Source organism: Teredinibacter turnerae T7901 (assembly GCF_000023025.1).
Taxonomy (GTDB): domain Bacteria; phylum Pseudomonadota; class Gammaproteobacteria; order Pseudomonadales; family Cellvibrionaceae; genus Teredinibacter; species Teredinibacter turnerae_B.
In genome coordinates this window covers 2,076,174-2,133,844 of the sequence record NC_012997.1, presented here as the reverse complement: position 1 = coordinate 2,133,844, position 57,671 = coordinate 2,076,174, and the positions used below count along the sequence as shown (strand labels likewise).

The window sequence follows — 57,671 nt, the reverse complement described above, 5'->3', positions numbered from 1 at the left end:
CATATTCAAAGGTGACAAGTAACTGCGTGGCACAATTACTTAGTTCGATCAGCTTGCCTGCATACTCGAGGCGCATAGACTCTGGCAGTGCCACTAGCGCTGCACGATCATAAATTGCGGTAATTACTCCCAGCCACGCTTTATTTAAGTTAAAAATATCGCCCACCCAAATCGCAATATTTTCCGCACTGTAAAGCTTAAAATTTTCCACATCGCTCACTGACGGTTCAATATCGAGCGAAACAAAAAGCTCCTGTACTGCGATCTCACTCAGCTCGACACCAATCACACTCACACCCTGTGATAGCAGCCACCCCAAATCCAACGATTTGCCGCAAAGAGGTACAAATACGCTACCACCCGCGGCCGAGAGTGCATGCCAATGATCGGTGAGCGCCGGATTAACCACTGATTCGTGAAAACCGATTTCACGTTTTTTCCATTTCTCATGCCAAAAACTCGCTTTCATATTCTTCCCACCCAAGGTTAGTCACAGGTTATTGCAAAAAATCTTCAGATAGCTTACAAATTAAAGCGAGCTTTAAGTCAAGTAAAGGTGTGACAATTTATGGACATTGGTGAAGTCGCAAAAGCTACCGGCTTGCCGCCCTCCACACTGCGCTATTACGAGGAAAGAGGTTTGATCCAACCCTGTGGCCGCAATGGTCTGCGCCGCGTTTACCAACGGTCGGTGTTAGACAAATTGGCGCTAATCACCCTTGGGCGGCGCGCAGGATTTTCGCTCGATGAAATCGCAGAAATGCAAACCAACTCAGAAGGCGGCATAGATCGGGAACGCCTTCTACAGAAAGCTGCGGAAATCGACGCTTCCATTAAAGAGCTCTGCGCTATTCGCGATGGATTAAGGCATGCCGCGGCCTGTAAGGCACCAAGTCACAGCGAATGCAATACGTTTCAACGGCTACTCAAGTTAGCAACCAAGCAGCAACAAAAAACGCGAGGACGAAGTTAAAGGTGATGTACCAGCGCGACCGGCGTGGGGCAAAAAGCATTAACCGGGACTAAACCCGCTCAAGTTTTCGATGAGGCAAATCCGGCAGTTTGACTGCGATTGAATCTCCAACTCTGACACAACCACCGTTTTCGACAACCGCCATCACACCCGCTTTACGAATCAGCGTGCCGTCTTCAGCACGATCCAGCACTGCTGCGGTGAGCCCTTGTTGGTAGTTATCCAATTGCGCGCATGGATTGCGCAGCCCAGTTATGCGAACACGCACCGTATCGCCTAGGGCGAGCACTGTGTCTGCAGGCAAATCTAAAAGTTCAATGCCGCGGGTTAACACATTCTCGCCAAGTGTTCCCGGAGCAACCGCAAATCCGACGGAGCACAGTTCGTCTAAGAGTTCACTGTGAATCAAATGTACCTGGCGCAGGTTTGGCTGAGTAGGGTCCACACGCACCCGCGAGCGGTGCTTTACCGTAGTACCGCAGTGGGCGTCACCCTCCACACCCAATCCAGCAAGGAAAGTTAGAGAGTCGCAGCATTCTTTGGAGAAAGAATGCTGCGCTGACTTACAGAGCGCAAGTATCTTCACGGCGATTATTCCTCAGGTTGGCAGGCTGGAAAGTAGAGACTGGCTACACGAACAGATACACAACAAAAGAACATTCGATGTGCCAGACCGAGACGGCAAGAACAGAGTAGCAATTCAAGTCAGGTTTAAGTCAAGTGCCCTCCTCTTACGTGCGTGTTGAAAACCGCCGTACGTTTAACCTGAGCTACGCAAACATGCGAGCAGATCAGCTTCCCATTGCGGGACAATATCGTTCGCCTCACTATTGGCAGCATCACGATTCGCGAGAATGACTTCAACACGACTTTCAAGGCAATCGTCCAACACCATTTCGGTTAATGCATCACCACTAAAATTGTAACCAAATACACCTTTAGATGTGATAAACACACCCTTTAAGCGCTCGACCTCCAACCCGCACAACCAGCTGTATAGCCTGGCGTAATCGAAGACTTTTTCAGCCGCAAAACGCCAACCAACACTTCTATGCCCAACGCCAGAATTGTCAGCCCTGAGTACACCAGACTCTGGCAGCGGCATAGGTTCAAAATTCTCGCCCCCGTGATGGTGACCCTCGCCTGCGGCTGCCGCGATAAATCGAGCTGAGAGGGATTCACCCGACAATAACGCCAGGTTAAGATTCCCATGCGCAACACCGAGAACGGGCACGCTCGCGCGATTGCGGCTCACAACGTAATCTTTTAGCCCTTCCAGCTCGCCACCAGCGTATTGATCCTGCTTACTAGCAACGACAACGTCAGCAATATCGATTTGTTGATTAAATATATCGTGCTCGGTGTAGCGCCTATCGGCAATTTTTCTAGCGTCCACCAGCGTAATACATTTTTGCACGGCGAGCAGGTCTTTGTTGTGGTTTGCCATTAGTACCTGTAACACTTCCTTCGGGTGCCCAAGCCCGGTGGGCTCAATCAAAAGACGGTCCGGCTTTGCTTTGCGCAGCAGTTGGGTAAGCGCAATTTGCATGGGCAAACCGGCGGCACAACACATACAGCCCCCGGGGACTTCACGCACAAATACATCTGCGTCATTCGCCTGCTGCCCCTCAATCAGAGCGCCATCCACACCTATCTCACCGAACTCGTTCACCAAAACCGCCCAACGTTCGGCAGCAGGCTTATTCTTTAACAAATTAAGTATAACCGTGGTTTTTCCTGCACCAAGAAAACCTGTGATGATGTTGGTAGGTACTGAGTGTATAGGCTGAGTCGGTGCGACTGGCGGCAAGTTAGCAACGGTAGGAGTATTCATTGATAATTTTACGCATTCCGGGGGTTAAATTTGTGAGCTGACAGCGGAAATAATAGCGGGCCTGATACTACGCTAACCTGCGTGAGCAAAACCGCCAACTGCACTCTGGAATACCGACCCAAGCGAGTTCCAACGCGCAAGGTAAAACGGTATGCGGAAAGTAAAAAACGCGCAATCACCAATTGATCGCGCGTTTTTATCAAACAAAGCGCGGCGAGTTACCGCTCTCCGCTCTGAACCTGACTACGCACCTGACTAGAAGGTGCCGCGCAAACCTAGACGGAAATTACGTCCTGGCTTCGGCGCCAAATCTTTAAGAAACGAAGTGTGTACCCGCGCTTCTGTGTCTGTCAGGTTATCAACTTTCAAAAACACCGTTAAATCAGTGCTGGCCAGTGGCAGCGTCCAATTAATAGAGGCATCTACCCAGTCATAACCTTCAGTAGACGTTTCCATCGGAGCCACATCATCCTGATTACTGTAATGAGACCAACCGATCTGACTCTGCACGTTGCCAACCTGATACTCAAACCGGGTGCCAAAGCGCATTGGCGGAGTACGCGGAATATAAGTGTGGCTATCCGCCAATTGCGCATGAACATAATCGGAAAACACAGTCGCTTTGAATGCAGGTGTTACCTGCCAAATACCCTGCGCCTCGAAGCCATACAACTCGGCATCCTTCATGGTGAAGGCATAAACGGGAAGATCACCGCCGTGTTCGTGCTCTTCTTCAGCCTCGTCGTCGCCGTCACCAGCGTCGTGCTCATGCTCGTGCTCACCCTCGGCGAAAAAGCCCGTCGCGGTTTGGTAGTAGTAGTTATCAACCTGGTTATAAAACGCATTTAAAATAACCCCGAAGTCCCCTTCATGCTTGCGGAAGGTAAGATCGATGTTATTCGACGTTTCCAGCTCGGGATCGGCACCCGATACATCAAAATGCCCCTCTTCGCCTTCATCGTGCAACTCAAACAACGCACCAACTTCGTAACTACGGGTCCCCATATGCGCGCCGAAAGAGAACAATTCTGCAGCAGAAGGCGCCCGCTCGGCATGTGAAATGGCAATTGCCGCGTTATAGCCCGGTGTAAACTCCCATACCAGACCGGCAGATAAACTCACCGGGTTGAACGTTAAATCCTCTGCGAATAAAACATCAGTACCGTCATGTTCATGCTCTTCCTCCTCGTGTTCGCCCTCTTCGTGTACGTGGAACTCAAGCGCAGGCAAACGCACTTCGTCAGCACTCACATTAACCTGCTCAACACGCGCGCCGAGCTGTACCAACAGATTGTTAAAATGGCGCTCCTCTACAATTGCGAGCCCTAATGAGTCCGAATCGGAGGGTGGCGTAAAGGCTTCTTCACCACTGGCTTGTGCATCGCTGGATTTGTATTGTAATACCACACCGCCTTTCCAATGGGCCACCGGTTGGTGCATTACATCCAGCTTAAACTCTGTGGTTTTATTGTTAAAGGTTGTGGATGGTTCACCATTCTCAATTTCTGAGTGGGTGTAATCGGTGTAACCAATGCGCGTATTAATTGCGCTAAGCCACTTATTGTCGAGCTGTATTTCACTAATAAGCTGATACCGGTCCTGCTCCAGGTCTGCGAATACCCGCTCAGGCGATTCCGGTTCTGCTGCTGCACCTTCCTCTTCACCATGGTCGTGCGCATGGCCAGGAATACCGTACTGCCGGTTTAATTTTCCAACCGAAATACCGACATAACCGTTATCCAGCAGGAAGCTGGAACCCAAGGTGTAGCCGTTTGATTCATCGTCACTATTTGCGACTTCCAAGGCATCGTGGCTGTGATCTTCACCCGGCTCATTGTCTGGTGCAACGGGCGTTTTGTAGTTGTCGGATTCGCGCCAAAAGCCATCCAGGTGCACCGCGAACTTATCGACACCGGTGTTCAAATTGACCGAAGCCAGATCCTGGTCGTTAACCGTCTCATGGGAAACAAAATATTCACCGTAAGTATCGGAATCGGTCGGCACGCGTTTATCAACCACGTTAACAACCCCACCGATCGCACCACTGCCGTAGAACAGCGTTGCTGGGCCGCGCAGCACTTCTACTTGCTCGGCGGTGGACACCTCAGAAGAAACTGCATGGTCCGGCCCAACCCGAGAAACGTCGCTCACATCCAGGCTGTTTTGGGTAACTAGCACACGCGGGCCACTCAAACCCCGAATAATCGGTGTTGAAGCAACATTGCCGTGAAAGCTGGTATGGACGCCCACTTCGTTTTCCAAGGTATCGCCAAGTGTAGCCGCCTGGCTATTGCGCAATTCCTCGCCGCTAAGCACGGTAATGGGCTGCGCAGACTCAATCGCCGACGCATGGATTGGCAGCCCAATAACATCTACCTGCTCAATTGCTGAGCGCCGGAGCCTAACCGTTAAATTTGCAGGTACCCCCTCGTCCAAGTGGAGTACCTCATGACTAAAGCCCGCAGCGGTAACGTGAATTTCGTGCGACGTGCCCTCATCTACGTTAAACGCCCCGTTAGCATCGGAGGAGGCCACAGTTTTACTGCCGACAACCTCAATACGGGCGTTGGGCACAGGATTGCCATCCAGGTCAACTACGGTTCCAGAAAGCGCGAACGCGTTTGTTGATATTGCTGCAATAGCACTAGCCAGAAGGCATTTTTTCATTCGGTACTCCAAAATCGTTTAACAGAGCGTCAATGAACGCACCAGTTAAGGGCTCATCGACGCATTACTCAATATTGTGAAACCAGCGGAGATCCACATAGATTCAGAAAGCGCGTGCAGGCTTGAGCTTACAAGTGAAGTGCATCAAAAAGCGCGGCAACCAAAGCTTGCTCCGCAGAATACCCAAGCGCCTGGCCTGAGCAATACAACCACCATAGCGAACGTTAGCAGCAAGTGTTGCCACCTCTGCTGACGACTTTGAGCCAATGCTTCAAGCGATACCGCTATGATATACCGTATCATTATGAATCGGCACTTCTAAGTGTGTCAACCAGAAATATATGCCGCCAAGTTGATGGCGAGTGAGATTATCGACGGGAATTAAAGCAGGAATCGGGTTAAGCGTGAGAAATTCTTAGTTAAGCGTTAGGTAAGCGCACCTTGGACACCAACCCAAGGACTACTGGTTTCGCGCTGTGAAAGTTTCCGAGAGCATTTTTTGGCCCTGCTATCTTTCAGCCACAGCCCTACCAGGTATTGACGTAACATCTGTTGGCCTTGGTTGACTTGAGGAAAGGGTTCCGATGGAATGGGCTGTGCCAGCCTCTCGCACAGCGGAGGCCACCCAGCGCGAGGATCAAAAATCACCAACCGCTCCCGATCGACTGAAGCCTTCACCTCAGCGATATGGTCAAAATAGACTTTTTCACAGTGTTTACGCGCAAAATTGCTACCGAAGGTTTTTAACAAGCAAGACTCAACCACAAACAACCAGTTATCCAATCTCGCGGAAATCCCCTGAAACGCTTTTGCCTCACGAACTAAACCCAGCAAAGTCTCAAAACTTCGGTACCAGGAATCAGCGTCGCGAACATTCAGTAGAACCAGCGCCTGCGGAAAACTGGCGATTATCTCTGGGTAGAAGAAGGCGCCTGGCGCATCGACAGTTGCCCTATAACCTCGATAAAAAACTTTCCAGTTAATATCTCGCCCCTCGTTGAAGTGAGAGACTAGCAATTTGGTATGAAATGTACTCTCACACAACTTGAGCATGTGGTGGCAATTGTAGCCGAGCAGGTCCAATGCAGAACATGTTGACATAGTGCCGGTGCGGGGGAAGCCTACCCCAATAACATCCATATAGCAGCGTCCTGAAAATATCTTAAGCATGTATAGCAGTAGCTCTACACATTACTCTTTTTTACACTAAAAAACACCCTGTGTCTGCTCCAGATGTTCAGATAACAACACAACACCGTAAAAATTTTGTAAAGCAAAAAATAATCTTTACTCCCTCTAAGAGGGGATCGCCAAGGCCAGCGATTAACACATAAGACGCCGATTAACTCTCGACGCTTCTTTTCTGTTCGAGGGACCGCACTCGAGAGCTTCGCCGCTCTTTCTGCCAGGTTTCGTTGAGCGCATTCCAAATATTCTCGTAGTCACTAAAATAGTGCTCCAGACGGGCAAGCTCGATACTGTCAGGCTGTTTTCCTTCAAGATAAAAACGCAAAGAGTCATACAAATTACTGAACGACGCTACCGCATTTTCATGAGCGACCCACAAGGAACGGTTACTCAGGAACGATTCAAGAGAATTTAAAATAGTAACCAAAGCGGTCAATACAAATGCGATGTTTACGAATAATTGTTTAGTTGCTTCGCCGGCGCTCAGCCCCAGCAGTACGGTCGCAGCGCCACAAATAATCGCCGCAGGCCGCGCCCGAACCCGGATATTTCATAAAAACCACCCACCCTGGCACTCCTACTGATTCAAAATAAAAATGGGACAAAAATAGCGAACATCGCGATCAAATGCTAACTTATTGAGCAATACCCCATTTCTGAGCACAGCAAACCCAAAGCCCCATTATTCTTCAATATGCTGGGGCAGTATTCGAAAAAGGTTAGCTTGAATTAAGTGTTTTCGCGACGACGGCAAAAATTTCTTGGTGTGGATACGCGTTCGTCAGCTTGATTTTTATCCGACGCCTATTGCGAATAACAACTCCGCCAATTTTTAGCAGCTTTACTCGCAGGGTATCCACTCAACTATTGGCTAATTTTGTATCAACCAAAGCCACTCGTCAGAGCGCATCCAGCAATACATAAGAGAATCCAGAAAGTAACAGTCGCAATTGGTTGGGCCACCGGCGGTGGCAGGAGGTTCTGCCTGAAAACAGTAGCTTCTGCTCTTTTATCCGGTTTTCTATATCTCCACAAATGCAGTATTCTTTTTCGTAAAGGTGTTTAGCGCTTTGCCTAAGGCTGGTGACAACATACCGAGTGTTTTCACCCGTTCGTTATATTCGGCTTTTACGATTACGCGTTGTTCTTTGGTCCATTTCCGGGGTTTATAAAAAAATTCACTTTAGTGCTTTTGCCGTTTCTCACAGGAGTAGGACTTCACCATCGGCGGTAACAGCACCGCCCTCAAAATTAACATCGAATTTACGTCATTTTAGTGGGGTAAAACGGCTTGTTTTATCATAGGCCGTTATCACGGCAAGGTCTCTCTTAATATTGTGTTTGGCGACTTAATTTTAAGAGGTTTACGGCCTTGCCGTCCATTATTTGTGAAATATCCAGGTTAAAGGGATACCGAATTAGATGTACGCATGCCCGGCAAAGCGTTGGGGATAGTCAGGCAAAATCTGCGAAATTCTGTTCACAGCTCGGCCGGCCTTATCCACCAAAGGCTAGAATCAAAGGAGCCTTGGACGCTCAGATCGAGGCCAGAAGTCAACCGGGGGGCGTTGGCTCCATCACTCAGATTAAGAAAGCCCCCAGTCTGCCTATTTTTGATACGAAATGTGTTCGACCGCATAGATCCCTGCTCGATCACCCACTGCGCGCCAGGTGCCACACCGACGTCAGCCGCCAGATTCACCAGGCTGATATCTTCGGGGTTCACCTGCAGATACAAAGGCGTTCCCTTCAGTCGCAGCGTGTAATAGACGGCTGTTTTACCTGGGTATTTTTCGACAACCCAGACGGATGCGTTCTGACCGCCTTCGGCTCCCCGATATATTCGGCCATCACCATCCAGCCACGATTCAGTACTATAGCTACTTTCCACGTGATACTCACCCACCGAAATCGGCAGTTGTAGATTTCCCAACCCCTCCCGCACCGTTTTAAAAACACCGACATAATCACAATTGTCGACACACTCCGGCGGTGCGTTGGGTGTGCGTTGCTCATGCATCTCCGGCGTCTCCGCAACGCGGCCCTGCATATAGCGCACATAATAGGTCATAAAATCAGTATAGATGTTTTGTTCCTCATCAACTTCGCTATCGTAACCATGGGCAAAAAAGCCGTGCAATTGCTGCACCCCATTCCAGGAAAAGTAGCGCTCACGCTTCCACTCTTCCAGCAGATGCAGCATCTCATGGAACGCCGAGGTATTGGGCATTTCACGCTCGGGCCGGGGAAAACTGGAACCTGCCGTAATAATGGGCACGCCGCCGGGATCTGACTCGGTGAGAGCGGTCGTTAGAAACGACTGCTGAACCATGACAAAACCATCTAGTGCGCTCATTTGTAAATAGTTCAACATCTCCACGTGGTACAGCAACACAACCACATCGTAGTCGGCTTTTAGGGCTGCAAGCTCAGGATGATTAAAGAACTCCGTGGGTTGCTCTATATCCAGCCCCTTCGTGCGAACCGGAGCGGACTCGAAGGTGTCATGTACATCGATCGACCAACTGTTTAACCCGTAGGAAATTGGCTTGATATACGCCTCGTTCACGGCCTCCATAATGTTATACAACCGCTGTGTGTAGCTTTCATCCAAGGTAAATTGGTCTACAAACTGATTATTCAAATCATGGCCGTCGGTGTATTTAACGGGCAGGATCAGAATTCGAGTATTGTGCTGTTCCGGCAGCGGTACCTGACCGGAGAAATTAACCTCGATCGCCGTATTCGAAAGTACAACGTGGTCTTCATAGTAACGCCCTTCGTACTTTGGCTTTTTTATCGTAATCGCCTCGGGTGCCGCCAACCATCGAAAGCCCTCTACCAGCTCATGGGTTTCCCTGAAAACGCCAAGCCCAATCGTGTATCCTCCCTGCGGCAGGGAAAATGTATGGGCATCCGCCAAGGTGTAACCCGTGTATGCATTGTTAATGTAGATATACCCGGTTTCGCCCTCCGCCAGACCGACATCGGCAATGCTTAGGGTCTGCCTTGGCGGGCGATCATTCAGCGTAATCCCATAGGTCTGATCAAAGTACATATCTCTACGGATCAAATTATCCTGAGCATCAGCCACTGGCGCTCTCTGCTCTGGCACAACCACGGCTTTGCCGGCACAAGGCGAACGCTGGGTATCACAGCTCACCTTGCCCAGCAGTACCCCATTTTTCCAGAATTCCAGCTCAAATTCCTGCAATCCTGAAATACTGGTGAATGCACGTACCCTTAGCGGATTCGAGCCAAGTGAAAATAATGATGAAATGTCAACTTTTTTACCGATCTGATCGGGCCGAAGAAAAACAGGTGGCGTTTCTCCGACAGAAATAGCGACCTGCTCAGTGAATTTGACAAGGTTAACCTCTATTTTATCGTCCGCTAATGCAAAGGAACAAAACAGGGTAACAACAGATATGAGAATCGACGTGAGTTTCAAGTAAAACTTACTAGGCATGACTGACTACTCCCTTTCATGAACCTTGAAATTGAAACTTTCTATGTTAAATAAGAGCGGGTAAAACAATGAAAAATGTTGGTGCGATCAGATCAGGGTTTCGAGGGGTTCCTTCGGTGGAAGCCAGAAACCTGAACAGGCATTTGCGCTTTAACCAACAGGGCTGGCGAAAAAGCCAGACGGATACCGTACGAGCGGCGTTGCTCAACAATGATTGCTCGCCTCATTGAAATACATATAAATATCTTTATTGCATTTATAGCTATTCTCTTCAGAAAATCGGTATCGGCGCACAATTCATTCACTCAATTTCTTGAGCCGCAACAAGCCGAACGGTCAATTAAATCCCAACCGGTCGTTGTAGGTCATCCACCCGTGAGATGGTCACCCATATAGGCAACCCCAACCAAAAAAATCACATCAAAATCCGAATATTGAACACACGCGCTGGCATTAAAAAACAAACAACCCATCTGTCGCGGTAAAAAAAGCGACATTAAAACGCCGCTTGCCGAAATCATCAACCGCCCGCTGCCGCTATATGACACCACCGCGGAAAGAGGAATAGCGATCCATTGAGATTCAGCATTAACAAGGATACCGTTACCCCCGGCAATACAGGCGTTCGTCTCATCATCGGTCAGCATGCAGCCGAATACCTGACAGACATCTCGAAATTTACTGATGATAACGATAACACCTGGTATCGATTTACTGATCCCAAAATTTAGCTTACTGGATTAATATCAGAAGCCATAAACGCGATTCTGTAGATAGTGCAGGTAAACGTGCATTCACATCATCATTCTGATAAAAAGCGGTTTGCCCTTATGCCCCAATTAAATTGGTAGGAAGAACGATTAATAAATCAATTAGGTAATAAAAAATGCGAACGTTGTGGAACCCTCACCACTTACTCAAGGGACGTCGCTGACTGCCCACGATGTCACGGAAAAAATGCACTGGATTTAATCGATATCCATATAGTACAGACAGAAACGTAGCGACAAAACCACAATATGGGTATGATATTTTTTGGTGGATTGGTGGTTTTAATGGCTGTCAGCTACGCCATTTACGAAGTGTAGTCCTCGGGTTACAAGTGTGTAACGGCCATCGTACACACCTTGAATTGCGATACCTAAAAAGAGTCCTTAATGTGTTTTATGATGACTACTGCTTCCTTCCAATTTAGGTCTTTTGTGGCAAACAGTTGCTGGTCAGCTATTTGCGCCCATCGAGCCGTGGAGCGGCGCACAAGGCAGGAGCGGTTCTAAAGCTGATCGTCAAGCGGCTTCGTCAGGAATGGCTAAAAGTGACGATCGTTTTTCGCGGGGATGCCGGCTTTGTAAGCCCCTGTTGTTGTATTGATGTGATAGGGATAAGTCGAGTTTATCATTGGTCTCGGCAAAAACAACGTGCTGATGGAGAAATCCGAGGTTATACGATCCGTTTCTGAGGCATTGTGCAGGTTAGAAAATAAACGGCAAAAGCACTATAGTGAATTTTTTATAAAGTCCGAAAATGGACCAAAGAACAACGCGTTATCGTAAAAGCCGAATATAACGAACGGGTGAAAACACTTGGTATGTTGTCACCAGCTTTAGGCAAAGCGCTAAACACCTTTACGAAAAAAAATACTGCACTCGTGGAGATATGGAAAACCGGATAAAAGAGCAGAAGCTACTGTTTTCAGACAGAACCTCCAGCCACCGCTGTTGGCCCAACCAATTGCGACTGTTATTTTCTGGATTCTCTTATGTATTGCTGGATGTGCTCCGACGAGTGGCATTGGTTGACACAAAATCCGCCAATAGTCAAGTGGATACCCTGCGAGTAAATCTGCTAAAAATTGGCGGAGTTGTTATTCGCAAAAGGCGTCGGATAAAAATCAAGCTGACGAACGCGTATCCACACCAAGAAATTTTTGCCGTCGTCGCGAAAACACTTAATTCAAGCTAACCTTTTTCGAATACTGCCCCAGCATATTGAAAAATAATGGGGGTTTGGGTTTGCTGTGCTCAGAAATGGGGTATTGCTCAATAAGTTAGTATTTGATCGCGATGCTCGCTATTTTTGTCCCATTTTATTTTGAATCAGTAGGAGTGCCCGGGTGGGCGGTTTTTATGAAATATCCGGGCTAACGGGCTTATAGGAGTCAATAGGTTGATCAAAGATTCCTATATTCATTCGCAAGTACCAGGGAGCTAGGGCCTATCAGCTGGGTGATCTTCACCATCGAGCACAGGAACATTTTTTAGGACAAACGGATCAATTCCATCTAAGCAGGCAATATTAAAAGCGTAGAGCTCAGGATTAGAGCGGCGCTGGTGATGCGTATATATACCGCAGCGGGCACAGAAGTAATGCTTCGCCGTATTGGTGTTAAACTGATATAAACTCAATAGGGATTCGCCCTCAACAATCGTTAGATCATTTAACGCAACCGAAGCAACCACCGCCCCCCTGCGCCGACACATTGAACAGTTGCAGCGGCGCGGCTCTATCAACCCGTTAGGCAAATTAACGGTAAACTTCACGCCACCACAGTGGCATTGCCCTTTGTGTATGGGCATCACCTTTATCTCGTCAACCAATGGCTTTTTACTGAAAGTATATTTTACAGTCATAACTCAAGCTCCATATTAAGGTCGCGCAGACAATAAAAAGTACCGAAACTCGGTAGTCTGATTTTTACGGCTCTGTATTACAGTCAGGCCCAAATTCGGGCAAAAAAATTGACAGAACCCTCAACGCAGAACGCTTGCATGCCCTAGCAAAGGCTGATGTCTATTTGCTTTCAACACACTATTTGATAAGCCGTTTGACACACGGAAGATTTCTGAATTTATTTTGCCAGGGCAAACCATACCCAACTAACAATTCATCAGTTGCCGTCTCGTATGCGTAATACTGCTCCGTCGGAATAGCGATGCGGTGCGGCTTCACAAACAATGTTGCTACAGCAATGGACGCTGGAAAATATTCTGCAATGTGTGCAACCAAACGAGACATTGTGCCACCAGATTCGATGGCGTCATCCACAATAATGACATCCTTGTTCGACACGGTTATATTTTGTTGGTAACTGATGTTAGAGTTGTTGTGCCTATCCCCCGGGGTGTGAGGGCATGAAATGCCATCCATCTCAATTTCAAAATCAAGCTGCCGAACCAAATCAGCAGTAAAGAGAATACCTCCCGGAACAACGGTCAATATCACAGCACTGCGATAGCGTCGATTCAACCTGTTGGCGATGCTAGGGAACATCTGATTAACCTAGTAATTTCTCTGCGTGACCTGCGGCGATTAGTTGTTAGGCGCCTTTCGCAGTTAATGGCCTTAGTCCTTAACAAGAAAGGCAACGCCACAAATGATCGCCGCAGGCCACGCCCTACGGGGCTTTCAGGAATTTAACCTGAGGGTGTTGCGCTCGTTCGCCGTGCAAAGCTTCCGCTCCTGCTCACGCTACTTACCTACGTCCATGTAGGCAACCAGCACGCCTCGCTCACGCGCCTACTCACGTTAAATTCCTGTAAGCCAGAGGAATCACTAGGTTAATCAGAGGTTCCCTGGACACCCCACACGCGATGTCCACTTCGCTAAACACGGTTTCACCTAAATGTGACTCTATCATAATTGCGCTCAGTGTATGTCATATCAGCTTTTTGGCTTATTAAAGCGATTACCGAGGTGCGTAACTAGTTTACTCGCGACGGCAAAATATATTCCGTAATCAATCTGTCTGTTTGCTCGTGCATCCCTCGAGTATTATAGTTTGTACTTGTGATAACAATAGCCATGTTCAGATCAGGTAGCGCGACGACCTTATTGCCGCCATTGCCACTCATGTAGAACGCGTTGTAGTCTTTTTTATTATCAGAGAAAGATTTTAACCACCACAAATAGCCGTAGGTCATTTCATCGTCGATCTGAACGTGTGCATTAGTGGATGTTTTGACCCACTCCGAGGAAATAATCTGCTTACCCTGCCACTGCCCTGCATTCAGATACAATTGTGCCAACTTGAGCAGATCCGCGCTTCGCATGTTTAATCCGCCGCCGGTCATTGCGAGACCTGTGGGCGTGTATTGCCATTCGACGGATTTTATTTCGAGCGGGTCAAATAAATTTCGCTGCGCAAACTCTGCCACCTTCGTTTTAGTGGCCTGCTCCAGAACAGCACCCAGGGTTACTACACCCGCCGTGCAATAGCTAAAACTACGTTTATAAGGTGAATCTTCCGGTTTGGTTGCCCATGCTGGAAAACCTTTAATCGGCAAACCCAAGGTAAATTGAACATAGTCTTCAACAAGGTACATACGCTCTTCATTGCCGCTCGAAAACTGGTTCCAATCATCACACTCAAGCAGAGAGCTCATCGTCAGAAAATCTTCAATCGTAATTTTTTCTTTTCTTGGGTCGGCATGGTTGACCGTAGTAATATGGGGCAAAAAAGACATCACCGTTGATTGCGCATCACCGATGAACTTCCGATCTATCGCCAGGCCCACCAATATACCCGCAACAGTTTTTGTCGCCGAACGCGTATTGTGCAATGTTCCGAAATCACCGTCAAAGTAATGTTCGTAAACCAATTTACCATCACGTGCAATCAAGATACTTGTAATTTTTGTGAACTCTCCTGACTGCACTGCAGCCTCCATTTGGTGAAGTCGGGTACTGGACAATCCCGCTCCAGCCGCATCCGTTATAGACCAACCCCTGAGCATGTCAATTTCAGAGGATTGACCGGGGGCCGCGATCACGCAGTGATTAATTGAAAGCAGAAGGGAAAAAAGAGTTGCAACTAAAGGGGTGATTCTCATAAAAAATATCTTCTGTACATTAATTTGATAAAACCGCCGCCTCAATGGCAGCAATATCAATTTTGCGCTGTTTCATCATAACTTCAATCGCTTTCGCTGCGACTTCTCTATCCGCACCAAAGGTAAGCTCTGTCAGTCGTTTAGGGTATACTTGCCAGGACAACCCGTAACGGTCTTTTAACCATCCGCAATGACTCTCCTCGCCACCATCCGCGGTGAGTGCCGACCACAACCTGTCCGTTTCCGCCTGATCTTCCGTTTCAACCGAAATCGATACAGCCTCAGTCAGAGTAAAATGTGGCCCAGCATCCAAAATCTGATAAGGCGCGCCTGCGAGGGTAAAATTGATAATATGGCCATGCCCCGGCTCACCTAAATACACCGCATCTACCCGACTATTAGGTAATAGTGAACAGTAAAACTTTGCAGCCTCTTGGCCCAGCCCACTATCAAACCACAAACACGTTCTTATTTCAGTTATCATATTAAGGTACCAGCCAAAGTAAATTCGCCTTTGAATATTCACTAAAAAGCTTTCAACCGTCGCTAAAAAGCATCGCGAAACATCTTTCACATTAATCAATGTAGAACGCAAAGATAATAATTCGCAGCACCGACATTTAACATTGAGACATAGATGTTAAACGGGTATAGCATCAAAAAAACTGACACTGTAACGCGCAGTCTTTGACGTTAGAGGCTATAAAAAGCGTAATTCGGAAAATTTTGATTTTAACGCTCCGCAGGCACCCCAAGGCGGTATACGAGAGCTTGTTCGATCATCAGGCGGATTACTTCCTAAGCCGTCAGACCAGCCTCCGCACCCAACTAAAGGCAGTAGCGGAGCTTATGCAGCCATACCAAACATACTTCGCTTTTGGTGCCCGCGTGACTGCCGATCACCAGGCACGTGTCCCCCGCCAGGGCCATCATCACGTTACGCGCATCGCCCATACCGCACGGAACAAGTGTTGCGCATAGCCAGTCGGGCATATTGATATCAACGATTGGAATAATACTGACGACATTTCCACTCGCCTTGCACGCTTTTTCCTTGGCAACCTATTAACTTGGCAATGAAAAAATTGCGCAATTAAATGTGAGATCACAACTTAAAATTTACAACCCACACCCACCAAATGGGCAGCACCCGTGTTGTCGTTTTGGAAGCTAACACCGAGTGATTCGATTTTTACATATAGCCCTTTGAGCTCATCCGTAAGGAAAAATCGCGCACCAACACCCACGGTAGGGGTTGTCTCGGTGTATTCGTCGTAGAACAGTGATGCTTCTTCGCTGATTTTACCTAAACCCACTTTTCCATAGATGTTGAGCCAAGTGGTACCCACATTGGAGCCCAGATTCACTCCCATATAGGAAATAGTGAGGTCGGCATCACCATAGTTGTACGAGCTCTCTCCACTTCCATATTTCACCTCGAAACCGGCGATTTTGTTTATGTCATATCCGACTTCGACATGCTGCCCGGAATAGCTGCACCCCGAATATTCACAGTCCGAACTATTAGCGCCGAAGAAACCGCCTCCGGCATACACCCCGCGCACATCTGCCGCGAAAGTATGCATGGAAAATAGACCAGAAGCCAGCAACGCAAATCCATTGATAATTTTCAAATATAACTCCTTATATATCAAACAATTAATCAACTACTGCAAAACGTGCCACAAAAGATACGGCAACTCAGCAAATAAATTATATAATTTTTGTGTCGAATAGATGAAAAAAAGGATGACAGTTTACAATTAATTACACTAAACACGCACGAGTAAAATCGCCGCGCAAGCAAACTGCAAAAAATCATATAATTCAGTCAAGCTTTTTTACTATATAAGCGCCATTAATCCCATTCAAAATTTTAGAGACTAAATGACCCGCCGAGCTTCAGTATTTTCGCAACACAAACAAATATTTAAACGAAAAATTATCAGCAAGGCCGCCCCACACAACAAGATAGCCGAACAAACTGCAAACAAACAACCGTTAACCAAAAGCAAATCGACTAACGGAAAAAACTATTAATCCCGAATAATTATGTAGGACGCAAAGAAATACTCAGGACCAGAAGGATTGCAATCACCCCAAAAAGTAACTTTTTTCCCCGCAAGATATGCTGCCAAACCAATAGATAATGCTTCCTGCACACCTTCGAGCTCAGGCTTAAACAATGCATAAATAGCATTCTCACAGCCTGGAATAAGCCAATCCCCTTCACCCACAAAAAAAAGTTGACCGCTAGCCGCATTGTATTGAACTCGTTTAATCAACTGAGTATTCGTAGATGCTGCATTGGCAATTAACGAAAACATGTTCACCAATATGAATAAAATAACACGCATAGATATTCCTTACATCCTCAGTTAACCAGAACCGCCACACCTAATGCCAAAATTTAGACTTCTCGACACAAAGATTCCTCGATAAGACACCGTCTACAAATTAAAACCGTGCTCATACCCCCTCGCAATACAACACCAAATGGAGAGCGTATTGCGATTACATAAGCTTACCCACCCAAATAGCCAATATGGCAAAAACCTGAAGAATCACGTTTGGTATAAAGGGTAACAGCAGAATCCATCGCACGCGAAGCTAGGAGAACCGCAACAAATACATCATAATTACTATCGCTAGCATTTATATAGGCCCAGTTTGCTCCACCTGAACTGGAGCACATATCTGTAACACCCGACAAAAAAACCCTAAATCCGAAATTTTCCCCACCTGCAACTTCAAATCTGGCAATTTTTTCTCGTTGCACACCATCCCACTCATCTGCGCTACTTATAGCTGGCAGCAACCACACAGAAATAATTACTATTAATCTAAACCAGAAATCACCACCCGTAATCATCACCTCTCCCCAAAAAAAGATTCGTTAAAGACATTTAAACTTCATACAAAATATCGCATTAATCAGAAAACAACAGCTGCGCCAGAGAACCCCCTAAAATATGCTTTCAAATAATGCTTGTCTCAGCTCGTTCCCTCTACTACTCATAGTACAGCATGAAACTTCCAACAAACACCAAATTTATCCTGCAGCGCTCCGAATAAGCCAAACGGGTGCTCAGCGAGCGGATCAGTTATCTGAGCGTCTTCCGTCAAGCGGGAGTAGATTTTTTTAATATCTTCAGCGCTTCCGCTGTCAATATACAGCGACAAATTATTGCCTTGCACGAACTCCTCGGAAGTTCGCAGAAAATCGGATGCTGAGAGTTTGAAGCTATCAGACACGATGGTCGAATTTACAACCAAATGGTGCATTGATTCGGGAAACATGTCTTTCATCGGAGATTCGCCAACCAAATAAATATTCAGCTCCCCGCCCAAAACGGAAGCGTAATACTCCATTGCAGGTTTGCAACTTCCGTCAAACAGTAAATATGTCGATAGTTTCATTTGAGATTCCCTGTTTATCCGCTAAAAAAATGGCAGAATCATTTCGCTAATCCCACCTATGTTCACACATCCCTGGAGCCGCCTTTTTGGCATTAACACATACAGCGAACGCACCCTAAAAAAATGCGTAACGCTCAAAGGCCACCAGAAGGCTCTATAAAACTTCCGGTAACGAAGGCCGATTTATTCGATACCAGCCAGTATATCGCTTCTGCAACCTCACTCGGTTCTCCCCCACGCTGCATGGGTATTTTATTTTCCAAGCGCTTTACTCTGTTTGACTCACCGCCACTCGCGTGCATCTCTGTGTAAATTAAGCCCGGCCTCACACCATTCACACGTATACCTTCTGCGGCAACCTCCAGAGCCAGACCACGAGTGAGCGTATCTATCGCACCTTTGGACGCAGCATAGTCGACGTATTCATTGGGAGACCCTGTGACGGATGCACGAGAGGAAACATTGACGATAGCACCTCCTACTCCACCATACTTTGTCGACATGCGCTTAACGGCTTCTTTACAACAAAGAAAGCAGCCCATTACATTAACCCTTAACACTTCACTAAACCGATCTTCCGAAATCTCGTCCAACCGGCATTGCTGTCTGAGAATGCCAGCGTTATTCACCAGCACAGAAAGACTCCCCAACTCCTTGTCCACTGTTTCAAACAGCCTGGACACATCGCTGAAACGGGAAACATCGGCTTTAACCGCGATGCACTTTACGTCCATGTCCGAAATCTCTCGTTTTAGGGACTGTGCAGCAGCGTCATCTTGTAGATAATTCACACAGACCGCATATCCATTCAGCGCTAGCAGTTTTGCAGTTTCAGCTCCTATCCCGCGACTACCACCAGTAATTATTGCGACTTTATTTCTGCTCATAGAAGCACTTTACACCACTAGGTTTATAATTAGCTGGGTCTCGAAACCGTGTATATCACGAGGAGATGTCGAAAATAGCACAAACGTCATTGCTGATATAGAAGAGGAACAACGTTAGTGTTGAACAGGGATAGAAGAGCGGATAAAAAGCACCACGATTTGGGCTAAGCGCTGTAAAAATAAGCGGAGGCTGGCAAACCCTCCGACAATAAAAAGTTGCTAGCAGATAGAAACAGAAAAATTATGGCGACACTTTGTATATTGGTGCGACAAGCCAGGTACCTTGCCGCCTTTGTAAAGTCAAAAGATGCACGCGCAATGCACCGTTCGAGCACGATCCAGCCATAGTGTAATCATCTAGAGAGATTTACTTAACTAGCCCATGCTTTTGATTGGGTCATTTTGCGCGTTGAAAAATCGTCGCAAATACCCGTCGATTTACCCGATCAAACCTACAGCGGGGACATGTCTCGTCCGGGATGAATATTAATGAGCAGCGGCTCGGATTAATACTCTTTGCAGTACAGGTTCATTAAATATTTCCCAACAGGCGAGCAAACCCCTGAAGACCCGCTTTAACGTCGGCAACATCGACCGCCTCTGCGGGATTATGGCTTATGCCCTTTTCACAGCGGACAAACAGCATGGCAATATCAAACACTCCGCCAAATATCATGGCATCGTGACCTGCTCCACTCATCAGGGAGTGAACCGGCAAATCAACCTCACGCAGGCTCTGTTCGATTTTAGTTTGCAGCCAAGCCGCGCACTCAACGGCATCGGCGTGATGAAATTCTTCCGTGTCCAAGTGAATTCCGCTGGACTCGCAAAACGCCTCCGCTACAGCGAAAATGGCGGATACGGTTTTATCACGTACCGCGTCTTCACTGCTGCGAATATCGAGGGTAAAAACACACTCGCCAGGAATCACATTAACGGCTGCGGGACGCACCTCCAGCTTGCCGACCGTTGCGACCACGCTGTTAGCTATCGCCAGATTTTCTATTTCGGTCAGAATTTTGGCCGCAGCAGTGAGCGGGTCACGGCGCATCGACATGGGAACTGTACCCGCGTGACCCGCCAGCCCTTTCAGAGTGAAACGAAACCGCCTTGCTCCTGCGATAGCAGTAACTATACCCAGCGGCAACCCCAACTGCTCCAGCACCGGGCCCTGCTCAATATGTAGCTCGAGGTATGCCTTGATGTCGTCTCTGGCGCGATTTGCCGAGCCTATCTCTTCCGGGGTTAGTCCAAATTGACGAAAGGCTTCAGCCAAAGTGACACCGTTCTCATCGGTCAGATTAAACCAATCGTTCTGCCATCGCCCGGCCACAGCAGCACTACCTAATAGTGTCGTCCCAAAGCGTACGCCCTCCTCATCACCAAAACCCACCACGTCTATGTGATAAGGCAACGTAACACCCTCCGCCTTCAGAAGCTCGACAACCTCTATCGCACTTAAAACCCCGAGAATGCCATCGTATTTTCCGGCCATTGCCACCGTATCCAGGTGCGAACCTAAAATAACGGTTTGCGCATCTGGGTTATCACAGGCCCAGCGCCCCCAGCAATTGCCAGCAGCGTCAATCCAGGTCTCCATTCCGGCTTCAGACATCCAAGCCAAAACCCGTTGATTACAAGCGGCATGCTCAGGCGTAAGGTAATAACGGCCGACCCCATTAGGCAAACAGGAGACAGACGCAAGCGATTCGCAGCGATCATAAACGCGCAGTGCCGCCTGCTGGAACGCACTCTCGCTTGGACGGCGAAACACTTCTTGCTCACTCATTGTTGTTGACTACCCCAGCCACAGATACGAAGCTCTGCTGCATTATTGGTAAACCGATAGCGCCTGACGCACCGCAGCACCGGCGGGTAATTTAAGGCCGTTGAGCAGCAGGCATTGCTCCAGGGAAGCCAGTGTTTGCAACACTGCGCTTCTCCGAGCGTTGTATCCCATTGTGCCGATCCGCCAAATCACACCATGTAGCGGACCAAAAGAAGTGCCAATTTCGATACCGAAATCCTCCAGCATTTGTTGGCGTACCCGGTCACCATTAACCTGTTCAGGAATATAGACTCCAACAACATTATTCATCCGCTGGGATTGCTCACCGTAAAGGGTTAACCCCATCGCGCGCAATCCTGCAGCAAGGGCATCGCCATTTTGCTTGTGACGCGCGACAGTATTGTCGACCCCCTCCTCCAGCAAAATACGCGCGCACTCGCGGGCTCCATAGAGCATGCTGGTGGCCTCCGTATGGTGGTTAAGCCGTTCTTCCCCCCAATAATCCATGATCATCGCCAGATCAAAATAGTTCGAGCTTATCCGCGAACCTGTGGCCTCGGTGTGATGTGCCGCTTTTATACCCGCTTCCACATGGCGGCGCTTATTAATTTCGTCCACTGCCTGTGAACTCAAGGTTATGGGGGCGCTACCGGAAGGCCCTGACAAACACTTCTGCAACCCTGCTGTAACCGCTGATATTTTCCATTCATCGGTACGAAAGTCGTTGCCACCAAGCGAAGCAGTAGCGTCACAATACGTCAGTACGCCCATGTCAAAACACATCGGCCCAATATCGGCCAGGGGCTGGCACATGGTGGTGGAAGTGTCGCCTTGTACCAGGGCAACTAATTTGGGGTTGAACCTATGAATTGCCGCTTCGATTTGTTCTGGCTGCGCCACTTGTCCCCACTCAAGATCCAACGTATGAACTAAAGCTCCGCATCGCTCTGCGATCTCTTTAAGCAACAGCCCGAAACGCCCAAAGACCGGAACCACCACTTTATCGCCGGGATTCAAAAGGGACACCATCGCGGCCTCAATCCCACCGCGTGCCGTACTGTCGACAATAAAAGTCCAGGGGTTTTTGGTTTTAAATACTCCCCGATAAAGCGCCATGGTTTCTGTCATGCAGCGAGTCATTGCCGGATCAAACTGACCGACCAGTTGATACGACATTGCACGCAAAACGCGGGGATCACAATTAATCGGGCCTGGGCCCATAAGCAAACGTGGTGGAGGCAGAAAACTTTCGTGCAAATAATCCGACATAGCAAACCCTAAAATTAACTGGCGAGTACGGCCTGATAAACCATGCGCGCTCCGCTGAGACAAAGAAACACAGCAAAAGTCCGCTTTAACAAAACGTCGTTGAGCATCGCACCCAGCTTCACGCCTACCGGTGCCATGAGTACCGTCAAGGGCACTATCACCGCAAAGCCTAACAGGTTAACGACACCGATTGTTCCCAGCGGCGCGTCTGGTGGGGTGCTGCCATACACTAATAAAAGTGCAGCACCGGGCAAGGCAATAATAAAACCGAATACTGCTGCGGTGCCAACAGCGCGATGTGCTGGAAAATTACACGCAGACAGGGTGGGCACACCCAGTGTACCGCCCCCTATCCCCATAACCACAGACACAAGGCCAATGACTGCAGCGATCACCGATTGCCAGAGTTTGCCAGGCAGACTGGAAAACAGGGGCTGCGCATTTGCGCGGAACATCATATTGGCAGCGACAAGAATCGCGACGATACCGAAAATAATTGCGGCAACCTGGCCTCCCGCTTCAGTCGCGAAAACGACACCCAAGACAACCCCAAGAACAATAAACGGCCACCACAATCTTACCAGTTGGCTGTCAATGTTACCGCGCTTGTGGTGGGCGCGAATGGAGGAAACACTCGTGGGAATAATAATGAGCAGCGAGGTGCCAGTGGCGACGGTCATTGCGGTAGCGGCGGAAATACCAATTAACTGAAAAATAAAGTAAAGCACTGGCACGATAACAATGCCCCCGCCTACACCCAAAAGCCCAGCGAGCAAACCCGCCAACGCACCGGTTGCAATCAACGCGGCAATAATAGGAAGCCATTCAGTCACACAATTTCCTGCTTTGTTTAGCGATAATTCAGTCTACGGTGGTTGAGCTTGAATACGCAGCACCATCACTACGGGGGTCCGTCGCTGCCAATGCGCTGCCTTGCTCGTCGGACTGCAATACTATGGCACCCGCATGCCCCATCGATTCCGATTTCGCGGATAAGACGTTTACCTTGTGGCCACGACTTGTGAGCGAACTGGCAATGCGGGCGCCCAGTTCGGGCTCAATTTTCAGATCGGTTGAGCTCTCACCCCAGGTGCGCCCCAGCAGCCAGCGGTCGTCTGCAATAGCCTTCACCAGCGGCTCGCCGCCATAGGCGTAGCGGGAAAACAGCGCGGCTTGTGTTTGCGGCTGCCCCTCTCCCCCCATAGTGCCGTATACCATACGGCGACCATCAGAAAATTCGGCGTAAGCGGGGTTAAGGGTGTGGAAAGGCTTTTTACCCGGTGCGAGAACATTTGGGTGTGTCGCATCCAGAGAAAAACTGCAGCCGCGGTTATTCCAGACGATCCCGGAACCCGGTAACACCACACCAGAACCGAACTCCCAATAGATGCTTTGAATAAAGCTCACCATCACACCATCAGCGTCTACACAGCCCATCCAAACGGTATCACCTGGATTGCCAGGGTGAGGCCAAGGCGCCGCAGTCTCTTTTATCCCGCGGGCAAGATCATCAAGAAACTCGGGGGCCAGCAGCTTGGCCTCCGCACCGGCTGCGACTTTCGGGTCAGCGACCACGGCATCTCGGTAGCGAAACGCCAGCTTTGTGGCCTCCACCAACAGGTGAACCGATTCCTCCTCACTTAAATCCGGAGTGCACAGGCGATCGTAAAGGGCCAAGATCATCAGGGATGCTACGCCCTGGGTCGGCGCTGGCAAATTGTAGAGCTGTGCCGAACGTAACGCTGTATTGAGAACTTGGCATTCGTTGGCCGCAAACCCGGAAAAATCGTCTGCAACGACCGAAATACCCAGCGCTTGGGCATCCCTGCAAATCGTCTTTGCCAAATCTCCCCGATAAAAGTCATCGAGCCCGGCATCAGCCAGCTGGGAAAATGTCGCCGCCAAAGCAGGGTTACAGATAGTTTGAACACGCTGTGTCAGAACCGGATGCAAAAACAAGCGGTCCAGCTCGCCATAGGTATCTGAAGTTCGTTCACTTGGTAACAATTCACCTGCGAGTTTTGCACACGCAGCTTTGAGAGATTCGGTCACTGTAACGCCTTCACTGGCTAGCGATACTGCAGGCTTTAACAACGCGTGAAGCTCTCTGGGCGCTCTGCTGGAAACGCGTGCAACAGCTTCACGGGCGCATCGCCAGGCCGCAACAGTGCCCGGCAAAGTGATACATGCACCCGCTCCGCGGCTGGGCAATTTACCCGAGAAGGTTTCTGAAGATAGACTTTGCAAACACACGCCAGCCCCATCGATGGCGATGGGGCTGGCTCCTGGAGGGCTGATCAACCAGAAGCTATCGCCGCCGATTGAATTCATATGTGGGTAGGCAACCGTGATAGCCGCTGCTGCTGCAATCATGGCATCGACTGCGTTAGCCCCATTTGCAAGCATGTTATAACCGACATCAGCAGCGACTGCATGCGGTGCAGTAAAGGCGTAATCAGTCACGCGGAATAAGAACCTGAACGAACAACATGCACAAATTAATTGCCAGAACCAGGCAATGTAGTTTCGTAGGTGCCCCAGTCAGCCAGAAGCGCATTCACCACTTTGCTTCCCACCAAATAAGCGGACTCAAGAGCAGCCTGTAACCCGGCATAACCTTCATTCTCCGCCATCAGATTTTGCGCAGCGGTGATACCAGGAGGGGGCATGGTGAAATTACTCCCGGTACGCAATACGAGGTAACGGTCGAGATCCACACGACCAATGTTATCCAGATAGCTGAGCGACAAATAGGTACCTGTATCTTCCATCGCCGATGTCACAAACTCGCCCTGACCTTTCGTCCAATAACTCACCCAATCGTTGGCCCAGTCATTCATCATCGCGCCGTGCCAAAATGTCATCGCGGCCAATTGATCCCCTTTCATTACCACCGCCTTTTGCTGAGCCTTAGGGTGGTTCACATAAAGTTTGCGCGTTTCCTCAAGCGAGGGCATATCGGGTAAAACGGTGTCTTTGGTCAACTCGTAGGCCCAGTCGACCAACGAGAGATTCAGCGTATACATTTCGCCATTGAACGGCTCCTGGTAAGCCGTCATCGGTGTAGCGCTCTTGCTAAATAGCGGGAAATACCCGTGTTTCCAGTCTTTGGGCATCTCACGCGAATCAATTTCGTGGGCGAGATCGCCATCAATCAAGTGCTCCGCCCAAGCCGCAGAACCAATCGATGCATCTTCCGGGTCGATACCGGCAATCCCCGCTACCAGCCAGTAAGCTTTAGAGAAATCAAACCGTGGATCGAGCCCTAGCGCCATAATCGCTGACGTGGATTTGGCGGTTCCCATACCAGTAACAATCCCCATCACACCTTTGTCCATATTCATGTAAATATCGTGGTGTGAATTTGGAAAGGCGAACCGGGTATCCAGATCCATTCTCTCTTTCCAAAGTTGAAACTCGCCGGCAGTATCGCCCTCGTCGTCACCGATTTCGAACATCGAGACAACGACCACCTTAACTGGTATTGGCGTCTGCGTGATGGTTACACCCGAGTCCATCGGGCTAGACGCGCAACTGCAAAGCCAGCTACAAAATGCAAATATGCCAATCAATCTTTTATTGAACATGGTCTAACCTTAATCGTCATTGAAAGAGAAGAACCTGCGTGCAACCGCTCAGGGCTCTGCTCATTATTTTTTGCCTGGGCCGCATCGAATCTTTTAGTTTATCGAACCTTTTAGGTTAACGGCCCTACTTTAATTTCAAAGCTCTAATTTAATTTAACGACTCTAGTCAAAAGTTTTTAATGAACCAGTTAGCAGGGCAAAGCCAAAGCATTAGTTCAGAGCGCTGAAAGAGAACTTCCAAACAGGAAACGCTAGCTATTGGCTTTAACTTCCGCCATCCAGTCAGCCTGCCGTTTCATATCGTCCACATATTTCATCCAGCGATTCGCCGATTTAGTGGTTTCTTTGAAAGCAACGGATTTACGCAACGAGTTCTTGGCTGAATCGAATTTTTTCAGTTCCATTTGCGCAATGCCTAACAACAACCACGCCTTGCCTGGCGATTCCAGTTTTGCATCCAGTGCTTTTTTTAGCGCGGTTTCTGCCTGTTTCCACTCTCCCATTTCAACGTAAATATTTGAGATGGAAATCCACGGATCGCCGGTTTCACTCATCGGAGCGAGTCGCTCATACGCCAGAATTGCCTTTTCCCGCTCTCTTGCTGCTGCGTAAGCGGCAGCCAGCATTTCCAAAAAGGTCGCATTTTCCTCCAGCATCTCGTCGGCAAACGCCTGCTCCAACATACGCGCTGCGTGCTCGGGAATTCCACGGGTCACAGCTAATTGCAGCAGCGATTTAATCGTGGATTCTTTATCGAGTAGCTTTTGCTGAAACGCGAGCTTCAAGACCGCCAACGCCGACTGCTCATCTTCCAACATCACATATACGCTGGCGAGCTGCTCCCAATAGGTCGCCTTGTCCGGCCAGTGTTCGACCATCTGCTGTAAGCTCTTCGCAGCTTTGGGATACCGCTTCAACTCAAAAAAGCTTGCTGTAAGTAACTGATACCAGGTTTCCTTGGGTTTATCGGAATCGCCAATGGCCTTTTCCGCATAGGGAATCGCTTCTTCATAGCGCTTCATCTGCGCATATATATTGGCAAGGAAAATCGATTCCGTCGGCTTCGGTGTTTCAAGCTGTGTGTACCAGTCCTCTGCAAATTCCAGCGCCTGATCATACTCGCCAAGCGCCGCGTGAAGTTGCGCAACCATGTACCCCACGTTAATAACCACTTTTTCGGGCAACTGGTTTAACGCAAGACTTTGCTTAAGGTAACCGATGGCTTGCTGAAAATTTTCTCGCGCCATTTCCACATACCCCAGGGTTTGCAAAGTTAGCGCTTTATCTAAGGAATTGTCGTCCACCTCTGCCAACAAAGTTTGTAATCGGGTGTAAGCTTCTTCAGTCTTGCCCTCTCCCATCACCGTTTGAATATCGGTCAGCTCTTTAAATACTTTTCCGCTTACCGAGCCCGCACTCCAACTGTAGCTGCAACACAGCAGCATCACCAGCGAGACTAGAATTCGAAATACACGCATCGCTCTCCTCCTCGTTAGCGGCTCAGTTTAAATTCGATCGTTTGCTTTGCCCGTTGAGCCTTCGGCATACCATCGACAATTTTGGGTCGAAATTTCCAGCGTTTGATTGCAGCTATGGCCGCCTGATCGAACAACCGTGGAGGCTCAGCTTCCAGAACTTCGGCATCAGAAACGGTTCCGTCCGGGTTAATCGTAACCGCCATGGTAACGTAGCCTTGTATCTTCGCCTGCTTGGCCGCACGCGGATACGTCGGCGGCACTCGCACGACTGGAATCACATCAGTATCAAACCCGGCGAGACCATCACCCTGACTCAAGGCACCTAAGAATGGCCCGTCCCCAGAATTAATAGGTACTCCGATACTGGGCATATTCATATTGAGATTCGGATTAATATCCGTCATCTGCTGGTTCATTTCCGGTGTTTCTGGTGGCGTTTCCGGTGGTGGTGGCTCCTTCGGTGGTTTGCGCTTTTTGGTTTGCAAGTCATCATCGCTATTGTCAACACGCACGAAATTCAAATACGTTTGCTGGCCATCCAGTTTTTCCAATTCGCTTCCCGGGCGGATTAATACGTGCATCAACAGGAAAATAAGCAGACCAATGGCGACTGCCAAAACCGAAATACTTAGCCCTTTAAGGGCGGGATTTGCAGCAGTGGTGGCCATCAATTACTGGCCTCCCTCGGCTGCGACAGACACACTTTCCGCGCCCGCCATTCGCGCCTGATCCATCACTTCAATCAGAGTTTCGGTTTTGGAGTCCGAATCCGCGACAATAATCACCGCGGCACCCGGGTTTTCCGCCAAACCTCGTTCGACGTTCGCTCGCACTGCACGCTTGTCTACCAGACGCTTGTCCATAAATATCTGGTTATTCGCCGTTATACCTATCTGGATGGCATTCGACTTGGCAACCACCGCGGTTTCTGCATTGGGTCTGCTTACATCAACACCGGCTTCTTTGACGAATGTGGAGGTCACAATAAAAAAGATGAGCATGATGAAAACCACATCGAGCATAGGCGTCAAATCGATCTGGCTCTCTTCTTCTTCGTCGATTAAAAATTCTGAATCAGACATACAAAGTCCTAATGTTGTTTAAGCGCTGTTTTTAACAGACGTAGTTCTCGTTTGTAGCGGCGATCCAACCCCGTGGCGAACGGGATTGCAATAAGCGCAACCACCATGCCCGCCATGGTAGGAATGGTGGCAGCACTCACCCCATTCGCCATTGCTCGCGGGTTACCAGAACCCATAAATGCCATAACATCGAATACCTGAATCATCCCGGTTACGGTACCCAATAGGCCAAACATGGGCAGAAGCGCGATCAGCGTCGGTATCATCTTAAGGTTTTTCAGCATTGAGCAATCAACTTCGGAAATAAGCTGAGCACGTTCGCGGTCGGCGTACCAGGACGTGTACTCGTCTCTGGCTTCCCAGGTACTGATACACGCTTTTTTGCCAAGCTTATGCTCTGCAAAAAAATACCAGTAGCGCTCTAGAATCATCCACCACAGCCAAATCGCCATGAACAGGATGGCCCACAATACGTTGCCACCCTTATCCATAAAATCCTGAAACATTGGCAGAAGTCCCATGATCAGGCTCCTTTCGCGTCGGCTTCCGCTTTTTTCGCCATCAAACCAGCGGCTTGTTCACTAATCATTTTTCCGATTTGGGTTGCTCGTGCAGCCAGCATACTGTGGCTCAGCAACAAAGGAATCGCTGCGCACAAACCCAGCACCGTAGTGATAAGCGCCTGCGAAATACCGCCAGCCATCAGTTTAGGATCACCGGTACCAAACAGGGTGATGGCTTGGAATGTGCCGATCATACCGACCACCGTACCCAACAGCCCCATTAGCGGTGCGACGGCTGCGAGCACCTTAACAATCGAAAGCCCACGGCGAATGCCCGCCATATCGTGGATAATGACTTCCTGCATTTTTCTGGAAATAGTTTCCAGATCCAGGTGGCGGTGTTCGAAATAAGCCTGCATTACCCGACCTATAGGGTTGTCTTCCTCTACCTGATCAAGGTTTTTTAGCTGGCGTTGCATTTTGCTGCGGGTGCGCATCAAACTCAGCATACGCTCCAATACAATTAACATTCCGATAATGCCCACAATAATAATTGCATAGCCCACCGTACCGCCCTGCTCAATTCGCTCCATAAGACTTGGCGATTGCACTAACAAACCGAGTAGCGCGCCGCGTGACGGGTCAATCGTAAAATCCACCACCGCGCCTGGAGCCGCAGAGGTGAGTTTGTCAGCGCTGCTGCGTGCGTAGCCAGCCGGTTGGCGAGCCAGCTCGACCAGGGTACCGTCTTCGGAGAGGTAATTAAGGTACTTATCACCCGTAACCACGTTAAACGCACCAACGCGCACGATGTCTGCATCGTAGGTTGTACCATCCGGGTCAATCACTTCGTGTTTGAAACGACTCAGGTCACCAGAAAGTGCCGTTTCCTGAATCAGCAACTGCCACAAGCTACGGATCTGATCAATCGATGGAATCTCTGAGCTTTCTGCCAATTCGGACACAATCGCTTTGCGTTCTGGCTTTTCCGCGCTGATTAACGACGCGAAAATAATAGACTCAGCATCATCTGCTGTTTGGCGAAACACACCAAATAGCTCACCGAGATCGCCCGAGCGGCGGTCCAGCAAATCTTGCAGTTCTGCAAGTGCAGTCTCATTTTCATCAAAGGTTTTACGCAGAGAATCGCGCAGCGCTTCCTGCTTTTTGACCTCTGCTTCGGCAGAAGCCATCAGGGATTCCTGTTCACCAGCTGCAGCACGAAACTTGGCTTCGCGTTCTTTGTTGCGCTTGGCTTCAGCGCTGGCGTTGGCGGTGACTTCATCCATCAAGTCTTTCAATGACTGGGTGCCTTGCGCATGGGTTACCACAGGCAGAATGGCCAGCAAGGCGATACATATTGCTCTAAACATCAGTTGGCCTCCGGCGTGTTAAAAGGCAAGGTAAGAAGCGAGGGCGGAGCCTGTTTACGGGCAACCCGCAGTCCATCCCTCACAGTTTTACGGTAACCAGACCCGGAAAGCTTTTCCCAGTGATTTTCAGCGGAGTTCCACCGGCCGGTTTCACTGCCATCTAATGTTTGATAAAACAGTCCCACGCGGCCGAAGCGCAAGAAGCTGACTGTGCGACTGGAGCCATCTTCCGCCAGTTCGCCACTGTAAGCTTCAATGGTGCGTCCGTATTCCGCTTCAACCATGTAAGCCTCCATAATACGACGGTATTTTTCACCCACAGTCACGTCGGCACGATCAATCATGGACTTAAGATTCTCAACTCTATCCAGGCGTTCTTGAATTAAAAACGGTACATCGGCTTCCACCAGCTTGGTAAGCACGTCCGTCATTTCAATCATTAACGGGAGCGCACCGGTTTCTATCGTTTCAATTTCTTCTGTTTGCCGCTTAATCGAAGAGATTTCGCCCTCCTGGGACTCCACCAGACGAGCTAACTGACGGTTGTATATTTCCAGGCTTTCTGCTCGCGCTAGCGCAGCACGGTAACGTTGAAAAGCTTCCTGCTTTTTATCATCCAAATTGTTGATACGCTCTTGGCTTGCGGCGGCAGCTTTATCTGAAGCAACCTGCTTGTCGATGGTAGTTTGCTGCGCATGAGCCACCATCGGCACCGCGAGTGCCAGACACAAAGCCTTCCAGGAAAATTTCGGGTTAGGCATGATCTCTCCGAATCAAAAATAAATCGACTACCCCAACACAGAGTCGGGAAATTAGAAACGGTTTTGGGGAAGCACGGCGGTCGAAAGACCGCCGCATGTGTTTCACGTATTAAAATTTATACGTGGCAGAAAGTTCCCAGCTGAAGGGTTTTTCGGGCAATACGACCGAGCTTCCGAACAGGTTCGGGAAGTTGGAGCGGTAGTACTTTTCATCTGTGATATTTTTGAAGTTAGCTCCGACTTCCCAGGTATCGTTCGAGTAAGAAATACCCGCGTTAAATAAGTCGTACGAAGGCAGGGTGACCGAACCGGTAAAGCCAGACGCAGTTTCATCCGCATGGAAATAACTCACCACCGCAGACCAGTTGTCGTAGAAGCTGTATTGCGCGACCAGGCTGTAGCTGTTCTCCGGGATACCCGCTTTTTCAGCTGGACCAAGCACGAACCCACTCACAGTACCGCCGTAGAACGCACCTGGATCGACATTAGGTAAGTCTTCTGCACCAAGGAATGTCCAACGACCACCGCTCGCTTCGGTGTTAATATTCACAACTTCAATCTGAGTGTAATTCGCAGTCAGGGAGAAACTATCGGATACTAACCAGCGCATTTCAAACTCAGTGCCGGATGTTTCGACTGACTCGTTAGTCGTCGCAGACTGCGCACTGTAATCCGTACGATCCTGCTCAAAATACGCGATAGCTGCGTACAAACGGTTGTCAAAGAAACTGCCTTTGATCCCCAATTCCTGCAGTGTGGAATCGTCAATTGCACTACCTTCCTCAACATTACCCAAATCCAGTTCCGCGCCCTGCCCCACGATCATTGTCATTTGTGATGACTGGGTGTAGTAAGGCGTAATGTTCAACATCGGAATTTTGTAAGAGATACTGCCGGTCCAGGAAGTACCGGACTCGGTCGATTCTGCACGGTCGCCGGATGGAGTATGGACGTACATATCAATGGAGTCGTAGCGAACACCACCAGTCAAACTCAGACCAAAATCAAAGTTAAAATCGCCCATTACACCCAAACCAGAGTCGGTGTAATTACCCATAACATAAGTTGCCCATACGCCGTCTGGGCTGTTAGTGGCAAGCGCGAGCTTATCAACAGGCGTTGAAGGTTGGGTGATGTCGCGGCGGTCAAAATACTCGTAGAAGAAGTCGTCACCGTGTTTGAAGTCAGTATGGCGAACCGAGGGCGAAATCTGAATGCCCGCTTCCATATTGCTGGTATTAAATTTGTAATCGACGATCAATTTTTCTTCGATAACAAACGAGTCATGAAACTGAGAAAACCCGTAGGCGTTTTCATTGAGGTTGTCGTACGCGTCGTAGAAAATTTTATTGGTAACCGAGAAGCCATTGCCTTTGTCGAAGATATAATCCAGATAAAAGGTCGACGCTATGTTAGTCAGCTGATCCTCTTCAGACACCAACACCTGGTTGTGCTTGAGTTTGGCGGTACCCGGGTTCACCAGCGCCATGCCTTCCGGAATATCTGCTGTGGTAACTTCACTTGGGAAAACGGTGTCTATACCATAACCACAACAACCTGCTGCCGCATCGTATTCTGCGGGAGAGATACGACCATCGCCGTTGGTGTCCAGTGGTTGTGGACTACCCGTCACATAAGTGCCATTGTCGATCAGATCCTGACTCAGGCGGTTCCAGCCGGCTACCTGGTTACCATCGTACTCGTGGTACATACCACCGAACTCAAGGCGGTGCGCGCTGTTAATGTCGAGGTTGAAAGACGCCTGAAAAATATTCTGGTCGGTCTGCGTATTATCGTAATAGCTGCCGGAATTCTCGGTCTGGAAAAGTGCATAATATCCAAAACCTTTACCCGCGATCTTACCTGGACCACCGACTTCGGTAGTAAGAACGTTTTGATCCCAACTGCCGCGCTCTACTTTAATTTCGCCTGTTGGCGACTCGAGGTATTGCCCAGTTTCCGCACGTGCAGACTTAGGCACAAAGTTGATATAACCACCAATTTTAGATGGCCCCATAATCGGAGTTGATGGACCGCGGACGATATCGATGCGGTCTGTCGCACCCAAAGGTGTAGGGTAGTTACCTGGGTTGTCCAGGCGACGCATACCGCGGAAATAAACTTCACCAGCGGTGCCACGTACATCCAGTGCACCGGCGACGCCAAAGAACGATTGGGTAAAGGCACCAGGTGACGCCACTACCAGATCATCGATATCAGAAATATTGAGACCGTCAATCATTTCCGAGCTGATAGAACTTACCGCGCGAGGCGTTTCCAACAGTGTTTTGCCGAACCCGAATACTGAGTCTACAGGCTCAGTAGGCAGTAGGCCCAGATCGTCCTCGACTTCACCCTCAGCGGTATAGGTTTCCAGTTCGACCGCTTCATCTTCTTGCGCCCAGGTCGCCTGAACCGCAAAAACGCCCAAAGATGCGCTAACCGCGCACGACAAAAAATTCTTCTTAAATTGGTGCATATCCAACTATCCCCAAGTCAAATAAATCGGCCCAAAAAACGGGCTCTGTACATAGCCGGAAGGGCTTGAGCAATCGGTGTGCCAACAAGCTGTCCAAATGGTCAGGTTTTCAAAAAACGAGAATAGTTCCTTTATTTTCAATAAGTTAAAAATTATCTTGGTTGACCTAATGGTCAAAATCCGTTTTTAGCGACCATAAAAAAGGGCCCGCAGGCCCAAAGTTAGTGCTTTTTAAAAACAAGCGTTTATGTGTGCACCAAATTAATTAAAGCCCCGCTACGGCGTAGAGCACAATTCGTAGTGATTACAGATAAATCCTCGCATTGGCGGCTTACTTGACAATACCCGCTGACTACCTTTTTGGAACTGCTGGGCGAATTTATCCATTTTTTTCTGATAGTCGTGCACCAATTTCGTCTTTAGCTCGTCATTCATAAATCCGTATTTGAGCGAGTTTAGCCCTAGCGTTTGCAATTCACTCCAGGACAAATTGAACTCCTTGACAGCCACAAAAAATTCATCTGTCAGGTTCGAGTCCCACATCCCACGATCGTCTGTTGATAGGGCAACCGGCACATCTGTGCGCAATAACTCTGGGAAGGGATGCTTGCTGTAATCGTCCACATATTCCAACAATAAATTACTGATGAGATTCACTTCGACCATATAATTGCTATGCCGCATCAATAGATAGGTGTCCGGATCAGTAAGTAAATTGACGCCGTGGCCTATCCGGTTTGCACCGAGTAACAGTGTGTTACGAATATGCTTGTTGGGCTCGTCCACCTCTCCCGCGTGAATGGACAGATCAATGCCCGGGTATTGCGCCCGCAATTTTCGCAATGTTGGCAAAAACCGCAGCGGGTGCCCCTTATCGTTGTCTTCCCGGCCAACCATATCAATGGCTACATACATATCCCGGTGCGCATCGACGAACGCGTACATCTGCGCAAGCCGCTCTTCAGCGTTGGGGGCGAACCGCAACAATGCGTATTGGAACTTCACTGTTACACCAGATTCCACAGCATCTTTCTGCTGAAGACGTTCTTTGTAATAGCGGTACACTTCTTCAGCGTCAATCAAACTGCCGTCCGGACGCATACCCACCGGTGAGCAGTCGATTTCCAGGTACATTAATCCTTCACGGCCAAAAGCCTGCATATTGCGCACGAGAATCTCCGCCAGTACATAGTGGTTCATGTATAGCTCGTTCAAGCGCTGCCAGTGAGTTTGGAAAAATTCGTCGCGCCCTTCATGCGCAGAATCCAACTTAAGGCTATTAAGCCATCCAGCCTTTTGCTCTGCGCTCATATCCTGCAGGCGAACGTACTCTGACTGCTCGCAGGCCGAGAGTTTCTTGTACGTGGATTCCTGAATGTTTTTGAAATACAACAAGTAGGGGTTACCACCAAATTCATTGCCGCCGTAACCTGCGCAATTATTGATTTTGATCTTGGTGTAATAAATATAGCCTCGCTTCTCCTGTGCGAGTGCCAGTTCCAGCCACCACTCGGGAAACCCGGCACCGCTGAGGTGGTTGTGCAAATCGCCGCCTTTAGGCATGGCATACAGGAAATGGTACAGATCTTTGTCGGTCGCCGTCTTTTTAAAGCTTTCGAACCAGTCTCCCTCGGCACGAACACTGCTGCCTACCAATAACAGAGCAATAATAAAAAATTTGTACATAATGCGTTCTCGAAAATATATGTTCGCAACTCTTAATATGTGAGTGTAATACGTAAGTGAAAATACTGCGTGAGTGAATAGTGTATAAAAAGTTAGCCGGACGCAATCATAATGCCAACTTTGGCATAATTCTTGTTCTCGTCTGATCTACTGGATTCATTTTTAAAACTGCCATAGCAAACTGTCAGCTGAGGATTCAGGAAAAAATGATACAGACAGCCGAAAATATTTTTCTAATCGCAGAGGCACCTTTAGTGACAGAGCAGATAGTAAAAGAACAGACACCCTATCCACGCGACCTTATTGGCTACGGTGCGCAAACCCCCACCAATCCCTGGCCCAACAATGCCAAGATTGCGGTGCAGTTTGTCATAAATTATGAGGAAGGGGCGGAAAATTGTGTGCTCCACGGCGACGAAAATTCAGAAACATTTTTGTCAGAAATTATTGGAGCCCGGGCCTACCCCGCGCGTCACATGAGTATGGAATCCCTTTACGAATACGGCAGCCGCGCCGGATTTTGGCGGCTGCACCGCTTGTTTACCGAGTATCAACTGCCCGTTACGGTATACGGTGTAGCGATGGCGCTTGCACGCAACCCCGACGCCGTAGCGGCGATGAAAGACGCCGAGTGGGAAATTGCCAGTCATGGTTTGCGCTGGATAGATCATCAATTCATGCCAATTGATGAGGAGCGCGAGCAAATAGCCGAAGCGATTAGACTGCACACCGAAGTCACGGGAAAGCGTCCGCAAGGCTGGTACACCGGTCGCGACAGCCCGAACACGCGCGCTCTGGTACTGGAGGCAGGAGGATTTCTATACGATTCCGACAGCTATGCCGACGACCTACCCTACTGGGTGAATACCGAAAGCCAGCCTCACCTGGTAATTCCCTATACGCTGGATACTAACGATATGCGCTTTGCCGCACCGCAGGGATTTAATTCAGGCGATCAGTTTTTTACCTATTTAAGGGATGCGTTCGACGTACTCTATGAGGAAGGTGCCAGTGCTCCGAAGATGCTGAACGTGGGTTTGCACTGCAGAATTGTCGGCCGCCCAGCGCGAATGAAATCGCTGCAACGTTTTATTGAACATATACTGCAGCACGACGATGTATGGATTTGCCGCCGTATTGATATCGCACAGCACTGGCATACCCATTTCTACCCAGAGATTACCCCTTAATGAGCGCGTACATTATTGTCGATATCGCTATTAAAAATGAAACCGAATATAAAAAGTATATCGCTGCAATTACACCATCTGTGACTCAGTACGGCGGGCGTTATTTGGTACGGGGCGGCAATCCAGAAACACTGGATGGGAGCTGGCAAAGCTCGCGTATGGTCGTTATGGAATATCCCGATCGGGCTACCGCGGTCGCCTGGCTGGAAGCGGCGGAGCTCGCCCCGATTCACCAGATGCGCAGAGACAACGCTCACTATTGCAATATGATCGTCTGCGATGGTGTGCCTGGGTGAATAGTATGCCTGTTTAGATTGTACACACTATTCCCGATTTGGAATGACCCGCCCTCTTACTCCGCGCCGTTAATTATTACTGCAATTCTCGTTCGGGCTTGCAGGCCGAGGGTTTGGTCAGCTACCGGGGTTTAGTTAAGGCGCCGGGAAATAATTGCCTCGTAACCCGAAAGATAAATAATTTTTATTGCGCACCCTCAGACAACACATCTTGTGCTTCGCCCGCGTGCTGATTACCAGACGACTCCGTATCACTGAGTGTCGGTTTGGTTCGGAACAGCTCTAAAACGAACGCGCATATCGCACCGGTTGATATGGGAAACTGCAAAAAGCTTTTGAGCCATTGCGGTAAAAATGAGATGAGTGGCACTACAACTGAGCAAACAAGACCGAAAATAACAGCTGCTGTCACCAGAGGCCAGTTGCGGACTCTCCCATCACCACCGCTAACAATCATCAAGCCGGACATAAAAACCATAATAAACATCAGCAGCGTCGCACCAGACAGCACGGCCGCAGGCATGATGACGAAAAACCCACCGACAATTGGAAATAGGCCGAGCACGACCAACATGACAGCAACAAAACGGCCCACGTAAGGACTACAGACACCGGTCAGCCGAATAACACCGTTATTTTGGCTAAACGTTGTATTTGGAAAGGTACAGAAGATCGCAGCAATAAAGGAGTTTAGTGCGTCGCCACTTAAACCGCCACGCACACGGCGCCAGAACGCGCGATTGTTAATGGCCAGGCCGGAGAGCTTCGAGGTTGCGGTAAGGTCGCCCAAGGATTCCGTAGCAGAAATTAAATACACCGGCATCAGTACCAGAAAGGTGGTCAAATCAAAACTTAGCGGGAATTGCGTTACGCTCGGCACGAACACATTCGGCATGGCATTGAGTGGTGCTGTGTCAACCATTCCCAATGTCCAAGCAACGCCAAACCCAACAAACAGACCTATCGTGATGCTGGTCATTCGCAACAGCGCATTTCCAGTTCGCACCAGAATTAACGTAATCACAAACACGAGCAACGCTAAACCTAACACCCACCAGCCTGGATACAACTCGACTCGAGTGTAATCGCCATATAAATTCTTAAGCGTGGTCCATACCAGTGAAATACCTATGAGGGCCACCGCAGTTCCAGATACATTGCTCGTAATCCAGCGCCGCAAATGCTCGACAAACTGAACTAACACAAGCATACACAAGGCGCACACACCGCTGGTTCCCAGCACTGCACCCAGCGCCTCTGCCGAGCTAGCGCCGTTTAATAGCGTGTAGTATGAGAAGATCAGCGGGCCAATGAACGTAAAACTCGTGCCCTGAATACTCAGCAGCCCGGAACCAATCGGGCCCACCCTACTCACTTGAATTAAAGTCGCGACACCTGAAATGACCAGAGAAGAACTTACCAGATAGGCGGTGTCTACCGGAGAGAGCTTCATCCCCAGCGCAATGATCAGGGGGGCCGTGACTATGCCGCCAAATACAGCGAGTACATGCTGCAGCGAGGCAAGCAGCGTTTTACCTGCAGATGGTCGATCGTTGAGGCCCACGAGCATGGGAACATTCAACCGAGAATCGGACATGAAATACCTATACACCCAAGTTAGGGAGTCGATTTAATAAAAGTGTCTAAATGTAAATAAAGCGCAAGCGCCATGGTTAGACGGCTCTGTAGACAGAGCAATTTCGGTGCCCGCTTGTTACCAACGGTCATATTCGCTATTACTCAACAACTCAGCACAAAAAACATACGCTAAACAACGCCCCTTTTCGAATACGAGCAAAATTTTTTCATTCGCTCGAGGATAAAAACGGCGCCAAACTACTCGAACGACCAGGCGGTAAAAAATTTTCGTTTCACAAACACCCCTGGCGCAACAAGAAGCGAACCAAATGCGGTCACGAAAAAACACACTGCCCCATAAAGGGGCTAAGCCCGTTGATAAAGCGCGTTTTATTCAGGCCATTAACATCACACACGCGCCAACCCCAAAAGCTACTGCTATTTATGCAAACAAAGAAACACCCTTTTTATTTTTCGCGGTATAAGTTTTGCCATGCAAGTGTATACAGTGCAGAAATGCCGCTTGATATACGCTTGCATTACCGGGCTGTCGGATCAAGATAAAAGACAGATTTGTATATTTTTTAACTTAAATATCGCCAACATTATCAACCGCTTTAGTAGCGCGAAAACCAAGTCAGCTGTGAAATAGGACATTTGCAATCGCCGATCGCAGAGAATTCGGACCCTAAACTGGAGCGGAACTAACCTGCTTATTCTCCGCGAAAGATGTACCCAAGAGATATAACGACCGATGAAAACCGAAGAAACGCAGCTTCAACACCTGCTTGCTTTAAGTACTGAAATGGGATTAGAGATAAAGGAAGAATGGACCGCTGGTGTCCTCACCCACTTACAAAACGCCAAACGTATGGCGGATATTCTTTATCAAGCGCCCATAGCTAACAACGACCTGGCTTTGGCCAATGTTTTTCGGCCCGATGGGCTTGTCGTATCAGAGGGCAGTAAAAAGTGACGGGACATTTAAATGAAATTCAGGCGTTCTACGCCGAAAATCCACTCAATATTGTACAAAACATAGAGCAACAGCTCGACACTATAGTCCAGATAAATCCGAGCTTGAATGCATTCACGTCGATCTCCCGACGCCGTGCGATCGAAGCCGCAGAACGCCTCACAGAAAAGCAAAACCTCGCCGAAATGCCTCTCGCTGGGGCGACCTTTGCGGTGAAAAACCTGTTTGACATTGCCGGGGAAGTCACCCTGGCGGGAAGCAAATTGAACGAACGCCATAGTCCCGCGAGCCAGGATGCCACACTTATAGAAAGACTGGAGAATGCGGGAGCAATTCTTACGGGTGCACTTAACATGGGCGAATACGCGTACGACTTTACCGGTGAGAATTGTCATCACGGCAATTGTGGCAACCCGTACAAGCTCGATCATATGGCAGGAGGGTCTTCTTCAGGCTCCGCTGCAGCGGTCGCCGCTGGCCTGGTGGACTTTTCATTAGGGTCCGACACTAACGGATCTATTCGAGTACCCGCATCCTTCTGTGGAATATTTGGCCTCAAACCGACTTACGGGCGACTGCCTCGAACCGGGACATTCCCATTTAGCGATAGCCTCGACCACTTAGGCCCACTGGCGCGCAGCACTCAAGATCTCGCTCGCGTATACGATGTATTGCAAGGGTACGATGGAGGTGATCACGCATGCGTAGACCGTCATAGTTCCCACACCGTAAGCCAGTTAAACCTGGGCATACAACATTTGCGCTTTGCACGCCTGGAGGGCTACTTTAACTGTGAGCACTTTCCACAGGCACGTAGCGCTATGGATAAAGTATGTAAAGCCCTGGACGTCCAGGAGGAGATAGTACCAGAAGGTGTCACAGAGGGTCGCTCAGCAGCCTACCTGATTACCAATATCGAGGGCAGCAGCCTACACCTGTCCCGCTTGCAGCAAAATGCGGAAGAATTCGACCCAGACACCCGTGACCGATTTCTCGCCGGTGCAATGCTACCCGCGGCCTGGTACATTCGAGCACAACAGGTTCGCCGCTGGTACCAGGAGAAAATGCTAGCGTTGTTCAAAAATGTAGAAGTACTTATCGCGCCGGCAACGCCCTGTGTAGCGCCAAAGCAAGGTCAAAAAACGCTGAAAATCGCTGGAGAAGAGCAACTGCTGCGGCCAAATCTTGGTTACTTTACACAGCCATTTTCAGCAATTGGCTTACCTAGTATTGTTGTACCCACACAAGATGACGAAACCGGAATGCCTATTGGTATTCAAATCATAGCTGCGCCCTGGCGAGAGGACATTTGCCTGCGTGTTGCAGCCTACTTGGAAGACGCAGGGTTTTGCTTCGTCCCACCGCCTTTGTATTCATCAGCGGCCTAGAACACAGCACAGCCCTCAGGGGTCCCTCAAGCCGAAGCAAACCGGGGCAGGTTAATCCAATCAATAGCATAAAAGGCTAAAACTTGGCCTGCCCTAAAAAACTGACATATGTCGGTCCGCGAAGACACATCCACCGAAGCTGCATGCCCTGCTCAATATTGCAAACGTCCTTTCTTTCAGTACCACCGCTCAGCCAAGTTTCAAAGCACCGGAGTTTTAGCAGCAACCCAAATTGGGGCTAGGAAATATAATTCAGGTAACTTCTATAGTAGCGAAAAAGCTGTTTCTCAGGGATTTGGCCGAAAACACCAAGAAATACCAGAAAATTATAAAACACATTTTTTGCAGGCATTCCCATGGGCATCGCAGCAAAGCTCTTTAACACACTACTCTTTGTATGAAAATCGACGTTGAATGAAATTGAAGCCTCCCGCGTAACGACGTGGTGAAGAGTGCCCGCAGGCATAAACAATAAATCACCGGCCTCCACGATTACCCGGGTAGCTGACGACTCCTGATATTCCGGATACGCATTGTAATCGACATCTAATGGATCAACATCAAACCACCGCCAGTCTCGGCGATAACATCGTTTTGATTCGGAGAAAGGAAGAAGTACAAACTCCTTTTGCCCTTTTACCTGAAAGAAAAGGTTATGGGTGAGCAGCGTATCAAAATGCAGAGGTGTACAACTCCCGGTACAGCTCATAAAAAACTGCGCATATCGCCACCAGGCGCTTTGGTACCAAGAGGGGAAAAAGCCTGCTGGAATATTGCGCACGTCGTCGATCAAGTGCTCCGCCATACAAAACAGCGGGATATCATGGCAGTAGGCAGGTTTCTCCAACGTATTGCCAGCTAAGTGACGATTTTCCTCATACAGCAAAAGAGACGCGATATATTCGTCTGCAGCTTGATGCTCGACCTCGATACGACCATCAGCCATAAATCGCTTCAAGGGAAGGTCCATTCCAGATAGCTTTTTCTGTAAGTACTCAAACCCCCAATTTTCGACCCCGTCAAAATTACGTAGAAAATTCTTAACAATAACGGGAATACCCCTGCGCAAGTAGTACTCGTTAAAAAGCGTCGCATTCAAATCGTAACGGGTTTCAATAGTTCCCCAAGGTTGCGGAGAGAAAACATCACTCAGTTCGATTGCTGTACTCATTATGGCTCCATTAATTAACCATCGTTTGCTTTAAACCAGGCGTCTACAGGTCAATATCGAATCAGCAGATAAATAGTTGATCTTACCTATTTAACATCGAGAGCTTCCATTGCTCACCCGGCAACGGAGGCGTATCGGTGCACTGCCTATTGAACAGACAATTTTCGTTACCAAATTATTAATGACTTAGCTTCCATACTGGCGCTTAAGAACTTCAATGAACCTCAGATAAATTCTCGCCAATTGGTTATCTTTTACACAGAAACATTTATGCACTTTGCGGTGCGTAGACTCCGAAAATCAGGCAGCCAAATTCCCACACCAAAACCGCAGGCCGTTAGCCACGTATAACCCTGTAAATTTCGGGCGTATCGTAACGACCCCGTCACAACATTCTCAACCGCACCGCAAAGATTTTTTGTTACAACGATAAGTAGGTTCACATTTGCAGTCATTTTTTTTAGAACCGCATACAGTATTCTCAAAAACTACATAGAAATTTAAAAATCTGAACATTACAAGCACGGCTTATTTTTTTAATTCTCACAATGGCATGCATTTTAATCCGTTAAAAATCAACTCAGTGAGATACGCCATATCCGGTTAACGTCAAGGAAAAATAAAAAGTAGAATACTTTCTCTCCCAAACCACTTCCTTGTCGGATCAACAAAGACAACAACTCGAAACGACCCGTAGCTTCGTAAATATTTCCGCATCATCCAACAAAAATGAATTCGCCATTTACAGGTAAATTACTGGAATAGCGTGCGAACTAAGCCAATGAACCTTGGCTGATGAACAGCCTCAATTACCCCCTCAAAAGCTCTAAAAGTACATTCCGCAGCAATGCACCGCCCCCCCTGAGCCTGAACCTTACAAGTCCTCTAACCCAAGCTTGCACCTGCGGTACTTTGAGCTAATTTTATAGAGTAGTTTTAATCCTTTTTACGAACAGACCCTACCACCACCCGATGAAGCAGCCAGCCGGACGTATCGTATGACAGAGCAGAAAAAGCAGGTATTGATAGTCGACGATGCCCCAACAGATATTCAGTTTGTGATCGAGAACTTGAAAGACGAATTCGCTATAAAAGTTGCTGGCACAGGAAGAAAAGCTCTCGAATTGGCTGAGGCTTATCCGCCTGTGGCCATTTTGCTAGACGTCACCATGCCGGAGTTGAATGGCTACGAAACCTGTGAGAAGTTAAAGTCGATAGACGCCACAAAAGATATTGAAGTGTTGTTTGTTAGCGCAAATGATTCTATCGAAGAAATCCTGAAAGGTTATGAAGTCGGGGGTAGCGACTACATAGTAAAACCTGTAAACCCCGAGGAGCTCAGGCGCAAAGTGCGGTTAGCCGTACAAAATACCGAAGCGCGTTTTTCCGTAGTCTCAGAAAAGAAAGCCGCAATGGAGGCGGCGATGACCGCGATCATGGACGCCAGTGAACAGGCGTTTGTGGTCGGCTTTTTGCGCCAAAGCTTTAATGTTACGTCGTTCAAAGATCTAGCCAAACTCACCGTGGAGTACACTAGCAAGTTTGGCCTGGCAAACACAGTTCAGATCAGAGGCCCCTGGGAGACCATCACCGTATCCAGTGCTTTGCCTATAGCGCCACTGGAATCGGAGCTTATGTACCGCCTTGCCGACAGCGGGAGGATATTGGAAAAAGGCAAACGCCTCATTCTCAACTTCCCACTGGTATCCCAGCTTGTCAAAAATATGCCTAACGATGATCCCGATAAGTGTGGCCGCCTGCGGGATCACCTGGCACTCATTATTGAAGGCGCAAGTAACTGCGCCAAGAACATCCTGGTGAATGACGAAATAGCAAGGTTGATCGAAGAATCTAATGAAACCTTGCTGCAGATTCAAAAGCTGCAAACCAATCAAAAAGAAACCAACATGAAAATCATGGATCGCCTAATGGATGAGGTTCAGCAATCATTTCTCACATTTGGCATGTCTGAGGAGCAGGAAGACTTAGTGCTTTCAAAAATTCGCGATGCGGTGGACGATACCTTGGACAATTTTGAAGCGGGCCTGAAAATCGATGAAGAACTGAAAAACATTGTCGAAAGATTGGAAGACGCTACTGTTCACATGCAAGTCAGCGAGCCCTATTCCGGGGAGGAAAACTCCGCCGATGACGATGATTTTCTTCTATGACCTTATCTTAAGAGAGTATATATTCAAACCGGTTAGCTAATACACGCCTTAGAGTGGCAAGGAATTCAGGGCCTGTTAACACTAATTAACTCTGAGAGCACTTTGAAGGAATAAAAAGGCTATATGCGAAAAAGTTATTGACTTACTTGGCTTCAAGCAGATTGTCAATATATTCGTTTAGCTCGTCGAGCTGAAATGACATCAACATTGTATCGACCTTTGCAGATTCCGTTTCGTACTCCGTTCCCTTCGCTGAGACCTTGAGGCGCTCCACCATATCCATTGCGCTGGCCACGTCCGCTTCAAGCTCTATTTTAATCACACTGAGCTCACGCAAAAAATCATCCTTCGTAAGAGTGCCATTCTCACATACCCCTGTGAGCTGGCATTCCAAATCGGATAAGGCGGTATGCAATGCCTGCAAATCAGTGAGCTTATCAAGTAGCGCCGCCAACGCCTCCTCGTCTACCTCTGTACCACCAAGTTTGATTGGTGTTTCTATGGACGCCGCAAGCCGTGAAATAGCCATAGCACCAACATTTGCGGCCGTGCCCTTTATTTGGTGAGTCAACCGCTGCAAGTTGGTGAGGTCGCCTTGTTTATACAGCCGCTCTATTTCTTCGCCCGCCTGCATATAGCTTTCGCAAAACATCTTCACTAGACGAAGCAATTTACTTTCGTTACCGCGTAAACGGTCAACCCCCGCTCCCACATCAAAACCAGCATCAGTCAGTAGATGTTGTGCTTCTTTAAATAACGACGGCGGGCAGAGCTCATCATTCATTACAGTTTCCTTTTACCAGTTATAACAAGATCAATCTAAATACCGTTTGCACATATCCGGCTAAACCCAGGGAAATCTGTACAATAGCAAAGCATGCTAAACCTACAATTACTATAGTTAGATGAGTACGTGAATGCACTTATCTAACGAAATGTTATACAGTTTTATTTAGGTGGCTAATGAAAGGCATAATATTTACGGTATTTAGTGATTTCGTAGCATCCAGCTACGGGGCGGACCAACTGGATTATCTTCTTGATACGTGCGACTTACCATCAGGCGCTGCGTACACATCAGTTGGCAATTACCCCTTTGCAGAACTGCAAACTTTGTTCGACGGTTTATGCCAAGCGCAAAATATAGAACTAAGTGAAGCGCATCGACTCTACGGCCATCACCTGGCGGGCGCCTTTGTCACGCAGTACACTGTTTTCTTTCAGGAAGTGCATGACACCTTCGCATTATTGCGTAACATCGATAATCACATACATGTGGAAGTACGAAAACTCAATCCAACTGCAGAACTTCCTCGATTCGCGTACGAACAAAGCGAACCGGATAAATTGACGCTAATTTACAGCTCACCGAGAAAGCTCGGCGACATGGTTGTTGGTTTGATAGAGGCCGCCTCAGGCTATTACAAAGAGGTAATCCAAATTGAACGAAAAAGCCAAATGGATGCGTCTAGCGAAAGCGAGTATTTCTTTTTAACAAGACTCAGTGATGGATAACGAAATCGAAAAACTGCAACGCCGTTGCGAACGAGAGCGAAAAGCGCGACAAGAAGCAGAACAACTTCTCGAGTCCAAAAGTCGGCAATTGTTCCACGCCAACGAATGCCTGGAAAGAGCAACCCGACATCTGGAAAAGATCGTTGCTGAGCGAACCGAGGAGCTTGAACGAGCCAGAGACGAGGCGCTGGCAAGCGTACGGGCGAAGAGTGAATTTTTGGCAAACATGAGCCATGAGATCCGTACCCCCATGAACGGTATCGTGGGAATGCTGCGCGCACTGAAGAAAAACCAGCATACGGACAAGCGCGAAAAACTAGTCGATACCGCCATCCATTCCAGCAAGATTCTGGTGGATATTCTCAACGACATTATCGAATACTCCAAGTTCGAAGCCGTCGGTGTCGATATAGAATTGAGCCCGACCAATATTACCGACACTCTAGAATCAGTCGCTGACACCTACGCTTTTCCGATTCAAAAGAAAGGTCTTGAATTTATTCTGGATTTTTCACTGGACATACCCAAGCTCATTAGCACCGATGCGGTCCGCATAAAGCAAGTGGTCGGTAACTTTTTGAATAACGCGGTAAAGTTTACCGAATCAGGTTACATTATTTTGAGCGCACACATGCAAAATGACGGCGCAATCGCCATCTCCGTGACGGACTCCGGCAAGGGTATCTCCCAGGACCAGTTGGAATTAATATTTCAAGCCTTTAACCAGGGTGACACCTCTGTAACACGAAAATATGGAGGTTCTGGTTTGGGACTGGCAATCTCATCAAAAATAGTCAAGCGCTTAGGCTCGAATATACAGGTTGTAAGTCAGGAGTCTGTTGGTACGCGATTCAGCTTCTCACTGTCCGCCCCTATCGTTAGTCATCGAAACTATTTGGAAGATCTCGCAAAAACAAAAATCAACTCAGCTATTTTAATATCTCCGAGTGTTGAATTTCAGGAATCGTTTCTCTGGTTATTTTCGCGTTCCAGCCACATAAAAGGTCACTGTTACTCGTCCGTTAAAGAAGTCGATTTTAAAAATAACTTCGATGAAAACACCATCGTATTCTTTGACGTCAGAGACGACTTCAACGCAGACGTCATGCCCATTTTAAGAAAAAAATGCCCTGAGCCGTTATTGATTGCGCTGGAAAATATTGAAGCCAAGTGTGACAACCATCCCTATGCCGATCATGTGATCACAGCGCCACTAAAGCCGCGCAAAGTGGTTGAACTGATTACCAATATCAGCGAGGACGAGTCGGAGCCTGAAGCAGAAAAGATTTTATTTTCAGGGAAGCGCCTGCTGATCGTTGACGACAACAGCATCAACCTTGAAGTAGCAGATTGGCTATTGTCCGACTTACAGTTTGAAGTGGAAACCTGTAACAGCGGCATGGCCGCTATAGAGAGGCTCGACGAAAAACGTTTTGACCTAGTATTGATGGATATTCAAATGCCGGAAATGGATGGGCTGACCACCACGCGGCATATCCGACAGCACAGCGTCAAAAACAAGCACACGCCTATTGTGGCAATGACAGCGCATGCCCTGGAAGAGGATAGAGAAAAAAGCTTAGCGTCTGGCATGAACGATCACGCAACGAAACCCCTCGACCCAGACGCTCTGGCAGAAAAACTCAAAAAAATACTGAGCAAGTAAACTGCAGCACCAATTCTTTGCCCTATCCCGCGACCATCTTACCTAACCAAAGTTAAATCAACTTTAGAAAGTAATAGAAACACCAACCGACGGAAATATACCCATATCGACTGATTCTTTAAGATATAGCTCACCAGTTTCGTTAACCTTTTTGTAATCGAGATTTTCTTCCGATACGTTTTCACGATTCAGCAGGTTAAGAATATCTACAAAAAAACTGGCCTCATTACCCGCGACGGAAAAACTCCGTTCGGCACGAAAATCCAATCGGGAGTAATAAGGCAAGCGTTTCGCGTAAGCCTCACCGTACACAGGTAAGTAGCGCCCTTCAAAATCTTCGTTCGGTTTGATACCGACAATTTCCGTTGTCGCCTGCCCACTCTTGTACGTGAATCTGCCGCCGAGCATCCACTTTTCAGTGAGCTGATAATTCGCCACTAAGTTAAACACCACCGGCGTGTCTAACGTATATTCACGCGTTTCATCGGTGCGTAGATTGGTACGTTCACTTTTAGCGAGCGACACGGCAGCCCAGCCAAACCATTTTTCAGTTAGGTTTTTATTGAGCATAATATCAACACCGCGCACCTCCCCTTCTACATCGTTACTGTAGTAGGCATCGGCATCGGGCTGGCTCTCATCGAGCGCAAGCGGAAGATTAGTCAGCATTTTAAAATAACCTTCCACGGACCAGGTCCAGGATTCTCCCACTTCGCCGGCCAAGCCAAGCGTATAGTGCTCTGCGCGAAGTGATTCCAGCGCAGGGTTTCCTACTGCTGGTACAATCGTTTCAATATCCGGTGTGCGGTTATAGCGGCCACCGGAGGTAGATACCGTTAAACCCTCGACGAACATCCATGAAAGCGCCAACTTAGGGTTTATATAATAGTCTTCGGTATAATCATTTCCACTTCGCTGAACACCGAGCTCTACCGACACCCTATCGGCTGGCTGCCAAAAATCGGTTAAATAGATATTCGTCTCAGCAATATCCAAACTCACTACTTCTTCAACAAGACCACGACGATCTTCGCAATCGACATCGAAATCTGTACAAATGAAGCGGATTAAGCGCGCATTATAATCGTGGGTCTTATTGCTATATTCACCACCTAACGACACGGTATGATTGCCAAACTGCTGACTAAGGTGGCCTCGCGCCAAGATGTTTTCTAATTCCAACTCAAGATAATAGTCGTCACCCCATTCAACCAATCGCGAATCAGCGTAGCGGGCAAGGGTTAAATTCGACTCTACGTTGTCATCGGAAACAAAGGTGTAGTTAATACCCTGACTATGAAAATTCCGATCAATCGTCGCCTGACCCGCAAAATCGGGATTTTTTTGAGCTTCGTTGTTATATTCGCCGAATTCAGCTTCAGCAAAATCGGAAGCGCCAGCCAGACTCAAACTTAAGCTATGACTGTCAGCCATGTCCCATTTGGTTTTGAATTGATAGTCCGTATCCTTTGGCGCGCTAATAACACGTACACCATCATCATCCGGTTCATCATCTTCACTTACAAACAAATGAATAAGGCCATGGCGGGCTGAGAGGTAAAAAGCTGCACTATCCGACAACCCACTTTCCACAAACACACCAGCACGCAGCATGGAAGCGGTAACCTTGGTCATAAAGGCATCATTGACTGGATCTCGCAATCGAATATCGAAAACCGCACCGGTCGCTTCAGAATATTGCGCACCAAATCCCGCTGCGAACAATTGGAAATCCTGCACTACATTTTCATCGAATATCGATGTATTAAATTCATGAAAAATGTAACCCGCAGGCATCCCATCAATATAATATCGATTATCTTCCGGCGCAGAACCGCGCACAGCGGGTTCACCGCCATCTCGTGGAGTAATAACGCCTGGCAGTGCAGTAATCGCGCCTACGGGATCACCAAAACTGCCCGGCATATTCGTAAGCTTTTCTGCGCTTTGAGTAATTTCTGTATAGCCAGCTTGGCGAAAACCGAGGACGATGGTCTCCTCTATATTATTAGAGTTCGCGTCATTATCGGTAAGCGTTTGAGCGACTAGAATTCCCGGCTGACAAGCTGCCATAGCACCGAGTGCGGCAATGTAAAGCGATTTCATGCTGAAGAAGTCCTTGTTTGAGCAGAATGCAGATAGACAACACTGTTAGGGCCGGTTAGCACTAATGCAGTGAGCAAGAATGAAGCGGGGGGATTATAGTGGTGGGAAGGTGCTTACACAGCGAATAATACTGTGTAAGCCAAAAGAAATTATCAAGCTGTGAGAGCGTCCTCAATCTGTGCAAAGCGCTCACTGTATTTTTTTACAATCTCGCTAGGAGAACTATAGTTTTCACCTGCACGACTGTAAAAATATTTTAATACTTCCAATTCTGGGTCAGCATGTGGATCTTCCATCAGATAATCGATGAACTCCAACGAACCCATTTCATGAATAAAATTCCAAGTAATGGAGACTGAATCTTCCAGCACCAAAACGTCATGTAACCAACCATGTGGTACATATGCCACATTGCCAGGACCTACAACACCATGAAAATCGGGTTCGGGCTTACATTTTTCCAGCGCGTTTGGGCGCACGTCAATGAAGCCGCCAAACGATGTAGAGTCGGGAACTGTATCGCGCAGCTCTTCCGCGCGGTCAGGGCTATACATTACGAAATCTTTTACCCCATAAAATTGCGCGACCACTGCATCACTGCAGAATGGGTCGGTGTGCAATCGTGTGCGGGCTCCCTTCGCAGCAATTAGAATTCCGCGATACGGAAATCCATCGGTTACAGGGTCGACATAGCCAGACTGACTCGCTGGCACCAGCAAATCAGTTGCGGGCAAGAATTCCGGTTTGCTCCATAAATGTTTAACCCGATCAAATGCTTCATCGCCCCAGGCATGATCAATCGCTTTAAGCTGGTTGTACCAGCGAACGTAGCGCACCTGATCGCGAAATTCAGTGTGGCCAAAGTTCTCGTCGAGGTATTTTTTTAGTGTCGATACTTCCTGCAAAGCGAACAAGGTATCGTAGACTTGCACCTCCAGGTCGCCAGCCAGTTCCGCCAGTGCTTCTGGCGACCAACATTCAGCCTTAAAGGTGGTATCTTTTACAACGACTGGTCGATTTGGTTTTACGTACTCTTCGATGAATTCGCGTTCCGTTAGGGTTTCGCGATACTCAATATTTTGGACATTTGCCATATTGCCCCCTCCTTTTAATGACGCCCGGTTTATACGTTCTCTGACACTGAGTGATTAGCCCCAAAAGGTTTAAAGTGCTCCACACTCAAACCAATCGATTCCGCAATAGAGTATTCAACAATATCAAGCCCCTTCCGCAAAACATCCAAATCAACGTTGAGCGCAGGCATAATTTTAAGGACTTGATCCCGATCACCCGCTCTCTCAATTACCAGGCCGTTTTTGAAACACAACTTGGATATTTGGGCAGTGAGATTTTCATCAAAAAACTCCATCCCCTGCATTAACCCCAAACCGCGCGCTATCTTAATCAGGCCTGAGTGTTCCCGGTGCATACGGTGGCAAAAATCGCTCACAATCGCAGCGCGCTGTGCGATCTCTTGTTCAAATTCAAAACCATGCCAGTAGCCGTTAACCATCGCAGCGGCGGCGACAAATGCCATATTGTTGCCGCGGAAGGTGCCGTTGTCTTCGCCGGCACCCCATACATCCAACGCATCTTTGAACAGCAGCAATGCCATTGGAATGCCGAAGCCTCCAATCGACTTGGACAAGCACACCAGATCAGGCTCGATGCCTGCACGCTCGAAACTGAAAAATTTTCCGGTTCGGCCACAACCCGCTTGAACATCGTCGACGATAACCAGCGCTCCGAACTCCTTGGCCAGCTCCATCAAACCTTGCAACCATTTCTCGCTGGCGACGTTGATTCCACCCTCGCCTTGCACAGTTTCAAGGATAAACGCAGCGGGAAGATCGACACCTGAGCTATTGTCCAACAAAAGTTTGCGGTAGTGAGCGATCTCATCGAAACCTTCACCCATGTAGCCGAAAAATGGCAAGCGGCTCACGCTGCTATAGGAAATTGCCTGACGGTTATATCGATTACCGGTAACGCTGAGCGACACGCCGGTCATGCCGTGGTAACCATTGGTAAACGCGATAATATTTTCACGACCGGTAAATTTCCGTGCGAGCTTAATAGCCGACTCGACCACACTTGTACCGGTCGGACTGGTAAACTGCATGCGATACCGAAGATTGCGGGGCATAAGAATTTGTTCATTAAAGGTTTGGATAAACTCCCGCTTTGCCTGGGTGTGAAAATCCAACCCCATCGCAATTCCGTCATTATCGAGGTATGCCATAATCGCATCTTTGATAATCGGATTGTTATGGCCATAGTTGACTGCACCCGCACCACACAGGAAGTCGATATAGCTATTGCCGAATTCATCGTATAAAAGGCTACCCTTCGCCTTCGAGAAAACAGAAGGAAAGGCGCGGCAGTAAGACCTCACTTGCGATTCATTATCTTCGAACACACTCAAGTTCTTTTCCATGCAATACTCCATACCAGATGTTGCTGCCTTACCGGCACCTAAAAGTTGTAGATGATCCGGGCAATCGTACTACCCTGATCGAATTGGCCACTTATGTTATCCAAATTAAAAACATCTACCTGTAAAGTAAGGTTATCGGTAGCGCGGTAGGATGCCATAACGTGTGCAATACTTGATTCCAACGCAATCTCGTATTGATATTCCAGATAGACTTCTACAAGCTCATGATAAAACCGATTGGATACGCCAAAATAAAATTCGTCCAGGCGACGCTCTTTTAATTCAAAGTGTTCGGTGTAATCAAGATACTCCGTGTGTAAAACGCCATAATTCCATTCTCGCAATCCATTTTCCTGATAAGTACTATTTACTGCGAATAGCACCTCATCACTTTCTGCATACCCCAAATCATATTCGGCGAGCGATGCAGCAGTACCGTCAATGCCTTGCGCGCGTTTGTTGTTAAAGGCTGCTTCAATTTTGAGTGAAATATTACCAAGATTAATGTTCGCAGCTGCACCAAACATGCTGTAGGCTGCGTAGTAGTTTGTCTCTTCTTCGCCAGTACGGGCGTTATAGCGGGTGACCGCTCCATTATCCAACACGTCCGCATACATCAGAGATAAATCAGCCCTGCCGATCGCAGCCTTCCAACGCAAACCGAGTTCGACGTCTTTATCGTCCTCCTCGGCAGGCAGATCGTTCGTCGCAACTGCGGGTTGTTCGTCAAATTTGATATCGGGGTTTGCTATCAGCGACCACTGATGTTTGCCCACGTATTGGTCTACAACCAGCATTGTTTGCGACAATCGCGACTCGTCCAAACTGGTGAATACCAGATCTTGTATATTTTGCGGGCTGATAATATCCGTTACCGGACTCGCCTCAGCCTCACCCCAGACCACTATTTTTCTACCGAAAGTAACTGATGTAGTGCCCTGGGTGAACGAGGCATATAACTCTTTGGTTTTCAGTTCCCCGTCAACATCCTGGTCCACTTCAAGCGCGTCGTCGCCCGGCAAATATACGATGGGCTTAACATCTACGTTCAGATACAAATGATTGCCGATAAACCGGTTCCACTGAAAACGAAGCGAAGAGCGATTACTACCCACCTCTTCGGGGTCAGTAAAAATATAAGCCAGATCGTGCTGATAGATAAATTTTCGATTACCGCCCAAAAGCTGCTTGGATTGCGGCGCGGCAGAGCTTACCTGATCTCCATCGGGATCCAGCGTAAACTCCTCGCCCAGCGACAGAGATTCGCCAAGATATAGTTCGGCATCGTCACCCAATTCCAGGTCATTAAGCTCGGCATCGTCTTGTGCGACCGCCAGTGGTGCAAGAGCAACGCCCGCAAACGCGCACCCGGCGAGCAGAGCCCGCCGGTTAGGTCTTATTGTTTTCATTAGCTGACTCAGGTTACCACTTAAATTTCATTTTTGAGATAACCACAGATACGATACACCAAGAAAAAAGCACTACCAGTTCCAAACTCATACTGCTGATTACACTCATGTCGTTCGGCTCGAACAACACCTTTTGCATTGCCACGTTCAATTGAGTCAACGGAATTGCCAGTGCAATGTACTGAAGCCAGTCCGGAAATAAGCTCACGGAAAAGAACACCCCACCGAGAACAATAAATGGCATCTGCACGAAATTTACGATTCCGTTAAATGCGGTTGTCGATGGGCTGACGGTTGCGATAAACAACCCTATTCCCAAAAAAGCGATACTTCCCAAGGTCACCACCAGGAAAAACATGGGAATGTTAAAATCGAACTTGATACCGAATACGAGCATAGCTACCAGACACAAGCCAATAGCGACCGAGTGCGATACTAAAAGGCGCGACAAGAACAAACCGGCCAGAAAAGGCACGGGGGAAACATCAATGGTTTTGATATTCTTAAACAAACCGTGATGTTCTTCCTCGATCAGCACAGAACCAAACCCATTAAAGCCAATAATCATTAGAGTCAAGCCAATGAGGCCCGGCAATAGTGTTACCAGGTAGGATGTAAGGCGATCGCTTTTTAAGGTGTACTGATCCAACTCAATTTCAGTATCACCTGAGACGAGCTGATCAATAGCGCTCGCCAAGGCGGCATTTTCTATACGGTTTTCATCAATATCGTTTTTAATCAGATGCAATGAAATCGTACTCAGCTTTTCGTTCGCGACCTGCGCAGGCTCCAAATCTACCCCGTAAGCGGTAAGGTCCGGCTGTTTGTCCTGAGCCAGAATTGTCAACACGCGTTTAACGTCGTTATCTGCTACGGCCTCATAGGCGGGAATCGATTCCTCATAGGGCTTCAGCTCGAGCAGCTTCTGCGCATCTAGCAGGGCAATTGTCGCTTTGCTTTCTTCGTTCGCCGCAAAATCCTGATAGTACACCTCTATTTTAGGGTCGCTTTGTAGCTGCAGAGGATAGCCGATACCCAGCAGTAAAATCACCGGAAACACGTAGCAAAAGAAAAGCGCTGTCTTATCGTACTTCAGCTGCAACATTCGGAGTTTGAAAAATATCCACGTCTTCATCATTCTACGAGATCCTTTTTAGTGCTAGAGAGAAATACATCTTCCAGATTCGGGCGGTTAATATTGAAATTGAGAATCTCGAGACTGCGCGCTTCGCTAATACTCAAAATATCTTTCAGCGTTTCTGTGAACTTCGCTGTTTTAATGGTTAATTGATTAGCCTGGCTTTCCCACTGGTAATCGATAATGCCGGAGAGTTCTACCAGATAGTCAGTATTAAACTGACCACGGCCAAATTGAAGATGAATATCGTGATGTGGGCTAAGCTTGTTAATAAGTTCAACAGGTGACCCCTGTGACACTATCTGCCCCTCACTCATAATCATCAGCTCATCGCACAAAGTTTCTGCTTCTTCCATATAGTGCGTGGTCAGAATAATCGTCTTGGTTTTATCCTGCTTCAGATACTCGATGAAATCCCACACTTCGTGACGACTGTGCGGATCGAGTGCCGAGGTCGGCTCATCAAGGAATAAAATATCCGGATCTTCCAAAAGCGCAATTGCGATGGAAAGCCGCTGTTTTTGTCCACCGGACAACTCATCGACTTTGAATTTCTTTTTATCGGTTAAGTTGAGGCGTTCCAGGAGCTCGTCGACCGATGCGCCGTTGACCTTGCGCTTATTAGCAGACCGCAACTCTTTATAGAATTTCAGCAACTGATCAACAGTCAGGAATTCAAAATAGTTGTTTTGTTGAAGCTGAACACCAATATGCGGCTGGATTTTTTTGATCTGGCTTTTAACGTCCATACCCAGCACACTGATACTGCCGGACGTAATGGAGGATATGCCTTCTATCATACCAAGTAACGAGGTTTTGCCAGCGCCGTTTGGCCCGAGAATACCAAAGCATATCCCCTTTTCAACGTTGAAACTGACTCCCTTGACCGCCTCGAAACTTCCATAGTGTTTCTTGACATCATTAACTTCTATTGAATAACGCATTTCTCGCACTCCATTATTGGATAGCTTGGTACTCGTGGCTGCACTGGCTGTATTTTCAGCGCGTTGTTGTGTCGCGTTTTTAAGATCATCCAGCGCAGCCTTTTCGCAAGGCAAAACGTTAAACATCTGTTTTTCATCTTTTCCGTCGCCACGGAACGCACAATGCACAATTAGCTGGTCGTTCAAGCTCGACGCTTCAAACAGGATTCCACAAAACTGTTTGAGTTTGTCTTCTGCCTGGGTATCAGCCAGCAATTCGTGCATGGTGTCGTAGTCGCTCATTTCCCCTTCATAGTTAAACAAGATTTCGTGTATGAGCCCAGGGAAGGACTGTCTACACAGGTCGTAACCCTTTTTCTCCAACGCCATGTAACTCAAGCCTGACTCTACCAACAACTGCGTCTGTTGATTAAACACCGCCATTGAGCTTTCAGGCGTCACTGCAAATGGAATCTTGTCGAGAAATAGACCAATTTGGTCAAAATAGCTCTCCTCTCCCAACTGGCGGCCATAGTGATTCATTACCATGACAAAATCATTGAGATTGAGAAGACTTGTGACCCATTTTTTAAAATAATCGAACGCCTGGTCTACAGGATTTCGGTTTGTATCCAGTGGCAACTTTATAACGACACTACGAAGCTTTTTGCTACTGCGTGCTCGCAGCGCATCCACCGTTGAAACAACGACTTTGGATGTGTTTTCGAGCGCCAATATATTGGATATCTTTGCGTAGGCTGCATCGCTCGCACTACCCCAGACCTGGGATACATAATCGCGATAATTATGTCCGATACATTGAGCACGACCTTTCAACAGATCTTCCAAACGCTGCTGCAGGAATGCGGATGAAACACCATCAGACATAAAGTGATCATTCATCATCATTAACTGATGCAGTGTGTCGGACCGCTTTATCCAGGTTCCCATGTAGGGCAGAGCGGACTTCGCCTGCTTCTTGCGCAACAGGGTAAACAATTGCTTGAGCAGCTTATTGGCCTCAGGTTCTTTCATTCCGGATAGGTCGACAACCGGGAAATTCGCTTTCAGCGCTTCGCGGTCGACAAGCGTCCACTGCTGATTGGATTCGTTTAACAGTGAACGCAACATATCCTGCTCCACCATAAGGTGATAGAAGGCATCCTGTAACTGCGCGTCAGAAAAATAGCCGTGTACAGAGACCCATTCGAAATGATCCCGTGTACGCCATTGTGTCAATTCCTGTTGCAGCGGGGTGAAAGGAATATCCGCTTCTGGTTTGGCTGTAATAACACTGCGCTCGAATTCGTCCAGCTGTGCCGCCAGCGATTTTTTCACTGCACCTGGATTCGCAGCTTGCCAGTGCGTCAGCGCATGTAAACCGCGAGTTTCCAGGCGTGCTACCGCAGCACTTGGCGAGCCGTCAAAGCAGATATAATCGGGGAGACTGGCGGGTTCTTCACCCGACAAAATGCGGTTAAGCTCCTCCTGCTGTTCGCGCAGCTCGTCGGCGACCACGAGGACTTTGATGGGTGAATTGTGCCAATTCACGTGGGCCCATAGCACCGGAGCGGTTTGTTGTTCAATCCAGGCGACCAGGGTTGTTTCGGCCACAGTCACACACGCTGAACAATCTTTAAGCACGCGATGCTGATAGATATCGTTGGCCCGAAGCTCAATTCCGACAGCTTTCAATTCGCTTAACATGCGAATAATTTGGATGGAGTTGCCACCCAGATCAAAAAAGTTATCGTTGCGGCCGATTTTGTCAATTTGCAGAATCTGTTGCCAGGTTTCGGCCATTGCAATTTCCACATCCGTCTCCGGCGCTGCGTACTCAGATTGCATGGACGAAAGCTCCGGTTCAGGCAACAACTTGCGATCCACCTTGCCGTTGTTATTCAACGGCATAGCGTCCAGCCCCATAAATACGGCAGGCACCATGTACTCCGGCAGTTCCGCCGCAAGGTGCTGGCTGAGCGCGTCTTTGGTGACGGGTTTGCTGTGATAAGTCAGGTATGCCACCAGGTACTTTTCACCTTGCGCATTTGGCCGCGCCATAACCACAGCCTCTCGCACTTGCGGGTGCTGCGACAGGCGACTTTCGATTTCACCGAGTTCTATGCGGAAACCCCGCACTTTTACCTGAAAATCTTTTCGCCCCATATATTCAAGGCTGCCATTTTCATGGCGTTTAACTAAATCGCCAGTGAGGTACAAACGTGTGTCCAGGTCATCCTGGGCATAGGGATTGGCCTTGAATACTTCGTTAGTCAGCTCGGGGCGATGCAGATAACCACGCCCAACCACCGGGCCTGAAATGGCCAACTCACCAACGACACCAACCGGGAGCAACGCGAGTTGGTTGTCTACCACATGCAATCGGGCATTGGCCACAGGTTTACCGATAAACACTCTTTCGACCGGGCCATG

Annotated in this window: 47 protein-coding genes and 4 pseudogenes (2 of these 51 cut by a window edge); 10 read left to right on the top strand and 41 right to left on the bottom strand. The window is 48.3% G+C overall.

Annotated elements, in window-relative coordinates:
- A protein-coding gene (tmpT, locus tag TERTU_RS09135) for a thiopurine S-methyltransferase (RefSeq protein WP_015817540.1) crosses the window boundary here: on the bottom strand, positions 1-469 show its 5' portion. Its footprint begins 176 nt before the window's first position; the window shows 469 of its 645 coding nt (coding positions 1-469); the start codon lies at positions 467-469; the stop codon falls past the left edge of the window.
- A gap of 99 nt (positions 470-568) precedes the next feature.
- Here tmpT and TERTU_RS09130 point away from each other — a divergent pair, with 99 nt between their 5' ends.
- On the top strand, positions 569-973 hold the full coding sequence (locus tag TERTU_RS09130; protein WP_015818322.1) for a helix-turn-helix domain-containing protein: 405 nt from the start codon (positions 569-571) through the stop codon (positions 971-973).
- A 49-nt stretch (positions 974-1,022) separates the two neighbouring features.
- Here the strand turns inward: TERTU_RS09130 and TERTU_RS09125 are convergent, their stop codons facing one another.
- From TERTU_RS09125 to TERTU_RS09095, 8 genes and pseudogenes are all read right to left on the bottom strand, one after another.
- Positions 1,023-1,559 carry an MOSC domain-containing protein gene (locus TERTU_RS09125; RefSeq protein WP_015818753.1) on the bottom strand — a complete coding sequence of 179 codons (537 nt, stop codon included), beginning with the start codon at positions 1,557-1,559 and terminating at the stop codon, positions 1,023-1,025.
- Between the two features lie 174 nt (positions 1,560-1,733).
- Complete coding sequence (locus tag TERTU_RS09120; RefSeq protein WP_015818762.1) at positions 1,734-2,807, bottom strand: CobW family GTP-binding protein; 1,074 nt, start codon at positions 2,805-2,807, stop codon at positions 1,734-1,736.
- Positions 2,808-3,062: 255 nt separating this feature from the next.
- Complete coding sequence (locus TERTU_RS09115; protein WP_015820225.1) at positions 3,063-5,474, bottom strand: TonB-dependent receptor; 2,412 nt, start codon at positions 5,472-5,474, stop codon at positions 3,063-3,065.
- A gap of 426 nt (positions 5,475-5,900) precedes the next feature.
- On the bottom strand, positions 5,901-6,614 hold the full coding sequence (locus tag TERTU_RS09110; RefSeq protein WP_015819276.1) for a sulfotransferase family protein: 714 nt from the start codon (positions 6,612-6,614) through the stop codon (positions 5,901-5,903).
- 202 nt (positions 6,615-6,816) lie between these two features.
- Positions 6,817-7,179, bottom strand: coding sequence for an SLATT domain-containing protein (locus TERTU_RS09105; protein ID WP_228378319.1), 363 nt, complete (start codon positions 7,177-7,179; stop codon positions 6,817-6,819).
- 202 nt (positions 7,180-7,381) lie between these two features.
- A pseudogene (locus tag TERTU_RS22455) lies at positions 7,382-7,759 on the bottom strand (transposase); the annotation flags it as partial.
- Between the two features lie 383 nt (positions 7,760-8,142).
- Entirely contained in the window at positions 8,143-10,131 is a 1,989-nt protein-coding gene (locus tag TERTU_RS09100) for an RICIN domain-containing protein (protein ID WP_015820656.1), read from the bottom strand.
- 365 nt (positions 10,132-10,496) lie between these two features.
- Entirely contained in the window at positions 10,497-10,778 is a 282-nt protein-coding gene (locus tag TERTU_RS09095; RefSeq protein WP_041590153.1) for a hypothetical protein, read from the bottom strand.
- A 560-nt stretch (positions 10,779-11,338) separates the two neighbouring features.
- Between TERTU_RS09095 and TERTU_RS22450 the strand changes: the two are divergent.
- A pseudogene (locus tag TERTU_RS22450) lies at positions 11,339-11,590 on the top strand (transposase); the annotation flags it as partial.
- A 125-nt stretch (positions 11,591-11,715) separates the two neighbouring features.
- Positions 11,716-12,093, top strand: a pseudogene (locus TERTU_RS22445) (transposase); the annotation flags it as partial.
- Between the two features lie 245 nt (positions 12,094-12,338).
- Here TERTU_RS22445 and TERTU_RS09085 read toward each other — a convergent pair.
- The 23 genes and pseudogenes from TERTU_RS09085 to TERTU_RS08975 all read right to left on the bottom strand — a co-directional run bounded on the left by TERTU_RS09085 (position 12,339) and on the right by TERTU_RS08975 (position 35,274).
- Positions 12,339-12,761, bottom strand: a complete 423-nt coding sequence (locus TERTU_RS09085; RefSeq protein ID WP_015820351.1) for a GFA family protein — start codon at positions 12,759-12,761, stop codon at positions 12,339-12,341.
- A 178-nt stretch (positions 12,762-12,939) separates the two neighbouring features.
- Positions 12,940-13,401, bottom strand: a complete 462-nt coding sequence (locus tag TERTU_RS09080) for a phosphoribosyltransferase (protein ID WP_015817940.1) — start codon at positions 13,399-13,401, stop codon at positions 12,940-12,942.
- A gap of 431 nt (positions 13,402-13,832) precedes the next feature.
- Positions 13,833-14,960 (bottom strand): serine hydrolase domain-containing protein, encoded by a 1,128-nt coding sequence (locus tag TERTU_RS09075; protein ID WP_015818564.1) that lies wholly within the window; start codon positions 14,958-14,960, stop codon positions 13,833-13,835.
- Positions 14,961-14,979: 19 nt separating this feature from the next.
- Complete coding sequence (locus tag TERTU_RS09070) at positions 14,980-15,534, bottom strand: VOC family protein (RefSeq protein WP_228378318.1); 555 nt, start codon at positions 15,532-15,534, stop codon at positions 14,980-14,982.
- Positions 15,535-15,788: 254 nt separating this feature from the next.
- Positions 15,789-15,995: pseudogene (locus TERTU_RS22190) on the bottom strand (SLOG cluster 4 domain-containing protein); the annotation flags it as partial.
- A 77-nt stretch (positions 15,996-16,072) separates the two neighbouring features.
- A complete protein-coding gene (locus TERTU_RS09060; RefSeq protein ID WP_015820456.1) occupies positions 16,073-16,594 on the bottom strand; it encodes a porin family protein in 522 nt (173 codons plus the stop codon).
- A gap of 402 nt (positions 16,595-16,996) precedes the next feature.
- Positions 16,997-17,317, bottom strand: a complete 321-nt coding sequence (locus TERTU_RS09055) for a hypothetical protein (RefSeq protein ID WP_015818456.1) — start codon at positions 17,315-17,317, stop codon at positions 16,997-16,999.
- Positions 17,318-17,484: 167 nt separating this feature from the next.
- Positions 17,485-17,832, bottom strand: coding sequence for a hypothetical protein (locus TERTU_RS09050; protein WP_041590150.1), 348 nt, complete (start codon positions 17,830-17,832; stop codon positions 17,485-17,487).
- A 143-nt stretch (positions 17,833-17,975) separates the two neighbouring features.
- The gene (locus TERTU_RS09045; RefSeq protein ID WP_015816935.1) at positions 17,976-18,380 is read right to left on the bottom strand and encodes a VOC family protein; all 405 of its coding nucleotides are present in this window, start codon (positions 18,378-18,380) and stop codon (positions 17,976-17,978) included.
- Positions 18,381-18,514: 134 nt separating this feature from the next.
- Positions 18,515-19,267, bottom strand: a complete 753-nt coding sequence (locus TERTU_RS09040; RefSeq protein ID WP_015820561.1) for an SDR family oxidoreductase — start codon at positions 19,265-19,267, stop codon at positions 18,515-18,517.
- 532 nt (positions 19,268-19,799) lie between these two features.
- The gene (locus TERTU_RS09035) at positions 19,800-21,056 is read right to left on the bottom strand and encodes an allantoate amidohydrolase (RefSeq protein ID WP_015820129.1); all 1,257 of its coding nucleotides are present in this window, start codon (positions 21,054-21,056) and stop codon (positions 19,800-19,802) included.
- A 42-nt stretch (positions 21,057-21,098) separates the two neighbouring features.
- Positions 21,099-22,325: a pyridoxal-phosphate-dependent aminotransferase family protein gene (locus TERTU_RS09030; protein WP_015819385.1), complete on the bottom strand. Its 1,227-nt coding sequence runs from the start codon at positions 22,323-22,325 to the stop codon at positions 21,099-21,101.
- Between the two features lie 14 nt (positions 22,326-22,339).
- Complete coding sequence (locus TERTU_RS09025) at positions 22,340-23,158, bottom strand: sulfite exporter TauE/SafE family protein (RefSeq protein ID WP_015819224.1); 819 nt, start codon at positions 23,156-23,158, stop codon at positions 22,340-22,342.
- 28 nt (positions 23,159-23,186) lie between these two features.
- Positions 23,187-24,788, bottom strand: coding sequence for a gamma-glutamyltransferase family protein (locus tag TERTU_RS09020; protein ID WP_015819673.1), 1,602 nt, complete (start codon positions 24,786-24,788; stop codon positions 23,187-23,189).
- A 35-nt stretch (positions 24,789-24,823) separates the two neighbouring features.
- Entirely contained in the window at positions 24,824-25,912 is a 1,089-nt protein-coding gene (locus TERTU_RS09015; RefSeq protein WP_015818060.1) for a purine nucleoside permease, read from the bottom strand.
- A gap of 251 nt (positions 25,913-26,163) precedes the next feature.
- Positions 26,164-27,390: a tetratricopeptide repeat protein gene (locus TERTU_RS09010; RefSeq protein ID WP_015818298.1), complete on the bottom strand. Its 1,227-nt coding sequence runs from the start codon at positions 27,388-27,390 to the stop codon at positions 26,164-26,166.
- A 14-nt stretch (positions 27,391-27,404) separates the two neighbouring features.
- Positions 27,405-28,058 carry an energy transducer TonB gene (locus TERTU_RS09005; RefSeq protein WP_015817699.1) on the bottom strand — a complete coding sequence of 218 codons (654 nt, stop codon included), beginning with the start codon at positions 28,056-28,058 and terminating at the stop codon, positions 27,405-27,407.
- 3 nt (positions 28,059-28,061) lie between these two features.
- The gene (locus TERTU_RS09000; protein WP_015820539.1) at positions 28,062-28,472 is read right to left on the bottom strand and encodes an ExbD/TolR family protein; all 411 of its coding nucleotides are present in this window, start codon (positions 28,470-28,472) and stop codon (positions 28,062-28,064) included.
- Positions 28,473-28,480: 8 nt separating this feature from the next.
- Positions 28,481-28,993, bottom strand: coding sequence for a MotA/TolQ/ExbB proton channel family protein (locus tag TERTU_RS08995; RefSeq protein WP_015819922.1), 513 nt, complete (start codon positions 28,991-28,993; stop codon positions 28,481-28,483).
- Positions 28,994-28,995: 2 nt separating this feature from the next.
- Positions 28,996-30,348: a MotA/TolQ/ExbB proton channel family protein gene (locus TERTU_RS08990; RefSeq protein ID WP_015817455.1), complete on the bottom strand. Its 1,353-nt coding sequence runs from the start codon at positions 30,346-30,348 to the stop codon at positions 28,996-28,998.
- Positions 30,348-31,109 carry a DUF3450 domain-containing protein gene (locus tag TERTU_RS08985; RefSeq protein ID WP_015816999.1) on the bottom strand — a complete coding sequence of 254 codons (762 nt, stop codon included), beginning with the start codon at positions 31,107-31,109 and terminating at the stop codon, positions 30,348-30,350. The genes TERTU_RS08990 and TERTU_RS08985 overlap by 1 nt, the downstream gene beginning before the upstream one ends.
- Before the next feature lie 109 nt (positions 31,110-31,218).
- Positions 31,219-33,588, bottom strand: coding sequence for a TonB-dependent siderophore receptor (locus TERTU_RS08980; protein WP_015819333.1), 2,370 nt, complete (start codon positions 33,586-33,588; stop codon positions 31,219-31,221).
- Between the two features lie 276 nt (positions 33,589-33,864).
- Positions 33,865-35,274 carry an amidohydrolase family protein gene (locus tag TERTU_RS08975; RefSeq protein WP_015818132.1) on the bottom strand — a complete coding sequence of 470 codons (1,410 nt, stop codon included), beginning with the start codon at positions 35,272-35,274 and terminating at the stop codon, positions 33,865-33,867.
- A 206-nt stretch (positions 35,275-35,480) separates the two neighbouring features.
- Between TERTU_RS08975 and puuE the strand changes: the two genes are divergently transcribed.
- Both puuE and TERTU_RS08965 read left to right on the top strand, forming a co-directional pair.
- A complete protein-coding gene (puuE, locus tag TERTU_RS08970; protein ID WP_015820277.1) occupies positions 35,481-36,464 on the top strand; it encodes an allantoinase PuuE in 984 nt (327 codons plus the stop codon).
- Positions 36,464-36,760: a DUF1330 domain-containing protein gene (locus tag TERTU_RS08965; RefSeq protein ID WP_015819681.1), complete on the top strand. Its 297-nt coding sequence runs from the start codon at positions 36,464-36,466 to the stop codon at positions 36,758-36,760. Before puuE ends, TERTU_RS08965 begins: the two co-directional genes overlap by 1 nt.
- A 184-nt stretch (positions 36,761-36,944) precedes the next feature.
- On the opposite strand, the gene TERTU_RS08960 is transcribed toward TERTU_RS08965, so the two are convergent.
- On the bottom strand, positions 36,945-38,357 hold the full coding sequence (locus TERTU_RS08960; RefSeq protein WP_015818647.1) for a uracil-xanthine permease family protein: 1,413 nt from the start codon (positions 38,355-38,357) through the stop codon (positions 36,945-36,947).
- Between the two features lie 735 nt (positions 38,358-39,092).
- Between TERTU_RS08960 and TERTU_RS08955 the strand changes: the two genes are divergently transcribed.
- Positions 39,093-39,314 (top strand): DUF4089 domain-containing protein, encoded by a 222-nt coding sequence (locus TERTU_RS08955; protein ID WP_015817238.1) that lies wholly within the window; start codon positions 39,093-39,095, stop codon positions 39,312-39,314.
- Complete coding sequence (locus TERTU_RS08950; protein WP_015818617.1) at positions 39,311-40,702, top strand: AtzE family amidohydrolase; 1,392 nt, start codon at positions 39,311-39,313, stop codon at positions 40,700-40,702. The genes TERTU_RS08955 and TERTU_RS08950 overlap by 4 nt, the downstream gene beginning before the upstream one ends.
- A gap of 238 nt (positions 40,703-40,940) precedes the next feature.
- Here the strand turns inward: TERTU_RS08950 and TERTU_RS08945 are convergent, their stop codons facing one another.
- The gene (locus TERTU_RS08945; RefSeq protein ID WP_015818150.1) at positions 40,941-41,873 is read right to left on the bottom strand and encodes a cupin-like domain-containing protein; all 933 of its coding nucleotides are present in this window, start codon (positions 41,871-41,873) and stop codon (positions 40,941-40,943) included.
- Between the two features lie 998 nt (positions 41,874-42,871).
- Between TERTU_RS08945 and TERTU_RS08940 the strand changes: the two genes are divergently transcribed.
- On the top strand, positions 42,872-44,044 hold the full coding sequence (locus TERTU_RS08940; protein ID WP_015817686.1) for a response regulator: 1,173 nt from the start codon (positions 42,872-42,874) through the stop codon (positions 44,042-44,044).
- Between the two features lie 142 nt (positions 44,045-44,186).
- Here TERTU_RS08940 and TERTU_RS08935 read toward each other — a convergent pair whose 3' ends face one another.
- Positions 44,187-44,828 carry an Hpt domain-containing protein gene (locus tag TERTU_RS08935; protein ID WP_015818557.1) on the bottom strand — a complete coding sequence of 214 codons (642 nt, stop codon included), beginning with the start codon at positions 44,826-44,828 and terminating at the stop codon, positions 44,187-44,189.
- Positions 44,829-45,007: 179 nt separating this feature from the next.
- On the opposite strand from TERTU_RS08935, the gene TERTU_RS08930 reads away from it, so the two are divergent.
- Entirely contained in the window at positions 45,008-45,559 is a 552-nt protein-coding gene (locus tag TERTU_RS08930; protein ID WP_015818051.1) for a heme NO-binding domain-containing protein, read from the top strand.
- The gene (locus tag TERTU_RS08925; protein WP_015818585.1) at positions 45,552-47,225 is read left to right on the top strand and encodes a response regulator; all 1,674 of its coding nucleotides are present in this window, start codon (positions 45,552-45,554) and stop codon (positions 47,223-47,225) included. Before TERTU_RS08930 ends, TERTU_RS08925 begins: the two co-directional genes overlap by 8 nt.
- Before the next feature lie 63 nt (positions 47,226-47,288).
- Here the strand turns inward: TERTU_RS08925 and TERTU_RS08920 are convergent, their stop codons facing one another.
- The 6 genes from TERTU_RS08920 to TERTU_RS08895 form a co-directional block, all read right to left on the bottom strand.
- On the bottom strand, positions 47,289-49,331 hold the full coding sequence (locus TERTU_RS08920) for a TonB-dependent receptor plug domain-containing protein (protein WP_015817941.1): 2,043 nt from the start codon (positions 49,329-49,331) through the stop codon (positions 47,289-47,291).
- 152 nt (positions 49,332-49,483) lie between these two features.
- Positions 49,484-50,425 (bottom strand): cupin-like domain-containing protein, encoded by a 942-nt coding sequence (locus TERTU_RS08915; RefSeq protein WP_015817362.1) that lies wholly within the window; start codon positions 50,423-50,425, stop codon positions 49,484-49,486.
- A 29-nt stretch (positions 50,426-50,454) separates the two neighbouring features.
- Positions 50,455-51,768, bottom strand: coding sequence for a diaminobutyrate--2-oxoglutarate transaminase (gene ectB, locus TERTU_RS08910; RefSeq protein WP_012779311.1), 1,314 nt, complete (start codon positions 51,766-51,768; stop codon positions 50,455-50,457).
- A 38-nt stretch (positions 51,769-51,806) separates the two neighbouring features.
- The gene (locus tag TERTU_RS08905; RefSeq protein ID WP_015819348.1) at positions 51,807-53,177 is read right to left on the bottom strand and encodes a hypothetical protein; all 1,371 of its coding nucleotides are present in this window, start codon (positions 53,175-53,177) and stop codon (positions 51,807-51,809) included.
- A 13-nt stretch (positions 53,178-53,190) separates the two neighbouring features.
- Positions 53,191-54,315: an ABC transporter permease gene (locus TERTU_RS08900; protein ID WP_015820747.1), complete on the bottom strand. Its 1,125-nt coding sequence runs from the start codon at positions 54,313-54,315 to the stop codon at positions 53,191-53,193.
- Positions 54,312-57,671, bottom strand: partial view of a non-ribosomal peptide synthetase gene (locus TERTU_RS08895; RefSeq protein WP_015818080.1) — the end only. It continues 17,082 nt past the right edge of the window; the window shows 3,360 of its 20,442 coding nt (coding positions 17,083-20,442); its start codon lies beyond the right edge, outside the window; it ends in the stop codon at positions 54,312-54,314. The genes TERTU_RS08900 and TERTU_RS08895 overlap by 4 nt, the downstream gene beginning before the upstream one ends.

Coding starts and splice junctions, on each gene's coding strand:
- TERTU_RS09130 (WP_015818322.1), top strand. CDS start 569: ATGGACATTGGTGAAGTCGCAAAAGCTACCGGCTTGCCGCCCTCCACA.
- TERTU_RS09120 (WP_015818762.1), bottom strand. CDS start 2,807: ATGAATACTCCTACCGTTGCTAACTTGCCGCCAGTCGCACCGACTCAG.
- TERTU_RS09115 (WP_015820225.1), bottom strand. CDS start 5,474: ATGAAAAAATGCCTTCTGGCTAGTGCTATTGCAGCAATATCAACAAAC.
- TERTU_RS09110 (WP_015819276.1), bottom strand. CDS start 6,614: ATGGATGTTATTGGGGTAGGCTTCCCCCGCACCGGCACTATGTCAACA.
- TERTU_RS09100 (WP_015820656.1), bottom strand. CDS start 10,131: ATGCCTAGTAAGTTTTACTTGAAACTCACGTCGATTCTCATATCTGTT.
- TERTU_RS09095 (WP_041590153.1), bottom strand. CDS start 10,778: ATGCTGACCGATGATGAGACGAACGCCTGTATTGCCGGGGGTAACGGT.
- TERTU_RS09085 (WP_015820351.1), bottom strand. CDS start 12,761: ATGACTGTAAAATATACTTTCAGTAAAAAGCCATTGGTTGACGAGATA.
- TERTU_RS09080 (WP_015817940.1), bottom strand. CDS start 13,401: ATGTTCCCTAGCATCGCCAACAGGTTGAATCGACGCTATCGCAGTGCT.
- TERTU_RS09075 (WP_015818564.1), bottom strand. CDS start 14,960: ATGAGAATCACCCCTTTAGTTGCAACTCTTTTTTCCCTTCTGCTTTCA.
- TERTU_RS09055 (WP_015818456.1), bottom strand. CDS start 17,317: ATGCGTGTTATTTTATTCATATTGGTGAACATGTTTTCGTTAATTGCC.
- TERTU_RS09050 (WP_041590150.1), bottom strand. CDS start 17,832: ATGATTACGGGTGGTGATTTCTGGTTTAGATTAATAGTAATTATTTCT.
- TERTU_RS09045 (WP_015816935.1), bottom strand. CDS start 18,380: ATGAAACTATCGACATATTTACTGTTTGACGGAAGTTGCAAACCTGCA.
- TERTU_RS09040 (WP_015820561.1), bottom strand. CDS start 19,267: ATGAGCAGAAATAAAGTCGCAATAATTACTGGTGGTAGTCGCGGGATA.
- TERTU_RS09035 (WP_015820129.1), bottom strand. CDS start 21,056: ATGAGTGAGCAAGAAGTGTTTCGCCGTCCAAGCGAGAGTGCGTTCCAG.
- TERTU_RS09030 (WP_015819385.1), bottom strand. CDS start 22,325: ATGTCGGATTATTTGCACGAAAGTTTTCTGCCTCCACCACGTTTGCTT.
- TERTU_RS09015 (WP_015818060.1), bottom strand. CDS start 25,912: ATGTTCAATAAAAGATTGATTGGCATATTTGCATTTTGTAGCTGGCTT.
- TERTU_RS09010 (WP_015818298.1), bottom strand. CDS start 27,390: ATGCGTGTATTTCGAATTCTAGTCTCGCTGGTGATGCTGCTGTGTTGC.
- TERTU_RS09005 (WP_015817699.1), bottom strand. CDS start 28,058: ATGGCCACCACTGCTGCAAATCCCGCCCTTAAAGGGCTAAGTATTTCG.
- TERTU_RS09000 (WP_015820539.1), bottom strand. CDS start 28,472: ATGTCTGATTCAGAATTTTTAATCGACGAAGAAGAAGAGAGCCAGATC.
- TERTU_RS08995 (WP_015819922.1), bottom strand. CDS start 28,993: ATGGGACTTCTGCCAATGTTTCAGGATTTTATGGATAAGGGTGGCAAC.
- TERTU_RS08990 (WP_015817455.1), bottom strand. CDS start 30,348: ATGTTTAGAGCAATATGTATCGCCTTGCTGGCCATTCTGCCTGTGGTA.
- TERTU_RS08985 (WP_015816999.1), bottom strand. CDS start 31,109: ATGCCTAACCCGAAATTTTCCTGGAAGGCTTTGTGTCTGGCACTCGCG.
- TERTU_RS08980 (WP_015819333.1), bottom strand. CDS start 33,588: ATGCACCAATTTAAGAAGAATTTTTTGTCGTGCGCGGTTAGCGCATCT.
- TERTU_RS08975 (WP_015818132.1), bottom strand. CDS start 35,274: ATGTACAAATTTTTTATTATTGCTCTGTTATTGGTAGGCAGCAGTGTT.
- puuE (WP_015820277.1), top strand. CDS start 35,481: ATGATACAGACAGCCGAAAATATTTTTCTAATCGCAGAGGCACCTTTA.
- TERTU_RS08965 (WP_015819681.1), top strand. CDS start 36,464: ATGAGCGCGTACATTATTGTCGATATCGCTATTAAAAATGAAACCGAA.
- TERTU_RS08960 (WP_015818647.1), bottom strand. CDS start 38,357: ATGTCCGATTCTCGGTTGAATGTTCCCATGCTCGTGGGCCTCAACGAT.
- TERTU_RS08955 (WP_015817238.1), top strand. CDS start 39,093: ATGAAAACCGAAGAAACGCAGCTTCAACACCTGCTTGCTTTAAGTACT.
- TERTU_RS08945 (WP_015818150.1), bottom strand. CDS start 41,873: ATGAGTACAGCAATCGAACTGAGTGATGTTTTCTCTCCGCAACCTTGG.
- TERTU_RS08940 (WP_015817686.1), top strand. CDS start 42,872: ATGACAGAGCAGAAAAAGCAGGTATTGATAGTCGACGATGCCCCAACA.
- TERTU_RS08935 (WP_015818557.1), bottom strand. CDS start 44,828: ATGAATGATGAGCTCTGCCCGCCGTCGTTATTTAAAGAAGCACAACAT.
- TERTU_RS08930 (WP_015818051.1), top strand. CDS start 45,008: ATGAAAGGCATAATATTTACGGTATTTAGTGATTTCGTAGCATCCAGC.
- TERTU_RS08925 (WP_015818585.1), top strand. CDS start 45,552: ATGGATAACGAAATCGAAAAACTGCAACGCCGTTGCGAACGAGAGCGA.
- TERTU_RS08920 (WP_015817941.1), bottom strand. CDS start 49,331: ATGAAATCGCTTTACATTGCCGCACTCGGTGCTATGGCAGCTTGTCAG.
- TERTU_RS08915 (WP_015817362.1), bottom strand. CDS start 50,425: ATGGCAAATGTCCAAAATATTGAGTATCGCGAAACCCTAACGGAACGC.
- ectB (WP_012779311.1), bottom strand. CDS start 51,768: ATGGAAAAGAACTTGAGTGTGTTCGAAGATAATGAATCGCAAGTGAGG.
- TERTU_RS08905 (WP_015819348.1), bottom strand. CDS start 53,177: ATGAAAACAATAAGACCTAACCGGCGGGCTCTGCTCGCCGGGTGCGCG.
- TERTU_RS08900 (WP_015820747.1), bottom strand. CDS start 54,315: ATGATGAAGACGTGGATATTTTTCAAACTCCGAATGTTGCAGCTGAAG.